The organism is Streptosporangium sp. CA-115845 (genome assembly GCF_050943795.1).
Classification (GTDB): domain Bacteria; phylum Actinomycetota; class Actinomycetes; order Streptosporangiales; family Streptosporangiaceae; genus Streptosporangium.
This window is the reverse complement of record NZ_CP191988.1, coordinates 9,584,982-9,639,093: the sequence shown is the minus strand read 5'-3', so window position 1 is coordinate 9,639,093 and position 54,112 is coordinate 9,584,982. Positions and strand designations below refer to the sequence as shown.

The following is a 54,112-nucleotide window of genomic DNA, read 5'->3' as shown; positions in this document are numbered from 1 at the left end:
GCGTGGCGTCCCGGCTGGGAGGGGCGCCGAACCGGCGGCGGTACTCGCGGCTGAACTGTGAGGGGCTGTCGTAACCCACCCGGCGGCTGACGGTCGCGATGTCGCCGGGGGCCGCGGAGAGCAGGAGCCGCGCCTGCTGGAGCCGGATCTGCTTCTGGAACTGGATCGGGCTCATCCCGGTGACGGCCTGGAAGTTGCGGTAGAAGGTCGAGACGCTCATTCCCGCCAGTTTGGCCACGTCCTCGACGCGGAACGGCTGGGCGTAGTGGTCGCGGATCCACTGAACGGCACGGGCGATGTGGCTGAGGCTGCTGTCGGGCAGGCCGAACTGGCGCACGATCGCGCCCTGATCGCTGGTGATCAGCCGCCAGAGGATCTCCCGTTTGATGAGAGGCGCGAGGACGGTGATGTCACGGGGGCGGTCGAGCAGGCGCAGCAGGCGGATGACGGCGTCGAGGAGCTCGGCGGAGGCGGTGCTGACGGCCAGCCCGGGCGGCGCGCCCTCGCCGAGGTCCGGCAGATCGCCCGGAGCCGCCTGCAGCAGCACTTCGGCGACGCTCGCCTGATGCAGGGTCAGCCCGACCCCGAGCCCTGGCAGATCGGGGCTGGCCTTGGCGAAATGGCTGGTCACGGGCAGGTCGACCGAGGCGACGAGGTACTGGCCCTCGCGGTACTCGTACAGATGGTCGCCCAGCGCGAACCGTTTCGTGCCTTGGGCGACCACGGCCAGCACCTTGCCGTAGGTCGTCGGCATCGGTGGTTGAGGCTGCTCGGCCTTGAAGATCAGGACATCCTCGATGGGAGTCCTGAGATCGGGTCGAGCGTGGCGTTTCAGCAGGTCGCGCAGCTCGTCGAGGGCCATGATCCCAATCCAAACACCAGTGAGGCACAGCGACAACCAAGACGGCTCTGCCGGTGTCGGCTGACGCGCTCACCCTCGGACGGTCGCGATGAGAGGCCCGGTTGATCGCGGGTTCCTACGGCTCGCTACGGTTGATCGTTCCCATGCGTTCCCAAAGGACCAGGGCCGGGCGGCCTGTCCGGTGCCGGCATCCTGGCGGGCGACTTCTTGCAGGTCGATACGGTGTGGCTCAAGCGCCTGCACGTGCTGTTCGTCATGGAGATCCAGACGCGGCGGGTGCCCTAAGGACCGAAGAGTGTGGTCGGGCGGGTCAACAGGATGCGCTCGACGGCGGAGAGCGCGAAGCGAACCGCGCCGGTGAGGATGGCGTCGTCGCCGAGAGCTGACATGCGCCATTCGGGCGGGTCGACAAGCAGTCTCGGGGAATGGCGTTCGGCGGCCTTCAAGACATGGTCGAAGGCGATGGCCAGGTGCGGCCGGGCGAAGAGGCTGGTTCCCAGCACGACAAGCGCCGGGTCCAATGTGAGTAAGACCGGTGCCATGGCTTCGGCGAGCCGACGTCCCACGGATTCCAGAGCGCTGATCGCCCCGGGGTCGCCGTCCGCGGCGCCGTGGACGACATCGGCATCGCTGTAGATGCTGCTGGGATCAATGCCAGGCCGCTGCGCCCCAGGCACGCCTATGGCACGCGCCGCCAAGGGGTTGCCGTCGGGAAAGACCATGAAGCCGATCTCGCCGGCCGCGCCGTGGTGGCCGCGTAGTGGCCGGCCACCGGTGATGATTCCGGCGCCGAGCCGTTCGCCCAGCAGGATGAAGATCATCTCGCTGGTCGTCGCTCCGACCCCTCGCCACTGTTCGCCCAGCGCGGCCAGGTTCGCATCGTTGTCGACCGCCACGGGACAGCCGAGTAGCTCGCTCAAGGTGGCTGCGATGTCCACCTCGGCCCAGTCCTTGAGGTTGTCGACGTATCGGACGCGGGTGTTGTCCTCAACCCAGCCGGGTGTTCCCACGGTGGCCGCGCAGATCTGCGAGGGAGTGACACCCACCTGCTCCATCGCGTCCCGCACCACCGTGATCATCGCTTTGGCCCGTGCCTGTCCGGTCAGATCACGCCGCACGGTGCGGTGCCGTACCGCCACCGGCTCGCCGTCGAGGTCGGCCAGGCACACGCCCACAGAGTAGGCGCGGATGTCGACACCGACGACGAACCCGGCCCGTGGCCGGAAACGGAATCGCCGCGCGGGGCGGCCAGGTGACCGTACGCCTCGGGACGACGTCGCAGGAGCGTCTTCGATGAGACCGCAGCGCAGGAGGTCTTCAACGATCACCTCGACCGTCGGGCGGGAGAGCCTGGTGGTCTCCACGAGGTTGGCCAGCCGCGGAGGGCGTGTCACGGCTCGGACCGCGGCGAGGACCGCTGCGGCGTTCGCGGTGCGCAGGTCGGCGACTCCCACCACTGCTGCCGCTGAGGCGGCCAGGCCGGAACAGCCGTCGGCCGGGTTGTTGCCGAGCGGCCACACCATCGCGCTACCGCCGCCCGAGGGTGTAGGTCCGGTGGGGCTGGCCACGGCCTGCGTCTCCTTCCAGCCTGGTGCGCCGACACCCGACGGTAACGATTGGGTGACGGCTCCTTGTCGTGTCTGCGGGCGCAAGCCTATCGTACGGTTGTTTTTGAAACGCAATTGCATTATTAAAACGCAGAGGAGGCCATATGCAGGCAGTTCAGGCCGCGGTCGAGGGTGAGGTACTGGTCCGACCACCACGCGTACTCCTCGTCGGCGCCGGGAACCGTGGCGAGACGTACGGGCACTGGATCGCGCGGCATCCGGAGCGGGCCAGTGTGGTCGCGGTGGCCGAGCCGCATCCGGAACGGCGCGCTGCGATCGCGGCGACCCACGGGCTGTCGGCCTCGGCGGTCTTCGCCGACTGGCGTGATGCCGCCGCCGGGCCCCGGACGGCCGACACCGTGATCATCACCACCCAGGACGCGGACCACGTCGAACCTGCGATCGCCTTCGCCGAAGCGGGGTATTCCGTACTGCTGGAGAAGCCGATCGCGCCGACGCAGGAGGAATGCCGCCGCGTTATCGAGGCCGTGCGGCGCAGCGGGATCGTCTTCGGCGTCTGCCACGTCCTGCGATACACGCTTTACACGAGGATGCTGCGGGACCTGCTGGCCCAGGGCCGGATCGGCGACATCGTCAACGTGGACCATGTCGAGCCGGTGGGCTTCGACCACTACGCCCATTCGTACGTACGCGGCAACTGGCGCCGCGAGGACGCCGGCGCGCCGATGCTGTTGGCCAAGTCATGCCACGATCTGGACTGGCTGCGGTACATCGTCGGCCGGCCGGTACGTGCGGTCTCCTCCTTCGGCGGCCTGAGCTTCTTCGTGCCCGCCAACCGCCCGGCGGAGGCCGCCGACCGGTGCCTGGACTGCGTCCTGCAGCGAACCTGCGCCTACTCCGCGGTCCGAAACTACGGCGAGTACCTGGCCGCCGGCCACACCGCCTGGCCGCTGAGCGTGCTCACGCCGAACCCGACGGCCGAGTCGGTGACCGAGGCGCTGCGCACGGGCCCGTACGGGCGCTGCGTGTGGGCCTGCGACAACGACGTGGTGGACCACCAGGTCGTCGCCATGGAGTTCGACGGCGGGGCGACGGCGACCTTCACCATGACGGCGTTCTCCACCAGCCGTCCGCGAGAGACCCGAATCTTCGGAACGCTGGGGGAGATCTACTGCGACGCCTCAGTCGTCAGGGTCACCGACTTCAGGACCCGGCAGACGCAGATCATCGATGTCCCGGCGCAGGACCACGCGGACGATCCGGTGCTCTCCCGGCACAGCGGCGGGGACGCCGAGCTCATGGATGCCTTCGTGACGGCCGTCGCGACACGCGACAGCCGCTGGATCGACGCCACCGCCGACGAGGCCCTGGCCGCGCACGAACTCGTCTTCGCCGCGGAGCTCGCCCGCCGCGAAGGCCGGGTCGTGACGCTCGGTTGACCCGTGACCACCAACAGAAATCTCACCTGGAGGAACTCGTGATACGACAGGGCAGAACGGCGCTGATGACGGGTGTGATCGCACTCGGCCTAGGGCTCACCGCGTGTGGCGGTGGAACCGGCACGGGAAACGCCGGTGGCGCCACGGACGACGGCCCGGTCAAGGAGATCAAGGTCGTGATCGCCGAAATGAGCAAGGACCACACGGCGGCGTTCTGGAACGCCTTCGCGGCCAAATACCAGCAGCAGACCGGAGTGAAGCTGAACCTGCAGATCGTGAGCTGGAACGACATCGATCAGCAGACCAGCACGATGGTGCAGAACGGCAACCCGCCGGACATCCTCAACCTCAACGCCTACGCCAGCTACGCCAAGGACGGGCTGCTCTACAACTCCGACGAGATCGCACTCTCGGCCGGCACGAAGACCGACATCATCGACGCCTTCGTCAACAGCGGCACCTACAACGGCAAGCTGTACGGCTTCCCCGACCTGTCGTCGGTCCGCGCCCTGTTCTACAACAAGGAACTGTTCGCCAAGGCAGGCATCGCCGGACCGCCGAAGACCTGGGACGAGTTCGTCACCACCGCGCGGAAGATCGCCGCGTTGGGCGACGGCACCGTCGGCTACGCACAGCCGCTGGGTCCTGAGGAGGCGCAGGCGGAGTTCTCGATCTGGACGTTCAACAACGGCGGCGGGTGGAAGACCGACGACAGGTGGACGATCGACTCTCCGCGGAATGTCGAAACCCTGCGGTTCCTCAAGGACCTGTCCGTCAAGCACAAGGTCACCCAGAACAACCCCGGCAAGACCAACCGCACTGACGGGGTCTTTCCCCTGTTCCAGTCCGGCAAGGCAGGCATGGTCGTGGGCTTCGGGCTGTTGTCGACAAAACTCGACGCCGAGTACCCCGACATCGACTACGGCATCGCACCCATGCCGACCAGGGATGGCGGGCCGCCGCAGACCTACGGCGTCACCGACTACCTGATGGCCTTCAAAAAGCCCGGCAATCAGGACGCGGTCAAGAAGTTCTACGAGCTGTACTACTCTCCGGACCAGATCAACACCTGGATCAAGTCCGAAGGCTTCCTGCCGGTCACCAAGTCGGGTCTGAAGGTGTTCTCCTCGGACCCGGGCCTGAAGGTGTACCTCGACACCCTGCCCAGCGTTCATCTCACCCCGACGAACGATCCCACCTGGGACAAGGTGAAGATCGCCGTGCAGCAGAACCTCGGGGCGGCCGTCGCGCCGGACGGGGACCCACAGCAGGTTCTGGACCGGTTGCAGCAGATGGCGGAGTCCAGTGGCTGAGCGAACCACAACGGTGGCCTCGGTGCCCGACCTGGCAGAGGTCGCGGCATCGAGGCGCCCGGCCGGATCGGCGACGCGTCGCAGGGCCGGCCGGCCACGCGGCCCGCGCCGGCGAGAGCGGGCCACGGTCTGGACCGCGCTGCTATGGCTGGGGCCGGCGCTGCTGCTCATCGGCGGTGTGGTGATCTACCCGGCGATCGAGCTGGTCCGCGCCTCCCTCGGCCGTTACTCGATCACCGGCCTGCGGCTGGGCGACGCCGGGGGGGAGAACTACACCAAGGTCCTCGCCCATCCCATGACCTCCACCGTCCTGATGAACACCCTCATCTGGGTCGTGGCGGTGGTCGTGCCGACGCTCGTGCTCAGTCTGGCGCTGGCGCAATTCCTGTCGAAGGAGTTCCCCGGCCGTCGCGTGGTGCGTTGGGCGGTCCTGGTGCCCTGGGCCGCGTCAGTGGTGATCACCAGCCGGTTGTTCACGCTGATCCTCGACTACTACCACGGCATCCTCAACCAGTCGCTGGTCTCGCTGGGCATCATCGACAAGCCGGTGGACTGGCTCGGCGACGACCGCTTCGCCATGGCCTCGATCATCACGGTCGGTGTGTTCGTCACCGTGCCCTTCACCACCTACGTCCTGCTCGCCGGCCTGAATTCGATCCCGCACGATGTCTATGAGGCCGCGCGTATCGACGGGGCCGGCCCATGGCAGGTGTACCGGAGGGTGACGCTGCCACTGCTGCGACCGGCGCTCATGATCGCCGCGGTGCTGGACGCCATCTACGTGTTCAACTCCTTCCCCGTCGTCTACACCCTCAACGACCGCAACCCCGGCTTCAGCAACGACACCTCCATCACCTTCATGTACAAACTGGCCTTCAAAAGCGCGGAACACGACGTCGGCATGGCCGCCGCTGCCGGTGTCATGAATGTCGCCCTCATCCTCGTCGCGGTGGTCATCTACCTGCGCCTGATCGACTGGCGTAAGGAGCGCTCATGACAGCGATGACCCCGGCACCCACCATGCACTCCCGGGCGCGACTCTGGCGACGGATCCGGCCCCGCGTGCTGCTCGTCTCCGGACTGGCCGTCGCCGTGATCTTCCTGGCCCCGTACGCGGTGATGCTGCTCGACGCGCTTCGGCCCAGCGCGGACGTGCTGGACTCCCCACCCACGTTCTGGCCACGGCGCTGGCAGTTCTCCACCTTCGGTGACGTCCTGGGCGACGAACGGTTCCGCAACTGGCTGACCACGTCAGTGATCGTCGCGGTCGCATCGACGGCGATCGTGATCGTGGTCGCCATCCCCGCGGCTTACTTCACCGCCAGGAACAGGTTTCCCGGACGTGGCGCGTTCCTCCTCCTCGTCCTGGTCACCCAGCTCTTCTCACCGACCTCGCTGGTCGTCGGCCTGTACCGCGAGTTCTTCCAGCTCAACCTGGTCAACACCCACCTCGCGATCATCCTCACCAATGCCGCGTTCAACCTCGCCTTCGCGGTGTGGATCCTGCACGGTTTCTTCGCCTCGATACCCAAAGAAGTCGAAGAGGCAGCCGAGATCGACGGCTGCAACCGGTCACGCACCCTGCTACGGGTCCTGCTCCCGCTCACCACGCCGGGAATCGTCACCGCGGTCATCTTCAGCTTCATCACGGCGTGGAACGAGTACGTGGTCGCCCTGACTCTGATGCAGGACGACGGCAAGAAGCCGCTCAACGTCGGCCTCAACTCCTACGTCACCGGCTACGAACAGCACTGGGACCAACTGTTCGCCGCCTCACTCATCGCCATAGTTCCGGTGGTCATGCTGTTCGCTCTGATAGAGAAACACCTCGTCGGCGGCCTGACCGCCGGCTCGATCAAGTAGCGGTGGCATCGTCCTCGATCGCCGGCTCACGCGCCTTGATGGATGGGGCACAGGACCCCTGGTACAGCTGATCCAGGTGGGCTCTGGTTTTCCACCAGAGCCCACGCCCGACGACGCGAGCGCGCCGAAACGGACTCCCGGCCAACTCGGCTCGGCAGGCACGCCTCCAGAGGGTCTCCCGCTGGCTGAACGCCGGAGTCCATTGGGCTGACTTGGGAAGACAGCGGTGGTCCCATTCCGCCGACGTCGCCGCCGAGCCGGCGATGGCGGCCCAGGGATGATCTGGATACACGCGGATGCACGGGCGGCGGTATCACGCTGGGTATCAGGGCACGGTACGAAAATCGCCGGGCCGAACAGGCGCAATGCCGATACCCGCCCAGGCGGGCACAGGATGAGGGCGGCACTCCGCCTCCCCCATGTGACCTCCATGCCTCTGACCTGCAGCGCCTCTGGTCGATTGGTGTGCTGGGGGTTCCCGAGGCGTCTGGCCGTTCTGGCTTGCTATAACGGTCCCAGACCCCATACCCGCAGGTCATGGTCGGCGCTGGCGGACACGGCCATGGTTTCGCCGTTGAGGGTGCCGACCGTCACTTCTTCGATCCAGTTGGTGTGGCCGGCGAGAGGTTGACGGATCGGTATGCCAACGGCTAGGTCCCACACTCGCAGCGAGTTGTCGTATGTGCTGGACACGGCGATGGTCTTGTCGCCGACGGTACCGACCGCCAGGGCGGAAACGATGCTCCCGACCTCCAAGGGCCAATTGATCGGCTGGAGGGTTGCCAGGTCCCACACCCGCAACGTTTCGTCGTCGCTGGCCGATACGGCGATGGTCCTATCGCCTAGGGTGCCGACCGCCACCTCATTCACGGTGCCCTCATGGCCGGTGAGAGGCTTACCGATCGTCTTGCCTGCGGCCAGGTCCCATACCCGTACCGTGTCGTCGAGGCCACCGGACACGGCGATGGTCTTGCCACCCAGGATGCCGACCGCCACAGCGAAGACGGTGCCTTTGTGACCGGTGAGGGGCAGTCCGATCGGCTGAAGGGTAGCCAGGTCCCACACTCGCAACGTGTCATCTGCGGCGGCCGACACGGCGATGGTCCTGCCGTTCAGAATGCCGATCGCCACCGCATAGATGTGGCCGTCATGGCCGGTGAGAGGATCGCCGATAGGTTCGCCAAGTGCCAGATCCCACACTCGCAGGGACGAACCGCTGTTGAACACGGCGACGGTCGTGCCGTTCAGAGTGGCGATCGCCACCGCGTTGATAGAGGAACTGTCGGTGGCGAAAGGCTGTCCCATCTGCTGGCCGGTGGCCAGGTCCCACATCCGCAAGGTGTCGTCGGTACCGCCGGACACGGCGATGGTCTTGCCATCCAGGGTGCCGATCGCCACTGCGTTGACGTGGCCGTCATGGCCGGTGAGCGGCTCACCGATTTGGGTGAAGTGATAGTTGAGAGACGCATCGGGCGACGGGGGCTCACTGCGGTTGGGGGGCGTCCCGGTTTCATCCGGAGTGGTCGGCAATGTGGGAGTTCCAGATGAAGACAGGGGTGGCTGGGTGGGTCCTGGACTTTTTCCGCCGCCTGGCCCGAGGCCGCCCAGCGATGAGAATGAGATGATCAAGCTGGCGACTATTGCGGCGACCACAGTGGCCCCCGCGATGAAGATCAACATATGGGGCCAGGTCGGACGGAAGAGGGGGCTACCCGGTATCGGCCAGAGGGTGTACCCGGGTTCAGGGGTGGCTGGCGCGGTGTTTTCAGCGTCGGTGGAAGCTCGCAGTAGATAAACTGCCAACGCCACGCTGCTCAAGGTGCCAAGCGCGCCGATCACACTCGCCAGGTGATCAGTCTTCTCCAGCCCAAAGACCGCCAAAAATACAAGTAGGCCAAGCCCAATGAGCACTAGGGAACCTATGACGACCCGGCGGCCCCTCCTGCTCATGAAGTGATTCTGGCTGTTTTGCCGGCGATGCGCCAGCAAGGGTTGACTAAGCAAGATTGCGATACTTGGCTCCGCCAATACGAGAATGGCCGCGTGAGAGATCAGGCCCGTTTCAGATTCAGCGGCGAGAATGAGCGAACGCCCCAATTTGCTGGCAATGCCCTCAGGTTCATCGACACTTCGGCAGGGCGGTTTTCGGAGGCATTCGGGAATGGTGTTGACCTGCGGGAATGGTGGAATCGGCAGGATTGACCCGGCTGTATGGGGAGGAGAGGCCGCGGGTGTCGCCGAACCCGGGAGTAGCCGTGGAGTGGGTGCGAGTCGATGTCCCCGAGGGAAAGACGTGCCGGGTCTGCGGCAGGCCCGCCGTGTGTGGTGCAAGGCGTTCCGGGCGGTTCCGCAGGGCCCGAGCGCTGTGTGAATTGCACGCCAGGGCGATGTTCGGGCCCGAGGACCCGGTCTGGGAGCGGTGGGATCGCCTTTCCCAACGGGAGTTGTATCCAGAGTGGCTGCGCGGGTTAACGCTCATGATGGAGGGACTGACCCAAGGGCGGCCGGAAGAGGAGACGCTAGAACCCGGCGGGGCTTACGGATGTCGGAGTTGATCGTTACCGTGGCGGCACGCTAAGGGGAAGACGGATGGGGAGTGTCGCGGGTGAAGATCACATACGCCGATGTCGCCTGGCTGGCCAAGGATCACGGGCTGGGTGAGGTGTGGTGCCTGACCTTGGTGCGGGGGCTGGGCGAGGCCGAGGTCCTTCGGCGGATGAGTGCCAGGGAGGAGAGCATCCGGCCGCTTACCTACCGGAAGCTGATGGATGAGGAGTTGTTCCCCGGCACGGTTCTGGTCGGGCGCCTGGACGGGTGGAGCGCGCTCATTGAGGTGAGCGGTTGGCAGGGGACAGAACCCGATGTCTTGCGGGTGCTGTCGGCTGGGACAGAGGTCGTGTCGGTCTTGCGGCACGACTATGCGGCCCATGAGTTCGTGTACGCCGTTGATGGGGAGCGGGTGACGTTCTTCGATCCCGTGATTCCCGCGTGGCGGTATGGGAGTGATCCTGATCGCCTGGTGGACGCGATGAGTGGCGCGGGCTTCGATCTCGGATACGAACCGGTAGAAGAGGGGGGAGCTGGGAACCTCGATCATCCGGTGGTGGATGGGGCTCTGTTGCTCATGGCCCGGCTGACCGGTGTCATGTTGACCCAGGACGTCTTGAGCGGGTCGCTGCTGAGCGGCGTCATCGCGACTCATAGGCCTTAGGGCTTATGCGGCGGCGTGCCGATGGTCGGTGTGTTGGTCGGGTACAGCGGGCGTGCGGGTCGGTGGACGGCCCGGGGCGCCGCCGTCCGGGACCGGCGTCCACGCCGCACGCCCGGACGGCGGGCGGCGGAGGGCCGGGTACGGCGGCGCGGTGCGCCGCCGCTTGAACAGGGGGTGGACATCCGGGTGATTCAGCCGGTCCTCGGCCATTCCCGGCTCACCACGACCAAGCGGTACACCCACATCACGGAGACGCTCGCGATCGAGGCGGCGGGCCGGATGGGACGGGCGCTGTGGGACGGCTGACGGCAACCTGACGGCGACCGTTGCAACCCTGATTGCAACCCTGGGCAGACTTCCCGAGTAGGAAATGGGAAGTCTGCCCAGCTCATTGGGGTAGGGCGCCTGGGACTCGAACCCAAAAGATCGCCCTCGGGCCGTTCCGGACGGTTCAATGCAGATCAGCGGGCATGCGTGGTCCCTCCTGAACGGCCTTGAACCCCTCTGCATTGCAACGGAGGATGCAACGGAGAGGACTTTCGTTACCCGGTGGGCTGGGGCTGAGGCACGAAGACCCAGACCGTCGATCGCCCCCGACCACGTGTGACGATCAGCCACCGCAAGGCGATCGTGAGGGATTCACGGGACAGAGACCAGGGTTGCATCTTGTACCCAGGTACAGGCTTACCGTCGGGGTGTAGGAGCCGCTCGCATGAGAGACGGGCGGTTGGCACTGGGAGGGCTCATGGAGTGGGCACCGGCCGAATGCACGCTTCCGACCGAGGAGCGGCCGTTGCGAGTCGCGGAATTCGACGAGTTGTTCGCCTCGGCCTTGCTGGGGCTGGAACGAGTGGGGCCGACTCACCTGCGGCTCACGCTGGAAGGGGGCGAGCAGGTGGAGAAGACGGCGCGGGATCTGACAGCCAGGGAGAGCGGGTGCTGCTCGTTCTTCGCCTTCACCTTCACCTCTGGTGATGCGAGCCTGGCGCTGGATGTCAAGGTGCCCGCGGTTCACGCCAAGGTGCTCGACGGACTGGCGGCCAGGGCGGCTACGCAGGTCGCGCGATGAGTGAGAAGTGGCTGCGCACCGGGGAGGTCGCCGAAGCGGCGGGGGTCAACGCTCAGACGCTGCGCTACTACCACCGTCGAGGGTTGTTGCAGGAGCCGCAGCGCAGTAACGGCGGCCATCGGCTGTACTCGCCGGAAACCGTGGTCCTGCTTCGGGTGATCAAAGCGGCACAACGGCTGGGCTTCACCCTGGAAGAGGTGGCCGACCTGGTCGAGACGGGCAGGCACCGTCACGGCAGGTCCGACGGCGGGTTGCAAGCCCGTGCACTGGTCAAACTGGCCGAGGTGGAGCAGAAGATCGAAGATCTGCAGACGATTCGCGAGATGCTGGTCCAGGCGCTCGATGCCGGATGTGATGACCTGGTGGCGTGCGCGGCGAGTTCGTGTTGCCCGCTGCCGTTCTCGGACCTGACAGAGGGGCAGGAACATGTCGAGGTCAACTGATTCCAGGTCACGGGAGCGCCTGATCCCGTCCGGTCTGGCGGGACTGGCCGGGGTGGCCTGCGCCGCCTGTTGTGTGCTTCCCGTACTGCTGGCCGCCGGGGTGATCGGAGGGGCCGGGGCCGTGACGCTGATCGGGATCATGCCAACGTTGGCTGTGGTGTTGGCGGTTCTAACTGTGGCGGCCTGGGGGCTGGGCTGGTTGCTGCGACGTCGGAAGCAGATCGGCGGATGCACGGGCGGGGCTGAGTGTGGCTGCCAGGGGGAAAGTGCTCACCGGCATGCCGAGAGCGCTCCTCTACAGTCACAGCCGTGACTGTTGCGCGTTCCCTTCTGCTGTTCGTTGTGGCCGCTCTTGCTGAGATCGGCGGGGCTTGGCTGGTCTGGCAGGGAGTCAGAGAGCAACGCGGGCTGCTATGGGTTGGAGCCGGGTTCATCGCTTTGGGCTTGTACGGGCTCGTGGCCACCTTCCAGCCAGACGCCCACTTCGGCCGGATTCTTGCCGCCTACGGGGGCGTGTTCGTCGCCGGTTCGCTGATCTGGGGCATGGTGGTCGACAAGTTCCGGCCTGACCGGTGGGACGTCATCGGGGCTGCCATCTGCCTGCTCGGTGTGCTGGTCATCATGTACGTCCCGCGTGGATGACCAGAGCTGAGCGAAGCGGCCGGCGCCAATGCGAAGCATCCCAAAGGAACCGCGAAGCGGTTGGGGCCGCTGGTCGAAGCGACCTTATGGCGGCGGTGTGGCCCACGTGCGGCGGCCGATGGTCGAGTACGGCGCGTGGGCGGTGTGGCGGGCGGCTCGCAGTCCCGCCGCCGTCCGAGACCGGCGCCCACGCCGCACGCTCGGGCGGCGGTGCGCCGCGCCGCCGCCTTGATACCTATGAGATTAATTCGGCAACTGTTGGCCGTGCTCCAAATACAACGGGCGGCCGATGGTGCGGGCGGTGACGGCGGCTGTGACGCGGTTGGCCAGTCGTTTGATCAGGAGGCTGGGTAGTTCCTCGACGGGGTGGAAGTCGTAGCCGGTCAGCTCATCGGCACCGAGGCGGATGCTGTCGCGCATGCTTGGGGTGAGGGTTCCGCCGTCGAAGAGGAACAGGACCTTGTCGCCTTCCTGCGGGTGCGGTGCCCAGTCGACCACGAGCAGGTCACCGATCGGCGGTTGGATGCCGAGTTCCTCGTGGACTTCGCGAACGCATGCCTGGAACGGGGTCTCGCCGGGTTCGATGTAGCCGCCGGGAATCTCCAGGTAGTCCTTGTAGTGGGGGCGGACCAGGAGCAGGCGGCCGTGTTCGTCGAAGAAGAGTGCCCCGGCTGCGGCGCGGAGGGTGGCCATTGGCGGGGTCTCTTGTCCGGTCATGATCCCTACGCTAGGGGAAGTCCGTCCCGTGTGAAGGTTCCTCAGGTGACGCGCAGCCAGCGGGTCAGATCGGTGAGTCGATGGCTGGGTTTGCCTTTCTGGCGGCGAATCCGGCTCAGGACGAGTTGGCGGCTGAGGTAGTGGTGGCGGATCTGCTCGGGGGCCAGGTGCTCGGCCTGAGGGAGGGCGTCCAATGCCTCGTCCGTGCGGCTCCACTGGCTGAAGGACTCCGGGTAGCCCTCGGGGTCCTTCGTCGTGTCGGCTACCGTGGCCCCGGAATCGCTCCGCGAGCTTCCAGAACCTCTGAGCTGACCTGGGGAAACGTCATCGATCCCATTCCGCGTATATTCCGGGACCGGTGGCAGACGGCTGCGTCTGGCTGCATCCGGCTGCATGGGCGGAGAAAGGTCGCCAGGAACGTAGGCCCAGGTCAGAGCCTACGTTCCTGCTCGCGAGTGGTAGGGCGCCTGGGACTCGAACCCAGAACCTACGGATTAAAAGATCGGCCTTGGACTGTTCCAGGTAGTTTAATGCAGGTCATGGGGTGTATGCGGTCCATTCTGAACGGCTTTGAACGCCCCTGTATTGCAACCCGAAGTGCAACCCTGGTACCCGGCGACCCCCAGCGGTGAGAACCACCCCCAGCGTTTGGGAACCTCGACTGTGTAGCCGCCCGGAGGCATGACCTTCTGGAGTTCGTCGGCAAGCTCTGGGCCTTGATCGCCGACCTCGCTCCAATAAGAGTGAAAGTGCTTCTTGTCCATCGTAGTAATCTCGATTCTCCGCTCGGCGTCGATGAGCCTGGCGGTCGAGACATTGCCCGAACGGATCTGATGGAGCACGGTGGACATGTCTGTCTGCTGAGAATCGTCACGATTAAGCAAGAACAGGCCGCCGATGAGTACCAAGCCTGCAGTGACGGAGCACACGATGAACGTCCTGAACCGCGATGCTTTTTTCTGGTACTGGTGAGGGGCCTCGGGCTGCTTCTCGATCATGCCTACAGCATGCCAGTCCACTCGTTGCGTTTGAAGGCCGTGGGTTCACTCCCGTAAATGGATATGGCCGACATACATGGCGGTCATGAGAGCAATCTCGATTGCAGTAGCACATCACCAGTTTGGAAGATCTCGGTACGCGACCCTGTGAGCTGCTGCGTTCCAGGTCAGAGGCGGTCTTGCCTTGCCCGCGAGTCCCCGTGACTCCCCTTTGGTGACCCTCCTGACGGGCACGCAACGGGCACGGTCTGGCCTCCTTGTCCGTAGGTCCCCAAACGATGTGCGGGGGGCGTTCGAGGCAGATTTTCCCCGCTGGGATGTGAACCAGAACCGTATAGTTGACGTTCGATGAACATGACGCGTAAGCGCTGGGTCGTTCTCATTGCCTCCGTCGCTGTGCTGGGCCTGGTGGTGCTGTGGTGGATCGCAACTGAGAACGGCCGGCGGCTCGATAGGCACGTACAGCGGGCTCTTGAGCGTTATGAGCAAGCCTTCGCGAGAGACGGTGCCCGTGCTACTCCGACACCTCTTCGTCGGGACGGGTTCAGTCCCGCTCTTGGCGTTCCTTCCGCGGAGAAGGTCACTGTCAACCAAGACGGCAGGACGCTCACCGTCGAGTTCATCGGGCGAAAGACCACGGGTCCCTGCGGCTCGGACTACACCGCGCGAGCCGTCGAGTCCGAGCACGCGGCCCTGATCGTGGTGGAGGAGCACCCACACGAGTGGGTACGGGCGTGCACGGATGAGGGATACCGCAGGCAGGCGACCGTACAGCTCAGCCGTCCCCTGGACGGGCGCACGGTGCTGGAGGCTATGAGAGGGATGCCCGTTCCCGTCGATCTTCCGAGATGACAAGCCCCAGGAGCCGACGCAAGGGCGATCGTCCACCACGTTGCCCAGTGAGCCAGGGTGAGGAACGAACCCTGGATCTTCGATCGCCCCCGACCACGGCAGACATCGGCCACCCCGTGGCGATCGTCGGGCTGCATGGGGGCGGCGGCGCGACCAAGGGCTGGCGGACGGCGTGGGTGCGGCGCGGCGTGTGTACGGCGACGGCCCGGAGTCCTGCTCGCGCGCCGGGACCGGCCCCCAGGCCGCATGCCCGGTGCGCGCTGGCAGGCGCAGGGCCGGGCGACGGCGCGCAGCGCCGCCGCCGCTTGATACCCATAAGAACAATTCGGCAGTTACTCGTGAAGCTGTGACGGTCCGAGTAGACGAGTGCCGTCGTGGTGGCGGATGGCCGGCGCTTGGTCGTGGTGCATGGCGTCGAGGACGCGGATCGCGAACGCTTCGGATGCGAGTGATGAGACCTCGTCCGCGGTGACCCAGCGGAAGGCGCGGGCTTCGTCGGTTTCGGTGATGTGGCCGCCGATGACTTTGCAGCGGAAGACGAGGGCGATGATGCCGCGTGTCATGTTCTTGTAGACGCCGGTGAGGGTGACGGGCTCGACGTGCAGGCCGGTCTCTTCGTGGATCTCTCGGAGTAGGCCGGTGGTGATGTCCTCGTCGCGTTCGAGGACTCCGCCGGGTGCTTCCCAGTGGTTGTTGTCTCGTCGTTGGGTGAGGAGTGCGCGGCCTTGGTCGTCGATGATCACGCCTGCCACGCTGACGGAGTGCTGCGTGTTGTGGTGATCCATCGGATGTCCTCCGGGGCTGCTGATCGCTATTCTCGGACTGCGGTACACGTATGTACGAGTTGAGGAGTTGTTGGTCGTGGCCGAGCTGCCGTTTCCGGATCTGGACCCGACCAGCGATCGGGCCGTCTTCCGGCAGATCGCCGATCACATCAGGCATACGATCGAGCGGGGCACTCTGGCCGAAGGTGACAAGGTGCCCTCGGAAGCTCGGCTCATGCAACACTACGGCGTCGCGCGGATGACCATTCGCAACGCGCTCCAGGTCCTCCAGGGTGAGGGGCTGACGGTGGCTGAGCATGGGCGTGGTGTCTTTGTCCGGTCTCATCCTCCGGTGCGGCGGCTGGCCTCCGACCGGTTCGCCCGTCGCCATCGTGAGCAGGGCAAGGCCGCGTTCATCGCGGAGACAGAGGGTGCGGGCGGGAAGCCGACCGTCGACTCCATCGAGATCACCGAGGAGCGGCCCTCTGCGGAGGTCGCCGGACTGCTCGGGATCAGCTTGGAAGATCATGTGATCGTCCGATCGCGCCGGTATCTGATCAATGGTCAGCCGGTGGAGACGGCCGTGTCGTATATCCCGGCGGAGATCGCGCGGGATACGCGGATCGCGCAGCCGGACAGCGGTCCGGGCGGGATCTACGCTCGGCTGGAGGAGTTGGGGTTCCGGCTGGATCGTTTCGTGGAAGAGATCCGGTCTCGGATGCCGCTGCGTGATGAGGTGCGGGCGCTGAAGCTGGCGCCGGGTGTTCCGGTGTTTCACCTGGTCCGTACGGCTTATGCCACCGATGGTCGTGCGGTGGAGGTGTGCGACACGGTGATGTCCAGCGATGCCTATGTGCTCTCGTACGAACTGCCTGCGCGATAGGACTTGACGTACTCCTCTAGAGGAGTCATAAATGACTTGCGTCCAAACTCCTATAGACGAGCAGACGTCTGGAGTAGCTGAATCCACGGCGTGAAGATCAGCACACCGAAGGGCTACGTCTTATGACCGATCAGTGCGTGTCCTGCGAAGGACGGGGGTGGAAGTACGTCAGCCCCCGGCGTGGACTCCTCGCCGGACCTGTTGGGGGCGCGCCCTCCATGCGGGTCCGCGACGACTGCTCGATGTGCCAGGGATTGACCACATCGCAGGCTCCGCGAGGACGGCAGTCGTGAGCAGGGCGCTGACGATGGGAGGTGTCTCCCCGGCGGAGACGGCCGAGTCGCTACAGACCGAACTCGATCACCTCAAGATCTCTTCTGATGTTCATGACGGTTACGGCCTGGCGCTGGTGTCGGTCTGGGTGGGCCTGGTCGTCTGGTGCGACGGTGACCGGTTCTGGTGGCGCACCGGGTTGGATGTGCGACGCGATCGGTTCGTCTACGCGTGGCACTGCTCGACCGAACCGGACCGTGCGGCTCGGCGGATCGCGTTCCAGTACGCGCTTTTGAGAAAGCAGCACTCTCCGGCCTGGCTGACTCCGGACATCGAAGGAATCGATCATGGGCCGCGTTGAGCCGCGAGCTTTGGCCGATGCCGGGCCTGTCGAAGAGCGGCAGGTCGATGACCTGGGCGTCGGTGATTACCTCGCCTTCGAATACAGTCCGGACGCTGCTCCGGCAGGGCTCAGGATGTCGCCGGTCCGGGTCGAGCACCGCACGCAAGCTCTTTCCTCGGAGGGCTGCGTGTGGGGGAGAGTCGCGGAGATCAGCCGGCGGCTCTGGCGCAGCTTTCCCGTGGTCGCCGAGATCCGAATGGTGTGGGTGCTGTGCGAGTTCGGCGACCAGTCATCGATCATCACGGGCGTCCCCCACAAGGGCGTGATCATGATGCGGCGTTCGCCCCTCTAGACGGGTGCGGCGGTGTGGTTCGCGAGGTCCGGGAGGGAAACCTCAACGTCCCGCACCGCCGCACTCCTTGTTCGTCCACGAAGAACAGCTGTACACGCTGAGTACCTGCTCTATGCTGACGATAAGTCGAGTAGTTGGGTTATTGAGATGTCTGTTTCCGGCGAGGAGTACGCGCCTCCGAAGTACGCCCAGATCGTTGCGGCGATCCGGCACAAGATCGCGGACGGCACCTATCCGCCGGGCTCTCTGCTGCCCTCGGAGACGCAGCTGATCCGGGAGTTCGCGGTCAGCCGTCCCACCGTCGTGCGGGCGCTTCAGGTGTTGCAGCTGCGGGGCTTCATCGACCGTGAGCACGGCAAGGGCTCGTATGTGAAGGCGGCTCCTCCGCTGGCCGAGGAGGACTTCTCCCGGCCTGGCCGTGCCGTCCTGGATCGGCCCGAAGCCAATCAGGGCGCATCGGTGCTGGAGGCGGGGCCGCGCCCGGCTCCCGCGAACATCGCGGCGGCGATGGCTCTGCCCCCGGAGGCGCCCATCATGATGCGCCGGGTCCTGCTGAGCGATGGCAGCGAACCGTGTGAGCTGATCACCTTGTGGTGCCCGATCGAGCTGGCCGAGGGGACCGACCTAGGTAAGGCGTTGCCGTTGATGGCGGGCATTCGCCAGCATGTCCAGGCGGTCAAGGGCCTGCGGCTGGATCACGTCATCGAGCGGTTGGCGGCTCGTCATCCGACAGCCGATGAGATCAAGCTGTTGAGGCTGGGGGAGACGGCGGCGGTGCTGGGGGTGGTGTCTCGGGTCTTCGCCGGGACTCGGCCCGTCATGGTCATCGAGGTGGCGCTCCCGGGGGTGCTTCATGAGCTGGAAGACACCTACACCTTGTGATGTGATGCAGGTCACATAGCAGAACGGAAACTCGTCTTGTCGAGTATCCGTTTACCGTTTACCTTCAACTCGACAGTACGAGTTACCGACAGTGCGACTACACAACAGGAGAAACATCATGGCCCTTCAAGGCCCGATCCCCGTCAGCTTCGCCCAGGTCTTCCCGCACGGCTGCTACGTCGTCGGTGAGGTCGAGCAGGTCAAGGACTTCACCGCCTCGACCGGCGGGCGCACGGTCTACGCCAAGGACAAGACCACCGGCGAACTCGTCTGGCAGGTCGCCGTCATGGACGCAGACCCCACCCTCAAGGCCGCACAGAAGACGGTGGCGGTCAAGATCCTGTCCCCGGTCCAGCCCGTTCCCCCGCCCCCGTTGCCCAACATGCCGTTCGTCCCGGTCGAGTTCGACGGCATGACCGCTACCGCCTACGTCGCCGAGAAGACCGGCCGCCTGGCCTGGTCTCTTCGGGCAACGGCGATGCGTGCTCCCCGTTCCGGCGCGGCTTCGGCCAAGGCTTCGGCCGGTAAGGACGTGGCGGCGTGAGTGAGCACAAGCCCTACACCTACGTCACTGCGTCGATTCGTGAGGGCGTCACCCGGTTCGATGTCTCCTTCTGTACCTCGGAGGTGTCGGCCAAGGCGTTCGGGGGCGACGGTGAGCGGCCGTTCCTGACCCTGTCCAGCGCTGAGGCACAGATGACGGTCACCACCACGGGCGGCGGGCCGGTCACCGAGCGGGACGTGACCCTCGCTCGGGAGATCTTCGCCGCTGCCGCGCGCTACCTGGCCGACTGCGAGCGCCTCCACGCCGACCAGGCGGCTACCCCGGTGCTGCCGGGCCTGGATGAGGTCGCGGCCTGACACGCAAGCGGGGCCGCTGGAACTGGCATTCCGGCGGCCCCTCGGTTCTCCCCAGACAGCGAATCAAGGAAGAGGGCTCAAGCCTAATGTTCAAAAAGCTGCCCGGTGACGAGGCTCGTACCCTCGTCTCCACGACCCCCGACACCGCCGTAGTGTTCCGCCCGGCCGTGGTCCACACCCCGGCCATCTTCACCATCACGATCTTTCTGTGGCGGCTGCTGGCTGGAGTGGTCCGGCTCGTCTGGCGTCACCCGGTCGCGGTGACCGTACTCGCCGTTCCCACTGTGCTCGGTGTCCTGTACGGCTGGCGCGTTGCCCTGGTCGTCGTCACCGTTCCCCTCTCGTTTCTGGCCCCGTGGCCGTTCTTCGATCGGGCCTCGTTCGATCGCTGGGTGGGCTGGCGGCTGCTGGCCTTCTGGCGCCTGGTGTGGGTCTACCGGCGGCACTGGCAACCGGTGATGATCGTTTCCGGGCTCGGCCGTCATCTCCAAGGCCGTGACTACCTGCCCCACCTCGTCGGCGTCTCCTGTACCTCCTGGGCTGACGTGATCACGGTGAAGATGATCAGCGGCCAGTCGGTCAAGGACTGGGCCGACCGCATCGACCATCTCGCCCACGGGTTCGGCGCCTCCTCCTGCCGGGTCGCCATCGTCCGAGCCGGTCGTCTCCAGCTGACCTTTCCCCGCCGTGACCCACTGGCCGTCCCGCTGTCGGCGGTTCCCCTCCCCGTCGTGGCGTCGGTGGGGCCGGTCGAGATCGGCAAGTGCGAGGACGGCCACCCCTACCGGCTCAAGGTACACGGGACGCACGTGCTGATCGCGGGCGCGACGGGTGCGGGCAAGGGGTCGTTCCTGTGGTCGGCCATCCGTGGTCTGCTCCCGGCGGTCCGGGCGGGCCTGGCTGAGGTGTGGGCGCTGGACCCCAAGCGGATGGAACTGTCCTACGGACGCGAGATCTTCGGCGACCGCTACGCCGCCGATCCGGCTGCCTGCGCCGATCTGCTGGAAGCAGCCGTGAAGATCATGCAGGAGCGGGCCGATCGCTACGCCGGACTCCAGCGCTCTCACACTCCCACCGTCGATGACCCGTTCGTCTTGGTGGTGGTCGACGAGGTGGCGTTTCTGACCGCCTACCAGTCCGACAAGGGCCTGAAACTGCGCATCTCCGCTGCCCTGGCCACCCTCACCACGCAGGGCCGCGCGGTCGGGTTCGGCGTCATGGCCGCGTTGCAGGACCCGCGCAAAGAGGTCATGAACATCCGCAACCTGTTCCCCGACAAGATCGCACTCCGGCTGGATGAGTCGGAACAGGTGGACATGGTCCTCGGTGACGGTGCACGCGATCGGGGCGCACTGGCCGATCACATCTCCCCGATCCCTGAGCAGGGCGCGGGCGTCGCCTACGTGCGGTTGGAGACCTCACCCGACCCCATCCGGGTCCGCGCGGCCTACGTCTCCGATGCTGACATCCGCGCCATGGCGGCCCTGATCACGAGCGACACCCTGCCGATCGAGATGGAGGGGGCGGCCTGATGCGGATCATCCTGCACGGCACCCCAGCCGAGATCGAGGGCTTGCCCTTGCGGCGGCTGCGGACCTTCGACGGCTCCGAGCTGGCCGAAGTGACGGTGATCGTTGACCTCGACTCCGCGCGGCTGCGCAAGCACCCCTACCGCGACTCCTACCGGATCTGCGCCGACCTCATCGACCCGAAGGGGGCCATGTGACCGACACCCCCGTCCACCTATCCACCCCCGCGACCGACACCCCGCCGAACGGCTCTGATCGCACCCTTCCCCGCTTGGTCCGGGACACCCTGCCCGTCGCCCTGGACGTGGCCATCGAGGTCGCCAAGCTCAACGGCGTGTGCATCCGCCCGATCGAGATGCGGCGCCTGGACACCCACACCGGCACCGTTGAGCCGTTCGACATCCCCTGCGGCACCACCCAAGAGGCCAAGTGCCCGCCGTGCGCCAAGCGCAACCAGCAGCTGCGCCGGGCGCAATGCCGGGAAGGCTGGCACCTGGACCACGAACCGATCGCCGAACCTCACCCCTCCACCGATGACCAGCGGTGGCTGATCGAGTTCCGGGCCGACGTACAGGCCAAGCGCGACGAGGCCGAACGCGACGGGGAAGACACCCTCGACTGGGACGAGGCCATCGCGGGCATCGATGCCGAGATCAACGCCGCAGGGATGCGCGGCAACGTCCTGGGCGGCCGAGCGACCCCGAAACGCTCACGCTCGACCAGGCGTCGCCAGGATGCGCCGGACCTGCCCAAGCGGGCCAAGCAGGACACCACCCTTGGACGAACGTTCATCGCGCCGGATGGCAGGGTGTACCGGCCGTCGCTGTTCGTCACGCTCACCCTGCCCTCGTACGGCAAGATCCGTTCCGGCCTGGGCGTGCCGGTCGATCCGAGCACCTATGACTACGCGGCGGCGGCTCGCGACGCCCTGCACTTCTCCAAGCTGGTGGACCGGTTCGTGCAGAACCTGCGCCGGGTGGCGGGCTATGACGTGCAGTATTTCGCCACGGTGGAACCTCAGAAGCGGTTCGCGCCGCATCTGCACATGGCCATCCGCGGGACGCTGCCCCGCGCGGAGATCAAGGCGATTGCCGCCGCGACCTATCACCAGGTGTGGTGGCCTTCGGTCGATGAGGTGAAGTTCGATGGCGATCACCTGCCGGTCTGGGCAGAGCGGGCCGACCTGGGCGACGGTGCCACCTACCCGGACGGCCAGAGCGGCGACTACCTCGACCCCGCAACCGGGGAACTGCTGCCCACCTGGGATGAGGCGCTTGACCAGCTCGACGCCGACGAGGCGGCCGAACCGCTGCACGTGGTCCGCTTCGGTCCTCAAGTCGATGTTCAGGGCATCGTCGCCGGATCGCCGGACGCGCACAAGCGCATCGGCTACCTCACCAAGTACCTGACCAAGAGCCTCGGCGACCCCCTCGACCCTGACGACCCCAGCACCGACGACCCCGCCCGCCGTGACCACGCCACCCGCATGGTCGAAGCGCTCCGGTACGAACCGTGCTCGCCGACGTGCCCGAACTGGCTGCGGTATGGCATTCAGCCCAAGGGGGCTAAGGCGGGCATGCTGCCGGGCCGGTGCAAGGGTAAGGCGCACAAGGCCGAACACCTCGGCTACGCGGGCCGTCGCGTCCTGGTCTCGCGCAAGTGGTCGAACAAGACCCTCCGCGAACACAAGGCCGACCGCCGGGCCTGGGTCCTCGACATGCTCGGCCTGCCCGATGACACCGTGACCGACTCGCACCGCTACGTCTGGCGGCCGGTCTCGACCAACGACCCCACCCGGACCCCGCTGGCCAAACGACTGCTGCGCGGAGTCGCCGACCGCCACCGCACCAAAGCACGCCTAGCCGAACTTCAAGCCAGAGCGGACGGCATCCCTGTTTCAGATCTTTCGGCAATCGGAGAGGCGGCCTGACATGGAACCACTGTTCTACCGGCCCAAGGATGCCGCCGTGGTTCTCGGCATCAGCCGTACGAGAGTGTTCCGGCTGATCAAGACCGGTGAACTCAAGTCGATCAAGGACGAGGGGTACCGGCTCGTTCCCCGGTGGGCGCTTCATGAGTTCGCCCGTGCTCTGGAATCCAAGGCGGGGCTTCCGGAGAGGGAGGCGGCGTGATGGCCGGCAGGAAGCCCAACAGCCGATCCTCGATCTATCTCGGCAAAGACGGCAAGTGGCACGGCTGGGTGACCATGGGCGTCAAGGATGACGGCACTCCCGACCGTCGCCACCGCAAGGGCAAGACGGAAGCGATCGTCACGGCCAGGGTGCAACAGCTGGAGAAACAGCGCGACTCGGGGAAGATCGACAAGGCCGGAACGAAGGTCCCCACGGTCGCCCAGTGGATACGGACCTACCTCGACGAGATCGCGCCCATGCGGGTTAGTTAGCTCACGCTGGACAGCACTTACCGGCCCAAGGCGGAATGGTGGATCATTCCCCGGCTCGGCGCGCATCGGCTGGATCGGCTTCGCCCCGATCACCTTGATGCCTTCTATGCCGGGCTGGTTAAGGAAGGGCTGTCGCCGAATACGATCTTGCAGATTCACCGGATCTTGTCACGCGCTCTCAAGCTGGCGGTACGGCGTGAACTGATCGCGCGCAACGTCTGCGGCATGATCGACGCGCCGACCGGTGAGGACAACGAGATTGAGCCGCTGCTCAGGGAAGAGGCGCAAGACATCCTGACCGTGGTGAAGGATCGCCGGAACGGTACGCGCTGGTCGGTGGCGCTCGCGCTGGGACTTCGGCAATCGGAGTCGCTGGGCCTGCGGTGGAAGTATGTGGACCTGGACAAGGGCGCGATCCGGGTGTTCTGGCAGATCAAGCGGCTTCGCTACCGGCACGGCTGTAAGGACCCGCACACCTGCGCCGCACGCCTCCATCGCTACCCCTGCCCGAAGGACTGTGCCAAGGCCAAGCGCACCTCTGGACGTCGGCACGTCTGCCTCACCGCGTGCCGCAAGAACTGCACCAAGCACGGGGGCGCGTGCCCGAAGTTCTGCGCCGTCGACTGTGCCAAGCACGCTCTTGCCTGCCCGGATCGTGTCGGGGGCTGGACGTTCACCAAGCCGAAGGGCAAGGGCAAACGGTCCATTGCCCTACCTCCTCCCCTGATCGCCCTTCTCAAGCTCCACAAGGAGTCTCAGAGGTTCGAACGGGAAGCGGCGGGGGACAGATGGCAAGACTGGGATCTCGTGTGGTGCACGCCGGACGGAAACCCGATCGATGCCGGGGACGACTGGGACGATTGGAAGGAACTCCTGCGACTCGCCGAGATCGACAAGGACGCCCGCGTTCACGACGCGCGCCACACGGCCGCGACGCTCCTGCTCGAACAGGGGGTGGACATCCGAGTGATTCAGGCGGTCCTCGGCCATTCCCAGCTCACCACGACCAAGCGGTACACCCACATCACGGAGACGCTCGCGATCGAGGCGGCGGGCCGGATGGGACGGGCGCTGTGGGACGGCTGACGGCAACGGGCTGGTCATAACTGCAACTGGAAATGCAACTGGGCAGGCTTCCCGATCATGGAAAATGGGAAGTCTGCCCAGCTCATTGGGGTAGGGCGCCTGGGACTCGAACCCAGAACCTACGGATTAAAAGTCCGCAGCTCTAACCATTGAGCTAACGCCCCGCAGGTGACAGCGTACCGAGGATAGTGTCCACTAACGTCCGTCGCCAGGCCCATTCGAGGGTACCTGTTCGCGGAGCGGCAGGTGGAGGGCGGAAACGGCTCCTGTTGGTCGGTTACGTCGCGTTGATGATCACCTCACCGTCACAGGGTCGGCAGCGGCACCCGCTCGGCGTAGTGGTGGGCGATCATCGCCCTGATCGGGGAGAGCAGCCGATATCTGCGACCCGACGCGGTCTCGAAGGGCAGCACCAGACCGCTGTCCACCAGCGCGGCCAGCGAGTTGAGCATCGGATGCCTACCGGCCGGTGGGTCGGTGTCCCGGCAGCCGGTCCCTGCCCCGTCGACGTCCCGGGCGCCGGCCCCTCCCGTGCCGTCCGGGGTGACGTCCTCCATGCCGAAGTCGCGGTGCAGGGTGGTCAGCCTGAGCAGCAGAGCCCGCTGGGGACCGGTGAGCTCGCGCCAGACCCGGTCCAGGCCGGCCGTGAAGCGTACGGCCGCGGGATTGGCGTCGTCGATGAGCGAACCCAGATCCGCGGCGGCCTGCCGGGCCAGCTCCCGTAGCGGAAAGGTCCGCAGCAGGGCGGCGAGGCTCTCGACGACGACGGGCAGCCCGTCCGCCTGCCGGCACAGCTCGCGCACGTAGGGCTGCTCCCGCACCGTCAGGACCAGCCCCGGTACGGCCTCGCCGGCCCGCCGGCGGAACAGCAGCTCCGCCGCGCCGAGGTCGAGCGGTCGCATCGCCCAGATGACCTCACCCGAGATGCCGAGCGGTCGGGAGGCGACCACCAGGACCGCCAGCGGGGTACGCCTCTCGATCAGCCGCTCCACGACGTCGCGTACCAGGTCAGGGGGGCAGCTGCCGCTGTCGATGACCAGCAGGGCGGTCTCCGTCTCGGGGAGCCCGTCTCTCGTCGGCCGGTCCGAGGCTGGCCGGTCCGAGGCTGGCCGGTCCGAGGTCGGCCGGTCCATCGCCGGTCCGTCCACTCTCCGGCCGCGTGCCGCCGTCTCGGTCAGCTCCAGACGGCGGACGTCGGTGTAGCGCCGCCCGGCGCCGTCGGCCGCGATCCGCGCGGCGAAACCGGTCTTGCCGACCCCCGGCGGCCCGATGACCGTGACGACGCGGTGCTCGGCGACCAGACCGGCCACCCGTGCGAGCTCGTCCTCCCTGTCCGGCGGGCGGTCGAAGCCGGGGCGGCGGGTGGCCGGACCTGTGCCGCCCAGGCCGTCGTCGTCCATCGGGTCGCTCAGGCAGGCCAGATGCGCCTGCCGCAGGAGCGTCCCAGGGCTGATCCCCAGCTCCGTGGCCAGCCGCCGCCGGATGCCGTCGTACACCAGGGCCGCCGCGCCCTGCCTGCCGACGGCCACCAGCGCCTCGATCAGGACCGCGTGCGCCGCCTCGTCCAGCGACTCGGGGTGACACAGCGGCTCGGCCAGTGCCACCGCGACCGCGGGGCGCCCCTGTCTGGTCGCCGCCCGTGCCGCGCGAATGGTCACCGCGTCGCGCTCGGTGAGGAGCGTGTCCGCCAGGCGGCTGTCGAACCGCTTGCCCGGTACGTTGGCGAACGGAAGGCCGCGCCACAGCCCCAGAGCCCTGGACAGTGACTCGAAGGACGCCTCGGACCCGGCCGTCCACTCGCGGAACAGCGCCAGGTCGGTGCGACCCGCGTCGAGGTGGTAGCCGGTGGCCGCCGTGACGATCCGCACCTCCGCCCCGTTCGCGCGCAGCCAGTTGCGCAGCCGAAACACGGCCAGGTGCAGGGCGCTTCTCGGGTCACGCGGCGGATCGTGCCGCCACAGCATGCCGATCAGCGACTCGGGGGAGAGCGGGGCTTCGGCCACCGCCAGCAGGCCCAGCAGGGCCCGCGGCAGCGGAGCCTGCGGACTGTCCAGGACCCCGTCCCTGACCAGGCCGACCGGGCCTAGCACGCCGACGTACTCTTTGCTCATCTGTACCCGTTCCCCCGGGCCGACAACGATTACAGCAGACAGAAAACGATCAAAGCGTTCTGGAAGGACGCCTCCCCAGGCACCCGGATTGACCATGATCGTAGGAAAAGGGGTAAATGTGAACCCTTACTACCTCCGGGACAGTGGAGTCGGCTGCCGGTAGCGCCGCAGCACCATCGCCCGTATCGGGATGAGCATGCGGTAGCGGCGGCCCGTGGCGCTCTCGAACGGCAGCACACAGCAGCGGTCGACGAGCGCGGCGAGCACACCCGGCACGCTGCCGGAGTTCAGCGGCGACTCGCCACACTCGGACATCGCGCGCCGCAGCCCGAAGTCGCCGGGGAAGGTGGCGACTCTGAGCAGCAGGGTCCGCTGCGGCCCGGACAGCTCCTGCCACACCTGGTCGAGGCCGGCGGCGAACCGGACGGCAGCCGGGTTGACGTCGTCGATGAGCGCTCCCAGGTCGCGTTCGGACTGCTCGGCCAGGACCGTCAGCGGGAAGGCCCGCATCAGCGAGGCCAGGCTCTCCACCACGGCCGGCACGCCGTCGGTCTGTGCGCACAGCCGTCGCAGGCCGGGCAGGTCGCCCGCGTCGAAGGTCAGGCCGGGCACGGCCTCGGCGGCTCTGGTCCGCAGCAACTGCTCGGCCGCGCCGGGATCCAACGGCGGCACGCTCCAGACGACCTCGCCCGACAACCCGAGCGGCCGTCGCGCCGTGACCAGCACCGTGAGGTCGGGTCTGGTCGCCGTCAGCCGCTCGGCCGCGGCCCGTGTCTCGCCCAGCCGTCCGTCGCAGTCATCGACGACCAGCAGCGCGGGCCCGGAGCCTTCGGGGGCCTCCAGCGGCTCGTGCGGCCGCACCACCCGCACCCCGCAGGGAAAGCGCCCGGCCTCCTGCGTGGCGAGCTCCTCGCAGAGGCGGGACTTGCCGATGCCCGGTGGGCCGATCGCGGTGACCAGCCTGTGCTCGCTCACCAGGGAGGCCAGCCCGGCGTGGTCCCGGTCCCGGCCGACGAGCCGCGCGCGCGACCTCGGCCTGCTCGCGCCGGCCATCTCGCCTCGGCCGCCGAGGCAGCGCCGATGCGCCTGCCGCAGCACCGTCCCCGGTTCGATGCCGAGCTCGACGGCCAGCCGTCGTCTGATCCGGGCGAACATCATGGCCGCGGCGCCCGGCCGGCCGGTGGCCACCAGACCTTCGATGAGGATCGCGTGCGCTTCCTCGTCCAGCGAGTCGCCCTGGCACAGCCGCTCGACCAGCCCGGTCGCCAGATGCGGCTGCCCCTCGTCGAGGGCCGCCCTGGCCGCCCGCCTGGTCACCGCGTCACGTTCGGCCAGCAGGGCGTCGATCAGACGGTTGTCGGAGCGCCGCTCGGGCACGTTGGTGAAGGGCCGCCCGCGCCACAGCCCGAGTGCCAGTGTGAGCGTCTCGTAGGTCGCGTCGGCGCGGCCCGCCTCGTACCGGAACGCCGCGAGATCGGTCAGGTCGTCGGTGAGGTCGAGGTGGTAGCCGTCGGAACCGGTGACGATGCGATGCCGCGCGCCCCCGGCCTCGCGCAGCCAGGTGCGCAACCTGCAGGCCGCGAGGTGGAGGGCGCCCTTGGGGTCGCGCGGCACCTGATCCTGCCATATGACGCGGATCAGCTCCTCGGAGGGCAGCGGCGCCCCCGCCGACATGGCCAGCAGGCCCAGGAGCGCCCGCAGCAGCGGTGCGGGCGGGCTGAGCACCATGCCGTCGCGGATCAGTCCGACGGGTCCCAGGAGGCCGACCGACACCCGGTTCATTCCCATCCGCCTCCGCAGCCGTCGACATCACTCATGCCGCCGATCGTGGGACAGATGGCTTTCCGCACGCTTTCCGCGACCTTTCGCCGCTACCCGGCCACCTTGACCGGCCATCGCGTCAACGGTGATCGTCAGACGAGTACGGGAGGACTGCGCGGCGCCGCCGGGCGAACATCACGACGAGAAACGTCACGACCACCACGAGCACCGCGACCCACGCCATGTTCCACCACGACACTCCCGGCGCGGGGGCGTTTTCCGGAAGCCCGAACGTGATCAGCGTGTCCTTGAGGAAGGAGTGTGCTTGCGACCACCCATGGCGTACGACGAGCGGCTGCGCGGGCGTGTGCACCCACGGCTCCGGTTCGGCGTACGGATAGACCTCCTGCACCACCTCGGTTCTCTCCTCACCCGGTATATGCCACACCAGCCGGTAGGCGGGACCCAGTTCGCCGACCGGCCGATCGGCCTGCGGGGCGCCCGGCAGCTCCGCCACCAAGACGGCGCCGATGCCGGACGCCTGGCGCAGCAGGTCCAGCCCCGCCGAGTTCGCCTCGCTGTCCGGTCTGATCTTCACGCCGCCGCCGAGCCCGGGACCGGTGAGGACCGCGCTGTCCGGTTCCTTCGCCCAGGCGACGCCACCGGCCGAGAACAGCAGGGCCGCCAGCACACCAAGCACGATCATTGTTCGCCGCATGTCCTTCATTACACGCGGCGCCCCCACGAGGTTCCAGGGAAAGAGGCATGATGGCCACCACCGTCGCCCAAGTCGTCAGGGTCGCACCTGACGGCGGACGGGCACAGATCACCCTTCCCGATGAGGCGGGGGTGCTGAACTGGCACGCTCGTACCCGGATGGCCGGCCCGCGCCTGATGCGCGACTTCGATCTGGCCCAGGCGGGCCAGCACCTCGTCGTCCCGCGCAAGATCTTCCCCGGCGGCCGGACCGAGGTGTCCCGCCGCAAGGGCTTCGATCTGGTGTTGTACGAGGCGGCCGACCGCTCCGACAGCTGCCTGGTGTGGGCCGGGCCCTACAACGAGGCCACCACCTGGTTCGGCGCGCCCGCTCCGCGCACCGCGGTGCTCAACCGCCTGGTGTCGAGCGTCGTCTTCACCGACACCCCCGAGGGCGCGCTGCTGTCCCCGGCGAAGGGAACGGCGATCGAGCAGTTCTCCACCAACGTCTACGGCGAGAACGACCACCTGCTGATCGCGGTCCAGGACGCGCGGATCGCCCGGGAGTCGGTACCGGAGTGGCGCGGAGCCCAGCAGGGCGACACCGAGGTGTGGAAGGAGGCCCTCGACCTCGACCCCGAGCAGAAGGCCGCCCTGGCGGGCACCCCCTACGAGTGGCGCTACCTCTACGCCAACGCCACCGCCGTCTTCGAGGTCATCCTGCGGATGCGGGCCGGCGGCGCCGGGCTGCGCTCCACCGGCAACGAGGAGCGCGCCACCGCCGTCCTGTCCGGCCTGCGGGTGGCGTGGGCCACATGAGCCTGCCCCTCGCGCTCTCCCTGCTCGCGCTGCTGCTGTCGCTGTTCGCGGTGGTCGCCGTAGGCGGACTGTACTTCCGGCTACGGCTGCTGGAGCGTACCGCGCTCGATCCGGGAGGTGCCCTGTTCGCCGACGAGGTCCGGCAGGCGCCCGCGGCGCTGTGGCCGCGCGGCGAGCACATCGGAACCCTGGCCCTGCTGCTGGACGTCGGCTGTACCACCTGCCACACGCTGTGGGACGCGGCCGGTCCACTCGGCACGTCCGGCGTGCGGGTGGTCGGCCTGGCCGCCGGCGCGCAGGCCGCCGCCGCCTTCGAGGGGCCCGGTGAGCTGCTGGTCGACCCCGACCTCTGGGCCGAGCTCTACGAGGGGTACAGCCCCGCCGCCTACGCCATCGACCGCCAGGGCGCGGTCACCGGACGCCGCTTCGTGTACGCCGAATCCGACGTGCCAGCCCTCCTGGCCGAACTCCTGCCCGTCCCCGCGTCCTCAGGGAGCAACAATGCGCATTGACCACATCCCCGTCAAGGGCGGCGAGCCGCCGACCGGAGCCGAGCCCAGCCGGGTCCGACCGCTGATCAGGGAGTTGCGCCCCTCGCGCCGCACCGCGCTGAAAAGCCTGGCCGTCGGCGCCGTGACAGCCGCCCTCGTCCCCCTGGAGTGGGTCTTCACCAAGGGCATGGCCCTGGCGGGGCCGACGTCGGAGTGGACGGGCGCCGGCTGTGCCGACTCCTACCCCAACGGGTATACCCAGCAGGCCAACAACTGGTGGAGCAGCGGCGCCGCCACCTGTTTCGGCGGCTGGCGGCGCGGCTCCTATCCGTGCGCCAGCGGCTGGCACTTCGAGGGCTGGCGCGGCTACTCCGACGAGGGCTACACCTCCAACCGCATCGCCACCGCCTGCGGCAGTGGCGGTACCAAGAAGAACGCGTGGCGCTGGACCACCAGCGGCCTCGTCTACCGCTGCTCCGACGCGACCACCACGTGTGTCTGGAACAGTGGTGAGCGCTACACCGCCCTCACCATCGCCATGTGTCGGGTATGACGGGTCTGCGCGCGTTCCTTCTTCACCCCGTCGCCGTCGCGCTGCCGATCGTGCTCGGCGCGATCGGCCCCGCGGCGGCATGGGGTCCGGCGGTCCTGCTCTTTCTGTGGGCCGGGCTGAACGCCGGGTACGCCAACTCCGGCAGCACTTGAAGCCACAACTCGGCGTTCCTGCTGAGCGCGTCGGTCTGGCGCGGTTCCGGTGCGGTGTTCTACTTCGGGCTCGGCCTGCTCCTGGGCGCGAGCACCGTCGCGTTTGTCGCGGGCGTGTTCGGTGGCGTGGTCCAGGCGCTCGTACCCGCCCCCGTACGGCTCGGGGCGCTCGCCCTGCTGGCGGCCGTCGTGTTCGCCAGGGAGACGGGGCTGGCCTCCTTCCGGGTGCCGGAGAACCGGCGGCTGGTGCCCGAGCACGTCCTCCACAAGGGACGGGTCATCGGGGGAGTGCAGTTCGGGTTCGAGATGGGCACGGGCATGCGCACCTACTCCCCGTCCGCGCAGCCTCACCTGGTGCTGGCCGCCATGGTGCTGGCGCTGCCGTTCGGCGGCGCGCTCGCGGCCGGCGTCGGCTTTGCCCTGGCCCGCTGGGTCATGGCCGCGGCCAGCATGGCGCACAGCGACGACGGGTCGTGGACGGCGGCCTGGAAACGCAACCAGCGGCGGCTGGCGGTGGCGACGGCCGTGACCACGATCGGCTCGCTGGTGGCCGGCCTGGCGATCTCTGGGTGACCCGGCCGCGGCGTCAGGTGACAGCGTGCCGAGGCCGGTGTCACCTGGCGTCTGGCGCCGGGCCCGTTCACGGTCACCTGTTCGCGGAATGGACAGGTGGCGGGCGGGAACGGCTCCTAGAGTGGCAGGCATGACGAGCTCGGGGCTTGAGCCCGCCCGCAACGCCCGTGTCTCCACTACCTCCGCCACCTCCGTGCGGCAGGGGTATGTCGTGGTCGACGTGGAGACCACGGGTTTCTCACCGTCCAGGGGCGACCGGATCTGCGAGATAGCGCTCATCTCGCTGAACGCCCAGGGCGAGACCGTCGACGAGTGGCACTCGCTGGTCAATCCGAGGCGCGGCACCGGGGCCGTGCACGTCCACGGCATCACCGGTGCGATGGTCGCGGGCGCGCCGGTGATCGAGGAGTTGCTGGACGAGGTCTGGCAGCGGATCGCCGGCCGGGTTCTGGTGGCCCACAACGCCTCCTTCGACCTGCGCTTCCTGCGGTACCTGCCGGGCAGCGAGTGGGTGACCGAGACCCTGTGCACGCAGCGGCTGGCACCGGGCTTCATCCCCGACGGCAGGTGGACGCTCGCCGCCTGCTGCGAGCGCGCGGGTATCCCGCTCCTCGGGGCCCACGCCGCGCTGGCCGACGCCCGTGCCACCGCCGAGCTGCTCCGGTTCTACCTGCGCACGGGAGTCTCCTGGGCGGAGGAGCTGGAGCGGGCGGCCCAGGCCCCCGAGTGGCGCCCCTGCGGCCTGCCCCAGCGCCACCCCCGCCGGAGGTAGCGCCGGACCTTCAGCGGTAGGCGGGGATGCCGGTCAGCGCCTCACCGAGCACGAGCGTGTGGATCTCCTGGGTGCCCTCGTAGGTCAGCACGCTCTCCAGGTTGTTCATGTGCCGGATCACCGGATACTCCAGCGTGATGCCGTTGCCGCCCAGGATGGAGCGTGCCTGGCGGGCGATGTCCAGGGCGGCGCGGACGTTGGCGAGCTTGCCGAAGCTGACCTGGCGGGGGGTGAGGGTCCCCGCGTCCTTGAGGCGGCCCAGATGGAGCGCGGTGAGCTGTGACTGTCCCACCCCGACGTACATCCAGGCGAGCTTCTCCTGGGTCAGCTGGAAGCCGCCGATGGGCCTGCCGAACTGGATACGGGAGGTGGAGTAGTCGACCGCGGACTCCAGGCAGGCGCGGGCGGCCCCCACCACGCCCCACAGGATGCCGAAGCGCGCCTCGGACAGGCAGGACAGCGGGCCCTTCAGGCCGCGCACCCCGGGCAGTACGGCGGAGGCGGGCAGGCGGACGTCGTCGAAGTAGAGCGACGAGGTCACCGAGGCCCGCAGGGACATCTTCCGGTGGATCTCCGGGGCGGTGAAGCCAGGGGTGTCGGTGGGCACCACGAAGCCGCGGACGCCGTCCTCGGTCTGCGCCCAGACCACCGCGACGTCGGCGATCGAGCCGTTGGTGATCCACATCTTGGCGCCGTTGAGTATCCAGTCGCCCGAGGGGTCCAGCTTGGCGTGGGTGCGCATGCCGGCCGGGTCGGAGCCGTGGTCGGGCTCGGTCAGGCCGAAGCAGCCGATCGCCTCGCCCGCGGCCATCCGGGGCAGCCACTCGTCCCGCTGCTCGGCGGAGCCGTACTTCCAGATCGGGAACATCGCGAGCGAGCCCTGCACGGAGACGAACGACCGCAGTCCGGAGTCTCCCGCCTCCAGCTCGCGGCAGGCCACCCCGTACGAGACGGCGTCGAGGCCCGCGCAGCCGTACCCTTCCAGGTGCATGCCCAGCACGCCGAGCGAGCCGAGCGCCGGGGCGAGCTCGCGGGCGGGGAAGGTGGCCTCCTCGAACCAGTCGCCGATATGAGGAAGCACCCGGTCCGCGACGAAGTCCCGCACGGTGTCGCGGATGAGTCGCTGCTCCTCGGAGAGCGTGTCGTCAATACGCAGGAGGTCGTCCATGGGTTTTCCTCTCTGTTCTGCCCTGTCAGGGTATTGCCGGGACGAACAGGGGGGACGTCAGGGTTGCGCCAGGGGAAGTCCCGATGTGATGAGGACCCGCCACGGGGCAGTCTTAATACATGAACGAAAACGACTTTTCCGGCGTCAAGCAGCTCCGCAGGACCAGGGACGGGCGCATCATCGCCGGTGTGGCCTCCGGCCTCGGACGCTACATCGGGGTGGACCCCAACATCATCCGCGCGGCCCTCGCCGTCGCCACCTTCTTCGGTGGCCTCGGAGTGGCGATCTACGCGATCGGCTGGGTGCTCCTGCCCGAGGAGAACAAGGACAGGTCGGTCCTTCAGGACCTGATCGACAAGAACAAGGACAACCCGATCTGGGTGGACGCCAAGACCAAGGCCGAGCAGGGCTGGGCCAAGGCGACCAGCCAGCACCGCGCCCCGCACCAGGCACCGCACCAGCAGGCCCCCGAGTATCCCCCCTACCAGGCTCCCCAGCCCCCTTCGGCCCCGTACGGCACGGTGCCGCCGCGTAGCGACGACCCCCGCACCCAGGGGTGAGTCAGGAGTTCGCCTCGGCGCGAACCCTCTCGATGATCTCCCTGCGGGATCCCCTCCAGAGCACGGCCAGCGCGGCCGCCACGGTGAGTCCGGTCGCGCCGGCCAGTGCCACCACCATCTCGGGGCCGAGGTGGTCGGCCGCGGCCCCGCCTACCAGGATCCCGACGCCCTGGGAGGCCAGCAGGCCCGACTGGACCAGCCCGAATGCCTGTCCCCGCCGCTCGGCGGGGACGCACTGCACGAACGCGGCGTTGGCCGCGAGTTGGTAGGCCCCGCCCAGCCCCGAGACGAACCAGAGCAGCAGCACCACGGGCAGCGGCGGCCGCGCCGCGCACAGGATCAACGGTGCGCAGGTCAGCATCGCCATCCAGCCCATCGACCGCAGCCGGTTCGACGGGCTGACGTAGCGGCTGAACAGGAACGCGCCGACGACGGTACCGGTGGGCATGGCCCCCATCAGCAGACCGGTGACCAGGGAGAGCTGCTGGGGATTTCCGGTCAGCTCACCGGCGTACGGGGCCGCGATCCCCTCGGGGAGCACGTAGAAGCCGCAGAGCCAGGCGAAGAGCACCAGCGTCCGTAGCCGGGGGTCGCCGAAGACCAGCCTGGCGCCGGCGCGGGTCATCGTCCACATCGAGGGCCGGCTCTCGTCGGCGGAGATGGGGGCGGGGCGCCGTCGTACGCCCGAGACGATGATGAGCGCGGAGGCCAGGTAGGTCGCCGCGTCCAGGGCCAGCGCGCGGTACGGCCCCATTCCCATGATCAGGAAGCCGCCGACGGCGAAGCCGAGCATCTGCGCACCCTGATTGGTCATGTTCTGCAGGGCGGAGCCCGCGACGTAGCGGTCGCCGGTGAGCAACTCCGGCAGGAGCGCCGCCCGCGCCGCCGAGAACGGCGCGCTGAGCAGCACCACGCAGAAGACCAGCGCGCACAGCATGGCGAACGAGGTGCCGGGGATCGCCATGAGCGCGACCAGGAGGGCCCTGAGCACGTCACAGACGAGCATGATGCGCCGGCGGGCGTGGCGATCGGCGAGCCCCGCGAGGAGCGGCCCGCCGATGATCGGTGGCAGGTAGGTCAGGGCATAGACCGACGCCGTGGCCAGGGGCGAGTCCGTCCGCTCGAAGACCAGGACGGACAGCGCCACCCGGGAGAGCTGGTCGCCGAGCAGGGAGAGCCCCTGGCCGATCCAGAGCGCGCGGAACTCGCCGATGGCGATGACCTCGCCGTAGGTCGCTTGGCGTTCCGCCGGACGGCGGTGCCGCCCGGGTAGTCGGCCGGACTTGGTCGCCGCCATAGGACTCCGCTGAGCTCGCAGGCACACTGACTGTGGGTGTTCACTGTGTAACCTACGGTGCCTGCTGTGAGGCCGACGCGCAACCGAAAGCAATCAAGCGCATGCAAACCGTGATGATAAGCTGTGATATTTCAGGAACGGTGGTTTTGATGTGTTGTACGGGGCTAGTTACCAGCCCAGCTCGTGCAGCCGGTCATCGTCGATGCCGAAATGGTGGGCGATTTCGTGGACGACCGTTATCTGCACTTCTTCGATGACCTGCTCCTCGGTCTCGCAGATCGAGCAGATCGGCCTGCGGTAGATCTCGATCCGGTCGGGTAGCACTCCTGCGTACCAGTCGCCACGTTCGGTCAGGGGAATGCCGGTGTAAAGACCTAGAAGATCTGGTTCGGGCGGGTCGTCGACGACGACGAGCACCACGTTGTCCATAACTTTCGTCAACTCGGGGGGAATGGTGTCCAGAGCCTCGGCCACAAGCTCCTCAAACTTCTCCCGCGAGATCTCGATCACACCTGTCATTCTGCCCCGGTGTTCCCGGGGCAGAGGTGGAGGCCCATGAAATTCGCTGATTGGACCCAGAGGACCCGCCGGCTCGCCACCGGTCGCGCGGGCAGGCGGATCGCCCGCACCACGGCCGTCGCCGCCGTCGCACTGGCGGGTGCGTGGCTCGGCATCATGCTCGGCGGGGCGGTGCGGTCCAATGTCGGTCCGGTGGAGCTCGGCATGTCCGCAGAGCCCTCGTGGTCCGGGGAGACCGTGTTGGACGCTCACCCTTTCGGCACACTTCTGTTCGACACGCACGACGCCCCGGTCGGCCTCCGGGTGACCCTGGAGAACATCAACCCCGACCGGGCACGCGGGTTCCTGGACGACCCGAGGCTCTCGGCCGACCGGCTCCCCGCGCTCCTGGAGGAGGAGCTGGGCAACGGAGTCAGGACGCTGATCGTGCGCGCCGCCTTCTGCGGCCTGGCGGGTGCCCTGGTCACGTCCCTGATCGTCTTCCGCCGCCCAGGACCTGCCCTCGCGGGCGCGCTGGGCGTCGCCGTCGCGATCGCCGGCACGGGCGCCGCCGTCGCCCTGACCTTCCGGCCGGACTCCGTGGTGGAACCCAAGTACACCGGCCTGCTGGCAGGCGCTCCGACGCTGGTCGGCGACGCCGAGTCGATCGTGACCAGGTTCGAGTCCTACCGGGTCCAGCTCGCCAAGCTCGTCAACAACGTCTCCCAGCTCTACGACGTCGTCTCCGCGCTGCCGGTCTATGACGCCGACCCCACCTCGATCCGGATACTGCACGTCTCCGACATCCACCTCAGCCCCATCGCCTGGAACCTCATCCGCTCGGTCACCACCCAGTTCAAGATCGACGCGATCATCGACACCGGCGACCTGACCGACCACGGCACCGGCCCCGAGGACAAGTTCGTCGAGGAGATCGGCACCTTCGGCGTCCCGTACGTCTTCGTCAGGGGCAACCACGACTCCATGACCACCCAGCGGGCCGTAGGCAGGCAGAAGGGCGCGGTCGTCCTCGACGACTCGGCCAAGACCGTGGCGGGGCTGCGCGTCTACGGCCTGGGAGACCCCCGGTTCACCCCCGACAAGTCCGTCTCCGTCGACTCCAACCTCGAATCCCTCGACGCGCTGGGCCGCTCCCACGCCGCCAGGCTGGCCCGGCTCCCCAAGCAGGTCGACCTGATCGCCGTGCACGACCCGACGATCGCCAAGGGGTTCTCCGGCGCGGCCCCGATGATCCTCACCGGCCACTCGCACGAGCGATCCACCGAACTGCTGCCCTCCGGCAGCCGCCTCCTGGTCCAGGGGTCCACCGGCGGCGCCGGGCTGCGAGCCCTCGAACACGACGAACCCACCCCTGTCGCGGCCTCGGTCCTGTACTTCGACGCCGACACGCATCGCCTGAGGGCCTGGGACGACATCACCCTGGGAGGGCTCGGCGAGCAGTCGGTTCAGATCCAACGTCACGTTGAGACCGAGCCTGGCCGTACAATTTCTTCTGTGCCGACGATTACCCCGTCTCCAACGGGGTCCATCATCGTCACACCGACGCCGTAGGCCGGAAAGCCGCTTTGGCAACGGGGCAAAAGTCCCCTATGCTTCAGAGGTCTCCAGCGGAGCACGGCGACGGAACGGGACGCAAGTCCCGAGCCCCCATCGTCTAGTGGCCTAGGACACCGCCCTTTCAAGGCGGCGACACGGGTTCGAATCCCGTTGGGGGCACGGCAGAGCCAAGGCTCGCCAGGGAAACGGCAGGTCGAAGACCTCCGAAGAACTGGTAGGCTGGCAAAGCCAGAAAGGCGGGGGACAAAAGCCCCAGCCAAGCAAGGTCCTGTAGAGCAGTTTGGAGTGCTCGCCACCCTGTCAAGGTGGAGGTCGCGGGTTCAAGTCCCGTCAGGACCGCTTAGGTCAGGTAGCTCAGTCGGTACGAGCGTCCGCCTGAAAAGCGGAAGGTCGGCGGTTCGACCCCGCCCCTGACCACAACAACTGAGCAGCACAAACGCCCCGAGCCAATAACGGCCCGGGGCTTTTTGATGTCCAGTGACAGCAACACTGACAGCAACGGCCACTAAGTTGCGGCTGCTTCTACGCCGCTGACTGTCGCTCTCGATGCTCGTAGCCGTGCCAGTCACAGCTGGGGCATCGCTTCAGGCCTGCTGCATCCTGTCTACCAGCTCAAGCCGCCTGATCCGGCGGCATCGGAGGCCAGCTACCGGAACGTGGTATTCCGAGCGTCCATAGCCCCCGGGTGTCCCTCGCACTATCACTGAGAGTCCGGCGCGAAACTCTTCCTCCTGTAAGCGCAAAAGTAGTTCTGGCATAAGACCGAGCAACTTTTCCACTACAGCAATTAAGTCTTTCCGGGCAGTCGACATTATTAGATCCTCTCTAACGATATATCTAGAGTGTATCGCGATATATCGCATTCTAGCTTGGCGCTGGACGGTTAGGCAAGTGTCGAGGAGCGCGGGTAAGGCAAACGCCCCGAGACGGTAAGGTCCCGGGGCGATACAAGATCGAAATGGAGTTACCGGAGAGCATCCCCGAGCTTGCCGAGGGCGTTGCGCTTGTCGTCGAGGGAGACATGGGCGTAGATGGTCATGGTGACCTCGATGTCGCTGTGGCCGACGATGTCGCGGACGACCTGGGGCGGGACGCCGAGGTTGATCGGCACGCCAGCATTGCCGTTCACCGGCAACGAGGTGATCGGTGGCGAATGTCGAAATTAGTAAATATCGAGGTAGCCGCCGGTGAGCTGAGCAATTCGTATGGCAGCGTCAAGATGTGCAGCCCGATGGAGAAGGTCCACAAGGAGGGGCACCCTGAACGTTCGAGAACCGATCTGGTACATGATGATCTCGTCGTCAGGCACCATCTCCACCCAGCGGATTGAGAGTGACCTCAGCTCCTTTGAGAACGCCGCCAGCTCCTCATGTTTGACCAGCAGTTCCTCATGGCGCAGACGAGCGAGGATGGGAAGTTTGATGAGCTGCGCCTGTTTCAGCCAGTAGTGAGTGATCGTGCCGTTGCTGCCGAGAGCCGCCTCGTAGAGTTCTCGCGGCTCGTCAGACCCATCATCGGGCCCGTAGGCGGAGACGGAGTATGACACCCTGCCGAGGGTACCGACCCCTGGTTCTCTGCCGATCTTGCTAACACAAACGCTAACAACGGTCCTGAACGACTATGGACAACGCTGGATCGCAGGACCGCGTCGGACCCGCTCAACCAGGGCCGCAAGACGGCTGTGGACGACTCGTAATGAAGTGGTCGCAAGTGGAGCTACGACCGCGGTGTATCCAGGGCCGTCTATGGCGTACCTGTCGAGCGAATGTGCAGGCGAACTAAGCTTCTGACCATGAAGCGCTCGGCGATTGCAGTGCTTGTGGCTGCCGGTGTGTGGGGCGGTGCTCTGCTCGTTCCCGTCGCTTTCTTCGTGCTGAACTACGGGTGTGATGCCGACGATGACCGGCTCGTCGCCTCCCTCGGCATCCTCGATGTTCGTCCGGCAAGCGCGACACCGCAGGAGGGACGCGACAGCTCTTGCGAGAAGGACGATCGGATCACGACCGTCCGGCAGACCTACCGTCCCTTGGGCCCGCGAGCCGACGTGCTGCCCTTCTACCGAGACGTCGCGCTCAAGAACGGGTGGACACCCCCTCCGGAGGATGACGGTGAAGGGGTGTACTGCTTCACCAAGTCCGTCGAAGGAAGGAATGTCGAGCTCTTTGTGCAGTTTGTGGATGCGACGGGAGAGGAGTACGGCGATGACTACGAAGTACTCGTGAGCACTTCCGCGGCCGGCCTGAGCTGGTGGTGTTGACACCGCGGAGTTTTTGAACGCTTCGAGCCTCCACCGCCGGCTACGGGAGGTGGGGCTGACGACAACGGTGACGACAACATCGGCCACCGCGAGCATACGTCGGCAGCCGTCCACAGCCCTCCGACCTCGTGTCCGTAGAGAGAAGCAGGGTGATCGTTCCGCCTGAAAAGCGGAAGGTCGGCGGTTCGACCTCGCCCAGCCAGCCGGACACACCCGCTGTCTCCTGTCGAGGTCTCGCTCAGATCCGGTAGGCGGCGAGGAACACGCGGACTCCTTCGTCGGCGAAGCGTTGCAGGTCTGCTGGGGTGTACTGCTGTTCGTCTCCGAAGAACATGGCCTTGTCCATCGGCTGAGACAAGATCATCCAGGCGAACTGGCTGGCGGCCAGGTGCGGGTCGTCGATCCGTAGCAGGCCCCGGCCGGCCAGCTTCTGGAAGGTGTCGGCGAGCGCGTCCATCGTGCGTCCCGGTGCCCGCAGGTAGTAGTCGCGCGCAACCGCGGGGAAGCGGCCGGCCTCGGCGATGAGGAGTCTGCGCAACTGCAGTGTTCGCGGCTGGATGACCACGGTGATGTAGCGGCGGGCGATCTCGCTCAGGTCCTCCTCCAGGTTCTCGGTGCCGGCGAACTCGGTGACGGCGTCGGTGAAGTCGCCGACCCGATCGGTGGCGCCGAGGACGATCGCGCTGAACAGCTGTTCCTTGTCGGTGAAGTGCTTGTAGACGGTCTGCTTGGACACCGAGGCCAGGGCGGCGACCTCGTCCATGCTGGTGCCCTGATAGCCGTTGCGCAGGAACAGCTCGGTGGCCGCCTCCATGATCACCCTGCGTTTGCGGGCCGAGCGGCCCTCCTCTTGGGGCGGGGTCGTCTGTGTCAGGTCTGTCATATCCGCTCCTCTTCTCGCCTCCACTTTAGTACTAGACGGACCAGTACTCAAATGAGTACTATACGGTCCAGTACTAGAGCTAACCGAGAGGAAACCTCATGAACAAGGTCATCTCCGCCGACGGCACCCCCATCGCCTACGACCGGACCGGTGAGGGGCCGGCGGTCGTCCTGATCGGTGGCGGGCCCACCGACCGGTCGACGAACACGCCGGTGGCCGACCTGCTGGCCGATGGCTTCACCGTGTACAACTACGACCGGCGTGGCCGGGGCGAGAGCGGCGACACGCACCCGTACACGGTGGAGCGCGAACTGGAGGACCTGCAGGCTTTGATCACCGAGGCGGGCGGGTCGGCGATGGTGTACGGCACCTCCGGCGGCGGGTTGCTCGCCATCCGGGCCGCGGCGCACGGCCTGCCCATCACCAAGCTGGCGCTGTGGGAGGTGCCCTACATCCTCCCCGGCACCCGCCCGGCCGTCCCCGCCGACTATCGCGACCAGCAGTTCGCGCTGCGCGAGCAGGGCCGTTACGGCGACATGCTGGAGCTGTTCTTCCTGGAGGCGGTGCTCATGCCGGCCGAATTCGTCGCCGGGATGAAGGCCAGCCCGTTCTGGGAGGGGATGGGCGCCACAGCGCCCGCCCTGGCCTACGACGCCGAGCTCGCCGGCGACTTCACCCTGCCCGCCGAACACCTGGCCGCCCTCACCGTCCCCGCGATCGTGATCGACGGCGCGACCATTCCGTGGATCAGCGCTGCCGCCGAGGCGATCGCCACCGCCCTGCCCAACCCCCGCCGCCGCACCCTGACCGGTCAGCCCCACAACGTCGACCCGGCGGCCATCACCCCCGTCCTGGCCGAGTTCTTCGCTGCCTGAAACCGCTCTGTGCCGGTCACTCCGGCGCGAAGCGGCTCACCACCCCATAGGAGACGGCATGAGGAAAATCATCGCGCAGCTGTTCGTGTCCGTGGACGGCGTCATGGAGGCCCCCGAGGATTGGCACTTCCCCTACTACGACGAACAGATGGGCGACGTGGTCGCCGAGCAGTTTCACCAGGCCGACACCCTGCTGCTCGGGCGGGCCACCTATGAGGTGTTCGCCGCCTCCTGGCCACAGCGCGGTAGCGAGGTGCCGCTGGCGGAGCGGATCAACGCCATGCCCAAGCTGGTCGCTTCCACAACCTTGGACACGGTGCGGTGGCACAACTCCACCCTGATCGGCGGCGACGTCGCCACCGAGCTCACCAAGCTCAAGAAGGAACCAGGAAACAACATCACCATCAGCGGCAGCCCCACCCTGGTCCAGTCACTGCTGCGTGAGAACGTCCTGGACGAACTCCAGTTGCTGGTCCATCCCATCGTCCTGGGCCACGGCCGGCGCCTTTTCGCAGACGGTCGGCGGACGCCGTTGCGGTTGATCGACTCCGCGAGATTCAACACCGGAGTCCTTCATCTGACCTATCAGCCCGTGCTTGATTCGTAGAAGGGCAGTACCGATGAAGTTCCGAGCCGTACTCGAGTTGGCCGGCAAGACCGCCACGGGGTTTCAGGTGCCCGACGAGGTCGTCGCCGACCTTGGGGCGGGTAGGCGGCCACCTGTCCGCGTCACGATCAACGACCATACCTACCGCTCGACCGTGGCATCCATGGGCGGCAGATACATGATCGGGATCAGCGCGGAGAATCGAACGAGCGCGAGGGTCACCGCAGGAGACGAGGTCGTGGTGGAGCTCGAACTCGACACCGAATCCCGTGAGGTCACCGTACCGGCCGATCTCGCCGAGGCCCTCGACCGTGACACCGACGCCAGGAGGTTCTTCGACGGGCTCTCCTACAGCAAGAAGCGGTGGTTCGTTCTCTCGATCGAGGGAGCCAAGAAGCCCGAAACCAGGCAGCGACGCCTTTCCGAGACGATCGCTCTGCTCCGGGACGGGCTCACCCGCTGACGGAGCGGGGGCCCATGTCAGTCAGCCCGCGGCCTGACGAAGTCCGGCTCATCGATGATCATCCGCCAGGTTCCGTCGGCCTGGCAACGCGCGACCTCGGCCGTCTGCCCGGTCGCGTGGAAGGGCCGGCCATCAGGCCCGGGGATCTCCATGGTCCAGGCCCCCGAGGTCAGCGCCAGGTCACCCGCGAGGACCACGCTGACAGGCTCGGCCGTCATGAGGGGCTCGGCGCCCAGGAATTCCCGCAACACCAGCCGGATCTCCTCGATCCCCTGTGCGACGTTCCCGGCCGGATAGTGCAACACCGCGTCGGGCTCGTAGAGCTCTTCGAGACCTTCCAGATCGCGGGCGTTGACCCGCTCGATGAAGAGCGGCTGGAGATCCTGCGGCCGCAGGGCCTTCCGCCGCGGCAGTGAGGCGACGGTGAACGAGGATTGAGCGTGCTCAGCCATAAGGACACGCTAGTTCCCACACCCGGGTCCGCGACAGGCCACAGGCACCGGCGGGCCGGCCTCACCCAGGAAGGGATCCTCGCCGTTCGCCCGAACGAGCACTCCGGACAGGTACCCGGGTCGGACCGCGGAACCAGCGCGGCACCATGCGCTGGGCGACTCCGAGCGCGACGTGGAATCGTCGCACAGGTGACCAGCAGATCCGCCGCAGCGCAGCACCTGCGCGACCTCGCGCGGCTGCGCCGCGTCCGCGAGGGCTGGGCTACCGCTCGCTCGCGCGGCCGGCGGGCACGCTGTCGGGCGGCGAGGCGCAGCGCGTCAAGATGATCCGCCACCTGGTGACGTGGACGGCGTGCACGCTCCAGGAGTGCGCGAGCCGTTCGCCACGTCGGCGGAGTCGCCGGACGCCACTTCGCTGGACGTGGCCTTTCTTGACGTGCTGCTCGCAAGGTATATCTGGCCGACGGGGCACGGATTCTGGTCAGACTTACCTTGCGAATTTACTGGATCACGGCGCCTTCAGGTGATGCTCATCGTCGGCATAACCGGCGCAGCGCCCCGCATGCTGCCGGCCATAACCGAGGCGACGCACCGCTTGTGGTGTTCGTCCCTCATCAGACCGGATCCGCCAGCCACGAGGAGACCACGCCCGTGACCACACGCGACAAGGCGAGCGAAATGCGACCCATTCGGTTTTCCATCAACGTCACATTGGACGGATGCTGCGATCATCGTGCAATTCCCGCGGACGAAGACATGCATCGTCACCACACCGAGAACCTCGCCCAGGCCGATGCACTTCTCTTTGGCCGGGTGATGTACGAGCAGCGTGGCGGCCGTCGGCGCCGACGGAGTCGAGACCTGATTGGACGGAACCCTTCGCCCAGACGATCAACGCGGCAAGGAAGTACGTCGTGTCGAGCACCCTGGAGCGGGTCGACTGGAACGCGGAGCTCGTGCGCGGGGACCTGGGCAAGGCCGTTCAGCAGCTCAAGCAGGAGTCGGGTAAGGGACTACTCGTGGCAGGCGTGACGCTCCCGCTGGCGTTGGCGGAGCTGGACTTGATCGATGAGTACGAGTTCGTGGTGCATCCCAGGATTGCGGGCCACGGGCCGACATTGTTCGCGGGGCTATCGAAGTACGTCGACTTGAAGCTCGTGAGCCGGCTGGAGCTCGCCTCGGGGGCGGTGGCGATGCGGTACGCGCCGAGAAGGTAACCATCGGGCTCGTTAGCCCGAGCCGGCCACATCGTGGAGCCCAGGTTCGCGGCTCTCGAGTACTTTGTTCCCCAGCACTCCTCGCCACCGGCCTCGTCCGCGTTCTTGAGAAGGTCGGCCAGCTTCTTCCTGGGAACGGACCGCCCCCTGGATCCGCATCCATCCGTTGAACGAATGCGCAGGGGCGCTAGATTTTGATGATGAAGCGTTCAACAATCGCGGTGCTCGTGGCCGTCTGTATGGGGGTCGGCGCTGCTTTAGTGGCTTTTGTTGCTTTTTCGGCGTCAACCGATGGGTGTACCGCTGAAGATGACCGGCTCATCGCCTCCCTGGTCACACTCAGCATCCTCGATGCTCATCCAGCGCACGCGAAGCCCCGGGGGGGACGCGGATCCGGTTGCGACAGTGTCCACCGGACAGTGACTGTCAGGCAGGCTTATCGCCCTTCGGGCCAGGTGGCCGAGATGCTGTCCTTCTATCAAGACGCCGCGATCATGGACGGTTGGAAACCCTCTCCGAAGGAGAACGGCGGAGTGGTGAACTGCTTTGCCAAGTCCGTCGGCGGTAGAGATGTTCACCTCTCGGTATTGTTTCTGGAGACGGAGGACGATGACTACGAGGTGAGCGTGAGCTCCTCCGTGAGCGACCGGAGTCGGTGTTGAGCCGCGAACTCTCTTTAACCTCCTGGAACACGACGGAGGCCTGCGGACGGGTTGAGGACGGCCCGGACGACGGGCCAGGTGGCGGCTTCCTCACCTCGGGAGGAGGTTGGCGGGCATGCCGCACATGCTCGTGTTGTCGCCGGTGACGGGTGTCCAGGTCTCTGGAGTTGCCCCGGTTCGGTAGACGCATCAGGGCTTTCGGCTACGCGGCAGCATAGTCGTCTTCGTGAATGGGTTTGAGGGCTTGGCGTCGCTCGTATTCGGCGGGGCTGAGTTGTCCGTTGGCGGAGTGGCGACGGCGTGGGTTGTAGAGCCCCTCGATGTAGGCGAAGATCGCTCGTTCGGCTTCTGACCTGGTATGGAAGGTACGCCGGTCGATCAGTTCGCACTCCAGCGAGGCGAAGAAGCTCTCGGTGATCGCGTTATCGAAGCAGGTGCCGGTGCGGCCGGTCGAGGGACGCACTCCGGCCTGCTCACAGCGCCGGCCGAAGGCGAGCGAGGTATATTGACCGCCCTTGTCGCTGTGATGAATCACCCCGGCGTCAGGGCGGCGCTGACCGATCGCCATCGCCAGGGCGTCGGTGACCAACTCGGTGCGCATGTGCTCGGCCATCGCCCAGCCGACGATCCGCCGGGAGAACACGTCCAACACCACGGCGAGGTAGAGGAAGCCCTGCCAGGTCGGCACATACGTGATGCCGGCGGTCCAGATCCGGTTCGGCTCGGCCGCGGTGAACTTCCGCTTCACCAAGTCCGAGGCGGCGGCCGCCTTCCGATCCATGATCGTCGTGCGAATACCCTTGCGGCGGCTCACCCCGGCCAGCCCGGCCGCGCGCATCAGCCGGGCCACCCGCTTGCGGCCGATGCCGATGCCGTCAACCTCGCGCAGGTCGGCGTGGATGCGCGGCGCCCCATAGATCTCATCGGAGGCCTGATGGTGAGCGCGGATCTTCTCGGTCAACTCCGCATCACGCCGGGCGCGAGCCGAGGGGCCGCGCCCGACCCAGGCGTAGTAACCCTGGCGCGACACACCCAGCACCCGGGCCGGCAGGGAGACGCCGTGGTGGTCTTTCTCCGCATCGATCAGCCGGAACCTCATCTCGGCCGATCCGTCTCCCGCGCGAAGAAAACCGCGGCCTTACGCAGGATCTCTTTCTCCTCACGGAGAATTTTGACCTCGCGGCGCAGCCGGGCCAGCTCGTCCTTCTCGGCGCTGGTCAGACCGTCTTGGCGGCGGCCGTCATCGAGGTCGGCCTGGCGCACCCAGACACGGATCGATTGGGCGGAGGGCTCGAATTCCTTGGCGAGCTCCTCCGGTGACCGTCCCGCGCGCACCAGCTCCACCATCTGCCGGCGAAACTCCGGCAGATAGTTGTTCGGCACAGTGAACTCCTTCTTCCAGGAACCAGGGTTCCTCAGAGATCAGGTGTCCACCAAACCGGGTCAACTCCATCAAGCACTTGAGTCACCAGGTCGAAGAAGCAGATGCCTCGGGTGCACAGCCACAGAAAAGCTTGTTCGGTGAGTAAGCAGGGATCTAGGCTCCCGACCATGAAGCGCTCGACGATTGCGGTGCTTGTCGTCTGCGTGGTGGGCGCTGCTGCTTTGGTGGCTCTTGTCGCTTTCCTGAAGCTTCCCGATGGGTGTACCGCTGAGGATGACCGGCTCGCCGCTTCCTTGGCCACGCTCAGCATTCTCGATGCTCATCCGGTGACCGCGACGCCCCAGGGGGGACGCAGGTCCGGTTGCTACGGTGATGGCCGGCTGGTGAACGTCTTGCAGTCCTATCGCTCTTCAGGCCCGGTAGCCGATGTGCTGTCCTTCTATCGAGACGCCGCGATCATGGATGGCTGGAAACCCCCTCCGGGGGAGGATGGTGAAGGGGTGAGCTGCTTCGTCAAGTCCGTTGGTGGTAGGGATGTTGGCTTCTCCGTGTGGGTCGTGGAGGAGGAAGGCGAGGAGTACGACGTAGACGTGACCTCTTCCATGACCGGCGGCGGGGGCTGGTGTTGACATCGAGGATTCTCGGAACGCCTCAAGTCTCGACCGCCGGCTACGGGATGTAGGGCTGACGACAACGTCGACCAACACAGGCACGGGCTGGCAACCGTCCACAGCCTTGAGGGCCCGGGGTCGACCGCGGCCGGGTTCCTCCGGGCGACGTACTCGCCGCGTGATCCCTGGCTCAGGAGCGGTCGTGGCGCAGGACTGTCCGTCGGCTGTCGTCGCCCGGGGTGGTCACGATGAGGCGGCGCACCATCGTGACAGCTGTCTGAAAGTCATTGAGCTGCAAAAATGCCTACTCCAAGGTTCTGAGACAGGATGTGCAGGTTGACTCGGCGGTCGGATACGGCACGGGCGGTCAGCGGTTCAGTCGAAGCCGGCGTGCGGTGCGCTGGTGCCCTGTGGCACGCGGAGCGGGCCGGACGCGCTGGGACGGACGTCGAAGTCGAAGATCGCGGTTGGCAGGTAGACGGTGGCGCAGGAGTTGGGAATGTCCACCACCCCCGACAGCCGGCCCTCGATCGGCGCGGCGCCGAGCAGCAGATATGCCTGCTCGGGGCTGTAGCCGAACGCCGTCAGGTAGTCGATCGCGTGCAGGCAGGCCCGCTGGTAGGCCAGCTGCGAGTCGAGATAGCGCTGCTCGCCGTCCAGGGTGACGGACACCCCGGAGAAGGCGAGCCACTCGCTGTACTGAGGGTCGGTGCGGCCCGGCATGAAGATAGCGTTCTCGCCGACGCGGTACGTCTGCATGCCCTCCTTGATGACATCGACCCGCAGGTCGATGAAGCCGCCCATCTCGATGGCACCGCAAAAGGTGATCTCGCCGTCGCCCTGCGAGAAGTGCAGGTCGCCGACCGACAGGTTCGCACCGGATACGTACACCGGGTAGAACACCCGGGAGCCCCGGGTGAGGTTCTTGATGTCCTGGTTGCCGCCGTTCTCCCGTGGCGGTGCGGTGCGGGCCGCCTCGGCCGCGATCCGGTCGAAGTCGGACGGGGGGACAGAGCCGAGGACGGCGTCCCGGGGCTCGGGAGGCAGCGACAGCGGCGGCACCCTCTGCGGGTCTGTGGCCCTCAGCGCCGACTCCCGCGCGTTCCATTTCGACAGCAGCGCCGCTGACGGCGCGGTGCCCATGAGTCCGGGGTGGGTGATGCCGGTGAACGACACCGCCGGGATATGGCGTGATGTGGCAGTCTGGCCGGAGAAATCCCAGACCGCCTTGTAGGCGTCGGGGAACTGCTCGGTGAGGAACCCGCCGCCGTTCTTGGTGGGGAAGATCCCGGTGTAACCCCAGCCTTGACCGGCCAGCGGGCCGCTGTCTTCCTGGGGGATGGGCCCCAGGTCAAGGATGTCCACGACCAGCAGGTCGCCCGGCTCGGCCCCCTCGACCGCGAACGGGCCGCTGAGCGCGTGCACCTTCGTCAACGGGGCGTCACGGATGTCCTCGGCGGAGTCGTCGTTGTGGATCGCACCGTCGAACCACTCCCGGCAGTGGACCCGGAAGCTGTCGCCGGGCTTGACCCATGCCACAGGCGGGAGCTCGGGGTGCCAGCGGTTGTGGCCGATCTTGGCCTGGTCGGTGAACTTCCTCTTCGAGTCGAGCGGGAAAATCAACTCTGGCACGGCTGGATTCCTTTCGGCGCTGCGAGACTCGGCGCTGCGAGACGGAGACGGTCACGGCCGCGGCAGGCGGCTGGCAGCGGGATGGGCGGCCACCGCGCCTCCGGCACGGCGCCGCGGCAGGGACGTGACGACTTCGGGCTCGGAGGCGCTGCGCTCCGCGCGCTGCAACTGAGCGGACAGGGCAGCCGGAGTGCGCGCCAGCATCGGTGCCGAGAACGCCCGAACCGAGGCCACGCCGCAGTCCGGGCACGGCACCGCGGCGGGTGCGGTGCCGATCGGAAAAGTGACCTCGATTTCCGAGCAGTACGGACACCGATAGGCATATACCGTCATAGCGCACCCTTCGAACGACTCCGAACCGTTCCTTCCCGGTCGTGATCCCTCTCTACCGTCGTGACCTGGGGAAACAGTCTCAGAGTCGGATGTATCCGCGATTTAACGTGTGAATGGAATGCGATCCATCTCATTTCCGCCAATTTGCTCGCACGGTAAGGTAGATCGCTTAGCTCATAGGCGAAAATACGAGGAGATGTTCCTTCGCGCTCAATGCATAAACCAAGTGCCTTTTTTGTCGGCCGCGCTCTCCTGAAACGGGTGCCTCAGACCCAGGCGCTCCTCACAAGGTGGATGGTCATGGAGCCCCTCGCGCTCGGCTGTCTCCTACCTCGTCGAGTGCCGCCGCGAGGTCCTGGACGGACTGTCACAGGCCGCGGTGGCCTGGGCGAGGGCGACTCCCCGCGCCGCTGCCCGACGACCGGTGGATCGTGGGACTGATCGGGGGGATTTTTGCCGAATACTCCTCTATGTCTTACCTGCATGGTCCAGCGGGGTGGCAGGGTCGCGGCGGACGACGGTCTCCAGGTGGCCGTGCTCGCGTACCCACCGCTGCTCACCTGTGCTGTTGTCGCCCTGGGAAATCACGGCTTTACGGGATGTCGAAAATGGTTCACAATCACCGCGGGAGGGCGCACGCCGACGTAATTCGATAGGGGAATCATGCAACTCGGCAGGCGAGCCTTGGGGGCGGTCCTCCTCACCCTCGGACTTTTCACCCTGGCGTTACTCACCGCCGCACTGGCGATCGGCCCGGCCGGAGAGATGGCCCTGGCCGCCGTCCCGGCGAGGGACGCCGGGTACGCGGCCGTTCAGGCGGGGGCGGCCAACGACACCAGCCCACCGACACGTCCCTCCGGACAGCGGCCCTGCCCGGTGCCGCTCGCCCCCAACAGCCCGACCGGCTACGCCTCCATCTGCTGGAACGCCTCGACGGACGACACCGGGGTCGTCGGCTATGACCTGTACCGCCTGGATGTCGGCGGCTTCGTCTTCGCCAACACCACGACCGGCACGGTCGGCGGCTTCTCGGGCGAACTGAACCGCCTGTACACGATGTACGTCGTGGCCAGGGACGCGGCGGGGAACGTCAGCCCGCCCTCCGCCCTGATCACGGTCTCTGCGACGGTTGGGATGACCCCGACCGCCTCGCCGACTCCTCTGCCGGGCGACCGCGTGCCTCCGTCCAAGCCGACCGGCCTGCAGGACGCCTGCCTGCAGGACTACCGGGGCGTCACGTTCTGCTGGCAGCCGTCGAGCGACAACGTGGCGGTGACGGCGTACGACGTCTACCGCGAGACCGCGACGACCTACACCAAGGTCGGCACGATCCCCTCTTCCGGGATCCTGAACTTCACCGAATCCGGCCTGGTCACCGGGCAGCGCTACACCTACGTCGTGGTCGCCAGGGACGCGGCCGACAATCTCAGCGTGCCGTCCGACCCGCTGTCCGCCCTCGCCAGGGAAGGTCTCCCCTCCCCGAGCCCGTCGCCGACGTCCGGCCCGTCGTGCACGGTGTCGTACCGCGCGACGACGTGGAGTTCGCGGCTGAACGCGGAGATCACCGTGCGCAACACCGGTACGACCGCGATCGACGGCTGGACGCTGACGGTCGACTACCCGGCGTCGACCGCGCACCTCACCTCGGGCTGGTCCGCGGACTGGACCCAGACCGGCGCACGGATCGCCGGCACGAACAGGCAGTGGAACAAGGTCATCCTCCCCGGCTCGGCGACCCAGGTCGGGTTCACCGCCTCGTACAGCGGCCCCCTGCCCGCCCCCGTGAGCTTCGGCCTCAACGGAGGGACCTGCGCCACCGGCTGACCCTGTCCGAACGGTACCGCCGCGGTGGCGCGTCCCCGTGGCGGTACCGTTCGGACCAGCACCGCCGCGCACGACATGTTCATCCATGAGGTCGGCCGTGACCGCCTGGCCTCTTGCTCGATCGATTCGTCAGCCGGTCATGATGGCGATTCCCGGGAAGGCGGCGGTCGCATTGCTCCACGGTGAGTAGTACAGCCGCCAGGAGCAGATGCGGCCGTTGCCGACCTGTCGCGCGGGTGCCAAGAAAGGCGCCCGCGTGGTGATGACGTCATATAAAGCGTGCGCTCTCCCCGGAGCGGTCCGTCTCGGCTGGAACGGGACGTGCCCGAGAACCCCTGAAGATTGTCAACTGATCCAGCGCGACGGCTGCCCGGTCAGGCGGGAGATGGTGTCGAAGTCGGCGTCGGCATGCAGCACGGTGAGCTTGTGATGCCGAGCCGTCACCGCCATGAGGAGATCGACCGGGGAGGCGCTCTGGTGCCACCCCTTGTCAGCGAGATCGCGTTGCAACTCGCTCGTCTCGTCCCAGGCCGATTTCGCGGCCTCGGCCAGGGCCTCTGTGGACGCGGTGATCGGGGATGCCGACGATGTGGTGATCGCCGCGATCACCGTGGCCGAGTTGCTCGTAGGGGTGGAGATGGCGGGCGCGGCACGTCGCCCCGGCCGGCAGGCCTTTGTGGATGGGGTACCGTCGGCATTCCGTTACTTCCAGGTTGCGGCCCGGGAGCCGGGCGACTGGAGCTTGCGGCGCAGGTCACCGGCCTGAGGGTGGCCGAGATCGCGGAAGATCTCGTACGCCTCCAGCCAGCGCTCGCGGGCCGTCTGCGGGTCCCCGGTGGCCTCGCTCGCGTCACCGAGGTGCCCGAGCAACTGGGCCCGTAATTCGGGGCTGTCCATCGTGCCGGCCAGCCGGAGGCCACGCCCGTAGTGCCGGATCGCGGTCTCCGGGTCGCCCAGCCGCTGGTAGAGCAGGCCCAGCGTGTCCAGGGTGACCACCTCGTTGGCCCGGTTACCCGCCCGTTGCTGTAGCTCCAGCGCTCGCAGCTGGAACTGCAGCGCCTCTTGGTAGGCGCCGAGCTCGGAGTGGTACCAGCCCACCGCGAGGCTGGCCTTGCCCGCCCAGAGCGGGTCGTCGAACTCGGTGAAGAGCGACAACGCCTGCTCGGCCTGGTCGAGCGCACGTTCGCTGTCGCCTTGCAGCCAGTACACGTAGGACAGCACGAAGCGGTTTTCCGCCTCGCCCGCCCGGTCTCCGGCGGTGAGGCTCAGCTCGAGCGCCTGCCGCATGTGGGCGTGCGCGTCGTCGAACCGGTCGAGCCGGCCGTTCACCGCGCTCAGGAAGCGGTGCGCGTGCGCCGCCGCCGGACGGTCGGTCATGGCGGTCGCCGCGCGCAGCGCCACCGCCCACGCCGCCCCTTCGTCGTTCCAGCACCGCTGGTCGTTCAGGAATGTGTCCAGCGCCCAGCTCAGCTGCCACGCGTGCCGGTGCATGCCCTCCTCCTCGGCCTGCCGCAGCGCGGTCAGCAGCACCGCGTGCTCGGTCTTCAGCCATGCCAGGGCGGCCGGGAGGTCGAACACGCGTTTCGGCTCGGCTCCGTCCGCGGGCGCGCCGAGGGTCATCGGGATGGGCGCGCGCACCGGATTCAGCACCAGCTCCGCGTGGTACGCGGTGTGCGTGTAGTGGTCGAGCAGCCGGGTCAGCACCGCCTGCCGCACGGCCTCGGACTCCTCGGTCCGGGCGCGCTCACCGGCGTAGGTGTGCAGCAGGTCGTGCATCCGGTAGCGGCCGGGCGCATGCTCGGTGATCAGGCTGGCGTGGGTCAGCTCGGCCAGCGTCCGCCGGACATCGGGCAGCGCCCGGCCGGCCAGCGCGGCCGCGGCGGCCACCGAGATGTCGGCACCCGCGGCGAGCCCGAGCAGCCGGAACAGCCGTGCGGCGTCCTGGCTCAGCGCATCGTAGGACCAGGAGAACACGGCGTCGATCTCGAGGGCCGCGAGCCGGCCTCCTGGGTGGCGTAGCTCCGCGGCGATCTCCTCGGGCTGGAAGCCGGTCAGCCGCGCCCGCGCACCGACCAGCGCCAACGCCAACGGGAGCCGTCCGCACGCGGCCGCGATCGCGGCCACGGCGTGACCGTCCGCGACCTCAGGCCACGGGAGCCGGCCGGTGTTCGCCGCGGATCGGGAACGGTGCGGCCCGGCCTCGGCCGCGGGTGACCGGGTGTTCGAGTCGGTCTTCTGCGGGGCGCCGATGCCGAGCCGGCGGTTGAGCAGCTCGACCGCCTCCTCGATGTCCGGGATGTCCAGCGTCAGCGCGGCGGCGCCGGTCTCGGCGATCAGGGCGGTGAGCTGCCGGCGGCTGGTGACGACCGCGCGGGCGGCCGGTCCGGCCGGCAGCAGCGGCCGGACCTGGTCGGCGTCGCGGGCGTTGTCGAGCACGACCAGCAGGCGGCGGTCGGCGGACCGGCTGCGGTAGAGCGCCACCTGCGCCGCGAAGCCGGGCGGGATGCGGTCGGGCGGCACCCCGAGGGCGTCCAGAAATCCGCGGACCACCTCGGCCGGATCGACCGTGGTGTGCTGGGAAAAGCCGCGCAGGTCCACGTACAGCTGGCCGTCCGGGAAGCTCGGCGCGACCAGGTGGGACCAATGCACGGCGAGTGAGGTCTTGCCCACTCCGGCGGGCCCGGAGACGGTGACCACCGCGGCTGTGGCCGCGTCGAGCGCGCGCAGTGCCTCGGCGCGACCGGTGAATCCGTCGACGTCGGCGGGTAACTGCGCGGGCGCCGGTGGGTGTCCGGCGTCCGGCTGCGCGGCGAGCTGGAAGGCGGCCCGGTCCGCCGGGGACAGCTTCAACGTGTCGGCGAGCACCCGGACGGTGCTGGACCGGGGCACCGCGACGCGGCCGGACTCGATCTCGCGGATCTGCCGCTCGCTGATGCCGGACAGGGCGGCCAGCTCCTCCTGCGTGAGCAGTGCCCGAATCCGGAAGTCACGCAGCACGCTGCCGAACATGGATCCCCTTTTCTCCGGTCCACGGCATTCGATCACGTTCGCGGCGTTCGCAGCCTAACCGCCGGTTAACCGCCGGTCGAGCGCCTGCCGCCGGACCGTCGCGGTTGGTTCGCTGGAGGGACCTCACCGGGTCCTATCACTGGAGGAAAGTTGACGTTCCGCACGCGAAGACGGCGCTCGCCGCGGGGGCAGTGCCGACGATCGCCATGACGGGCCTGGCCGTCGTGATCGGCCGGCGGTGAGGCGTGCGGGGTGACCGTCCGATACGGCCCCTGGCGCGGCGACGTGCGCTACGGCAGGACGACATGTGGCGGCAGGTTCATCGGGCCGGGGACAGCCGGACCGAGACCGACTCGCCGGCCGGGCACTACGGCCGGTACGGGCGAACGGTGAGCCGCTGATCGCAAGCGGTCGGTGATCGGCCGGAGCGGGTGGCCTGGCCCGCTCCGGCCGCCGGGTTCCGCGGACGGGTTCGCCAAGCCCAGCCGCCTTGATGTCACGGAATGGCGCCGGGCTCTCT

The 54,112-nt window shown here is 67.4% G+C and carries 60 protein-coding genes and 4 tRNA genes (1 of these 64 running past the window's edge); 41 read left to right on the top strand and 23 right to left on the bottom strand.

The genetic code is table 11. The features are described from left to right. On the bottom strand, positions 1-862 hold the 5' portion of the coding sequence (locus ACQP0P_RS45750) for an AraC family transcriptional regulator N-terminal domain-containing protein (RefSeq protein ID WP_433368900.1). The gene continues 35 nt to the left of window position 1, outside the view; the window shows 862 of its 897 coding nt (coding positions 1-862); its start codon is at positions 860-862; its stop codon lies off the left edge, out of view. Positions 863-1,143: 281 nt separating this feature from the next. Beyond that, complete coding sequence (locus tag ACQP0P_RS45745) at positions 1,144-2,430, bottom strand: ROK family protein (protein WP_433368897.1); 1,287 nt, start codon at positions 2,428-2,430, stop codon at positions 1,144-1,146. A gap of 143 nt (positions 2,431-2,573) precedes the next feature. On the opposite strand from ACQP0P_RS45745, the gene ACQP0P_RS45740 reads away from it, so the two are divergent. The 4 genes from ACQP0P_RS45740 (at position 2,574) to ACQP0P_RS45725 (ending at position 7,045) form a co-directional block, all read left to right on the top strand. Next, on the top strand, positions 2,574-3,869 hold the full coding sequence (locus ACQP0P_RS45740; protein ID WP_433368894.1) for a Gfo/Idh/MocA family protein: 1,296 nt from the start codon (positions 2,574-2,576) through the stop codon (positions 3,867-3,869). 65 nt (positions 3,870-3,934) lie between these two features. Beyond that, entirely contained in the window at positions 3,935-5,182 is a 1,248-nt protein-coding gene (locus ACQP0P_RS45735) for an extracellular solute-binding protein (RefSeq protein WP_433368891.1), read from the top strand. Next, on the top strand, positions 5,175-6,179 hold the full coding sequence (locus ACQP0P_RS45730; RefSeq protein ID WP_433368888.1) for a carbohydrate ABC transporter permease: 1,005 nt from the start codon (positions 5,175-5,177) through the stop codon (positions 6,177-6,179). The genes ACQP0P_RS45735 and ACQP0P_RS45730 overlap by 8 nt, the downstream gene beginning before the upstream one ends. Further along, positions 6,176-7,045: a carbohydrate ABC transporter permease gene (locus ACQP0P_RS45725; RefSeq protein ID WP_433368885.1), complete on the top strand. Its 870-nt coding sequence runs from the start codon at positions 6,176-6,178 to the stop codon at positions 7,043-7,045. Before ACQP0P_RS45730 ends, ACQP0P_RS45725 begins: the two co-directional genes overlap by 4 nt. A gap of 504 nt (positions 7,046-7,549) precedes the next feature. Here ACQP0P_RS45725 and ACQP0P_RS45720 read toward each other — a convergent pair. Further along, positions 7,550-8,575: a WD40 repeat domain-containing protein gene (locus ACQP0P_RS45720; protein ID WP_433368882.1), complete on the bottom strand. Its 1,026-nt coding sequence runs from the start codon at positions 8,573-8,575 to the stop codon at positions 7,550-7,552. 1,066 nt (positions 8,576-9,641) lie between these two features. Here ACQP0P_RS45720 and ACQP0P_RS45715 point away from each other — a divergent pair. From ACQP0P_RS45715 to ACQP0P_RS45695, 5 genes are all read left to right on the top strand, one after another. Beyond that, a complete protein-coding gene (locus tag ACQP0P_RS45715) occupies positions 9,642-10,256 on the top strand; it encodes a DUF6461 domain-containing protein (protein ID WP_433368880.1) in 615 nt (204 codons plus the stop codon). Between the two features lie 186 nt (positions 10,257-10,442). Further along, positions 10,443-10,562 (top strand): hypothetical protein, encoded by a 120-nt coding sequence (locus ACQP0P_RS45710; protein WP_433368877.1) that lies wholly within the window; start codon positions 10,443-10,445, stop codon positions 10,560-10,562. Between the two features lie 406 nt (positions 10,563-10,968). Continuing rightward, on the top strand, positions 10,969-11,325 hold the full coding sequence (locus ACQP0P_RS45705) for a hypothetical protein (protein WP_433368874.1): 357 nt from the start codon (positions 10,969-10,971) through the stop codon (positions 11,323-11,325). Continuing rightward, positions 11,322-11,768 carry a MerR family transcriptional regulator gene (locus ACQP0P_RS45700; RefSeq protein ID WP_433368872.1) on the top strand — a complete coding sequence of 149 codons (447 nt, stop codon included), beginning with the start codon at positions 11,322-11,324 and terminating at the stop codon, positions 11,766-11,768. The genes ACQP0P_RS45705 and ACQP0P_RS45700 overlap by 4 nt, the downstream gene beginning before the upstream one ends. Before the next feature lie 309 nt (positions 11,769-12,077). Next, positions 12,078-12,410: a YnfA family protein gene (locus ACQP0P_RS45695; protein ID WP_433368869.1), complete on the top strand. Its 333-nt coding sequence runs from the start codon at positions 12,078-12,080 to the stop codon at positions 12,408-12,410. A gap of 243 nt (positions 12,411-12,653) precedes the next feature. On the opposite strand, the gene ACQP0P_RS45690 is transcribed toward ACQP0P_RS45695, so the two are convergent. The 3 genes from ACQP0P_RS45690 to ACQP0P_RS45680 form a co-directional block, all read right to left on the bottom strand. Continuing rightward, on the bottom strand, positions 12,654-13,127 hold the full coding sequence (locus ACQP0P_RS45690; protein ID WP_433368867.1) for an NUDIX domain-containing protein: 474 nt from the start codon (positions 13,125-13,127) through the stop codon (positions 12,654-12,656). A gap of 41 nt (positions 13,128-13,168) precedes the next feature. Continuing rightward, the gene (locus ACQP0P_RS45685; protein WP_433368864.1) at positions 13,169-13,321 is read right to left on the bottom strand and encodes a hypothetical protein; all 153 of its coding nucleotides are present in this window, start codon (positions 13,319-13,321) and stop codon (positions 13,169-13,171) included. Between the two features lie 333 nt (positions 13,322-13,654). Beyond that, the gene (locus tag ACQP0P_RS45680; RefSeq protein ID WP_433368861.1) at positions 13,655-14,125 is read right to left on the bottom strand and encodes a hypothetical protein; all 471 of its coding nucleotides are present in this window, start codon (positions 14,123-14,125) and stop codon (positions 13,655-13,657) included. Between the two features lie 348 nt (positions 14,126-14,473). On the opposite strand from ACQP0P_RS45680, the gene ACQP0P_RS45675 reads away from it, so the two are divergent. Next, positions 14,474-14,977 carry a hypothetical protein gene (locus ACQP0P_RS45675; protein ID WP_433368858.1) on the top strand — a complete coding sequence of 168 codons (504 nt, stop codon included), beginning with the start codon at positions 14,474-14,476 and terminating at the stop codon, positions 14,975-14,977. A gap of 332 nt (positions 14,978-15,309) precedes the next feature. Here ACQP0P_RS45675 and ACQP0P_RS45670 read toward each other — a convergent pair whose 3' ends face one another. After that, positions 15,310-15,762 (bottom strand): NUDIX hydrolase, encoded by a 453-nt coding sequence (locus ACQP0P_RS45670; RefSeq protein ID WP_433368855.1) that lies wholly within the window; start codon positions 15,760-15,762, stop codon positions 15,310-15,312. Positions 15,763-15,838: 76 nt separating this feature from the next. On the opposite strand from ACQP0P_RS45670, the gene ACQP0P_RS45665 reads away from it, so the two are divergent. The 12 genes from ACQP0P_RS45665 to ACQP0P_RS45610 all read left to right on the top strand — a co-directional run bounded on the left by ACQP0P_RS45665 (position 15,839) and on the right by ACQP0P_RS45610 (position 24,354). Further along, entirely contained in the window at positions 15,839-16,624 is a 786-nt protein-coding gene (locus tag ACQP0P_RS45665) for a GntR family transcriptional regulator (protein ID WP_433368852.1), read from the top strand. Between the two features lie 289 nt (positions 16,625-16,913). Next, positions 16,914-17,258, top strand: coding sequence for a hypothetical protein (locus tag ACQP0P_RS45660; RefSeq protein WP_433368849.1), 345 nt, complete (start codon positions 16,914-16,916; stop codon positions 17,256-17,258). Continuing rightward, positions 17,245-17,592, top strand: a complete 348-nt coding sequence (locus ACQP0P_RS45655) for a hypothetical protein (RefSeq protein ID WP_433368846.1) — start codon at positions 17,245-17,247, stop codon at positions 17,590-17,592. The genes ACQP0P_RS45660 and ACQP0P_RS45655 overlap by 14 nt, the downstream gene beginning before the upstream one ends. A gap of 147 nt (positions 17,593-17,739) precedes the next feature. After that, positions 17,740-18,474, top strand: a complete 735-nt coding sequence (locus tag ACQP0P_RS45650) for a GntR family transcriptional regulator (protein WP_433368843.1) — start codon at positions 17,740-17,742, stop codon at positions 18,472-18,474. 118 nt (positions 18,475-18,592) lie between these two features. Continuing rightward, complete coding sequence (locus tag ACQP0P_RS45645; RefSeq protein WP_433368840.1) at positions 18,593-19,018, top strand: plasmid replication, integration and excision activator; 426 nt, start codon at positions 18,593-18,595, stop codon at positions 19,016-19,018. Then, positions 19,015-19,335 carry a hypothetical protein gene (locus tag ACQP0P_RS45640; protein WP_433368837.1) on the top strand — a complete coding sequence of 107 codons (321 nt, stop codon included), beginning with the start codon at positions 19,015-19,017 and terminating at the stop codon, positions 19,333-19,335. The genes ACQP0P_RS45645 and ACQP0P_RS45640 overlap by 4 nt, the downstream gene beginning before the upstream one ends. Before the next feature lie 86 nt (positions 19,336-19,421). After that, entirely contained in the window at positions 19,422-20,867 is a 1,446-nt protein-coding gene (locus tag ACQP0P_RS45635; protein ID WP_433368834.1) for an FtsK/SpoIIIE domain-containing protein, read from the top strand. Next, entirely contained in the window at positions 20,867-21,061 is a 195-nt protein-coding gene (locus tag ACQP0P_RS45630; RefSeq protein WP_433368831.1) for a hypothetical protein, read from the top strand. Before ACQP0P_RS45635 ends, ACQP0P_RS45630 begins: the two co-directional genes overlap by 1 nt. Beyond that, entirely contained in the window at positions 21,058-22,794 is a 1,737-nt protein-coding gene (locus tag ACQP0P_RS45625) for a replication initiator (RefSeq protein ID WP_433368828.1), read from the top strand. Before ACQP0P_RS45630 ends, ACQP0P_RS45625 begins: the two co-directional genes overlap by 4 nt. A gap of 1 nt (position 22,795) precedes the next feature. Continuing rightward, positions 22,796-22,996, top strand: a complete 201-nt coding sequence (locus ACQP0P_RS45620; protein WP_433368825.1) for a helix-turn-helix domain-containing protein — start codon at positions 22,796-22,798, stop codon at positions 22,994-22,996. Then, positions 22,996-23,268: a hypothetical protein gene (locus ACQP0P_RS45615; RefSeq protein WP_433368822.1), complete on the top strand. Its 273-nt coding sequence runs from the start codon at positions 22,996-22,998 to the stop codon at positions 23,266-23,268. The genes ACQP0P_RS45620 and ACQP0P_RS45615 overlap by 1 nt, the downstream gene beginning before the upstream one ends. A gap of 165 nt (positions 23,269-23,433) precedes the next feature. Continuing rightward, on the top strand, positions 23,434-24,354 hold the full coding sequence (locus tag ACQP0P_RS45610; RefSeq protein WP_433368819.1) for a tyrosine-type recombinase/integrase: 921 nt from the start codon (positions 23,434-23,436) through the stop codon (positions 24,352-24,354). 91 nt (positions 24,355-24,445) lie between these two features. On the opposite strand, the gene ACQP0P_RS45605 is transcribed toward ACQP0P_RS45610, so the two are convergent. From ACQP0P_RS45605 to ACQP0P_RS45590, 4 genes are all read right to left on the bottom strand, one after another. Further along, a tRNA-Lys gene (locus ACQP0P_RS45605) sits at positions 24,446-24,518 on the bottom strand. Positions 24,519-24,659: 141 nt separating this feature from the next. Next, on the bottom strand, positions 24,660-26,465 hold the full coding sequence (locus tag ACQP0P_RS45600; protein WP_433368816.1) for an AfsR/SARP family transcriptional regulator: 1,806 nt from the start codon (positions 26,463-26,465) through the stop codon (positions 24,660-24,662). 129 nt (positions 26,466-26,594) lie between these two features. Next, on the bottom strand, positions 26,595-28,247 hold the full coding sequence (locus ACQP0P_RS45595; protein ID WP_433368813.1) for an AfsR/SARP family transcriptional regulator: 1,653 nt from the start codon (positions 28,245-28,247) through the stop codon (positions 26,595-26,597). Positions 28,248-28,365: 118 nt separating this feature from the next. Next, a complete protein-coding gene (locus ACQP0P_RS45590) occupies positions 28,366-28,944 on the bottom strand; it encodes a hypothetical protein (RefSeq protein ID WP_433368810.1) in 579 nt (192 codons plus the stop codon). 47 nt (positions 28,945-28,991) lie between these two features. Between ACQP0P_RS45590 and ACQP0P_RS45585 the strand changes: the two genes are divergently transcribed. From ACQP0P_RS45585 to ACQP0P_RS45560, 6 genes are all read left to right on the top strand, one after another. Continuing rightward, the gene (locus tag ACQP0P_RS45585) at positions 28,992-29,741 is read left to right on the top strand and encodes a hypothetical protein (protein ID WP_433368807.1); all 750 of its coding nucleotides are present in this window, start codon (positions 28,992-28,994) and stop codon (positions 29,739-29,741) included. Beyond that, positions 29,738-30,253: a hypothetical protein gene (locus ACQP0P_RS45580; RefSeq protein ID WP_433368804.1), complete on the top strand. Its 516-nt coding sequence runs from the start codon at positions 29,738-29,740 to the stop codon at positions 30,251-30,253. The genes ACQP0P_RS45585 and ACQP0P_RS45580 overlap by 4 nt, the downstream gene beginning before the upstream one ends. Then, positions 30,243-30,785 carry a hypothetical protein gene (locus tag ACQP0P_RS45575; RefSeq protein ID WP_433368801.1) on the top strand — a complete coding sequence of 181 codons (543 nt, stop codon included), beginning with the start codon at positions 30,243-30,245 and terminating at the stop codon, positions 30,783-30,785. The genes ACQP0P_RS45580 and ACQP0P_RS45575 overlap by 11 nt, the downstream gene beginning before the upstream one ends. Next, the gene (locus ACQP0P_RS45570) at positions 30,782-30,937 is read left to right on the top strand and encodes a hypothetical protein (RefSeq protein ID WP_433368798.1); all 156 of its coding nucleotides are present in this window, start codon (positions 30,782-30,784) and stop codon (positions 30,935-30,937) included. Before ACQP0P_RS45575 ends, ACQP0P_RS45570 begins: the two co-directional genes overlap by 4 nt. A 54-nt stretch (positions 30,938-30,991) precedes the next feature. After that, positions 30,992-31,510 carry a hypothetical protein gene (locus ACQP0P_RS45565; protein WP_433368795.1) on the top strand — a complete coding sequence of 173 codons (519 nt, stop codon included), beginning with the start codon at positions 30,992-30,994 and terminating at the stop codon, positions 31,508-31,510. Positions 31,511-31,640: 130 nt separating this feature from the next. Then, positions 31,641-32,282: a 3'-5' exonuclease gene (locus ACQP0P_RS45560; protein WP_433368792.1), complete on the top strand. Its 642-nt coding sequence runs from the start codon at positions 31,641-31,643 to the stop codon at positions 32,280-32,282. Between the two features lie 10 nt (positions 32,283-32,292). Here the strand turns inward: ACQP0P_RS45560 and ACQP0P_RS45555 are convergent, their stop codons facing one another. Continuing rightward, positions 32,293-33,450 (bottom strand): acyl-CoA dehydrogenase family protein, encoded by a 1,158-nt coding sequence (locus ACQP0P_RS45555; RefSeq protein WP_433368789.1) that lies wholly within the window; start codon positions 33,448-33,450, stop codon positions 32,293-32,295. 119 nt (positions 33,451-33,569) lie between these two features. Here ACQP0P_RS45555 and ACQP0P_RS45550 point away from each other — a divergent pair, with 119 nt between their 5' ends. Next, complete coding sequence (locus ACQP0P_RS45550; RefSeq protein WP_433368786.1) at positions 33,570-34,010, top strand: PspC domain-containing protein; 441 nt, start codon at positions 33,570-33,572, stop codon at positions 34,008-34,010. A gap of 1 nt (position 34,011) precedes the next feature. Here the strand turns inward: ACQP0P_RS45550 and ACQP0P_RS45545 are convergent, their stop codons facing one another. After that, a complete protein-coding gene (locus ACQP0P_RS45545; protein ID WP_433368783.1) occupies positions 34,012-35,307 on the bottom strand; it encodes an MFS transporter in 1,296 nt (431 codons plus the stop codon). Positions 35,308-35,475: 168 nt separating this feature from the next. After that, the gene (locus ACQP0P_RS45540; protein ID WP_211263868.1) at positions 35,476-35,826 is read right to left on the bottom strand and encodes a metallopeptidase family protein; all 351 of its coding nucleotides are present in this window, start codon (positions 35,824-35,826) and stop codon (positions 35,476-35,478) included. A 36-nt stretch (positions 35,827-35,862) separates the two neighbouring features. Between ACQP0P_RS45540 and ACQP0P_RS45535 the strand changes: the two genes are divergently transcribed. The 4 genes from ACQP0P_RS45535 (at position 35,863) to ACQP0P_RS45520 (ending at position 37,800) form a co-directional block, all read left to right on the top strand. After that, positions 35,863-37,377, top strand: coding sequence for a metallophosphoesterase family protein (locus ACQP0P_RS45535; RefSeq protein ID WP_433368779.1), 1,515 nt, complete (start codon positions 35,863-35,865; stop codon positions 37,375-37,377). A 92-nt stretch (positions 37,378-37,469) separates the two neighbouring features. Beyond that, a tRNA-Glu gene (locus ACQP0P_RS45530) sits at positions 37,470-37,542 on the top strand. A gap of 105 nt (positions 37,543-37,647) precedes the next feature. Continuing rightward, positions 37,648-37,722: transfer RNA gene (locus ACQP0P_RS45525), tRNA-Asp, on the top strand. 4 nt (positions 37,723-37,726) lie between these two features. Continuing rightward, positions 37,727-37,800: transfer RNA gene (locus ACQP0P_RS45520), tRNA-Phe, on the top strand. A gap of 547 nt (positions 37,801-38,347) precedes the next feature. Here ACQP0P_RS45520 and ACQP0P_RS45515 read toward each other — a convergent pair. Beyond that, on the bottom strand, positions 38,348-38,512 hold the full coding sequence (locus tag ACQP0P_RS45515; protein WP_433368776.1) for a hypothetical protein: 165 nt from the start codon (positions 38,510-38,512) through the stop codon (positions 38,348-38,350). A gap of 33 nt (positions 38,513-38,545) precedes the next feature. Continuing rightward, the gene (locus tag ACQP0P_RS45510) at positions 38,546-38,929 is read right to left on the bottom strand and encodes a hypothetical protein (RefSeq protein WP_433368773.1); all 384 of its coding nucleotides are present in this window, start codon (positions 38,927-38,929) and stop codon (positions 38,546-38,548) included. A gap of 246 nt (positions 38,930-39,175) precedes the next feature. On the opposite strand from ACQP0P_RS45510, the gene ACQP0P_RS45505 reads away from it, so the two are divergent. Beyond that, complete coding sequence (locus ACQP0P_RS45505) at positions 39,176-39,640, top strand: hypothetical protein (protein ID WP_433368770.1); 465 nt, start codon at positions 39,176-39,178, stop codon at positions 39,638-39,640. A gap of 238 nt (positions 39,641-39,878) precedes the next feature. Here ACQP0P_RS45505 and ACQP0P_RS45500 read toward each other — a convergent pair whose 3' ends face one another. After that, complete coding sequence (locus ACQP0P_RS45500) at positions 39,879-40,523, bottom strand: TetR/AcrR family transcriptional regulator (RefSeq protein WP_433368767.1); 645 nt, start codon at positions 40,521-40,523, stop codon at positions 39,879-39,881. 98 nt (positions 40,524-40,621) lie between these two features. Here ACQP0P_RS45500 and ACQP0P_RS45495 point away from each other — a divergent pair, with 98 nt between their 5' ends. From ACQP0P_RS45495 to ACQP0P_RS45485, 3 genes are read left to right on the top strand one after another with little or no spacing between them, the layout of a single operon-like run. Continuing rightward, on the top strand, positions 40,622-41,398 hold the full coding sequence (locus ACQP0P_RS45495) for an alpha/beta fold hydrolase (protein WP_433368764.1): 777 nt from the start codon (positions 40,622-40,624) through the stop codon (positions 41,396-41,398). Between the two features lie 58 nt (positions 41,399-41,456). Continuing rightward, a complete protein-coding gene (locus tag ACQP0P_RS45490) occupies positions 41,457-42,005 on the top strand; it encodes a dihydrofolate reductase family protein (protein ID WP_433368761.1) in 549 nt (182 codons plus the stop codon). A 13-nt stretch (positions 42,006-42,018) separates the two neighbouring features. Next, a complete protein-coding gene (locus ACQP0P_RS45485) occupies positions 42,019-42,468 on the top strand; it encodes a YdeI/OmpD-associated family protein (protein WP_433368758.1) in 450 nt (149 codons plus the stop codon). A gap of 17 nt (positions 42,469-42,485) precedes the next feature. Here the strand turns inward: ACQP0P_RS45485 and ACQP0P_RS45480 are convergent, their stop codons facing one another. Beyond that, positions 42,486-42,920, bottom strand: a complete 435-nt coding sequence (locus ACQP0P_RS45480; RefSeq protein ID WP_433368755.1) for a YybH family protein — start codon at positions 42,918-42,920, stop codon at positions 42,486-42,488. Between the two features lie 914 nt (positions 42,921-43,834). On the opposite strand from ACQP0P_RS45480, the gene ACQP0P_RS45475 reads away from it, so the two are divergent. Together ACQP0P_RS45475 and ACQP0P_RS45470 are read left to right on the top strand one after the other, a co-directional pair. After that, positions 43,835-44,137 carry a dihydrofolate reductase family protein gene (locus ACQP0P_RS45475; RefSeq protein ID WP_433368752.1) on the top strand — a complete coding sequence of 101 codons (303 nt, stop codon included), beginning with the start codon at positions 43,835-43,837 and terminating at the stop codon, positions 44,135-44,137. 464 nt (positions 44,138-44,601) lie between these two features. Continuing rightward, the gene (locus ACQP0P_RS45470; RefSeq protein WP_433368749.1) at positions 44,602-44,799 is read left to right on the top strand and encodes a hypothetical protein; all 198 of its coding nucleotides are present in this window, start codon (positions 44,602-44,604) and stop codon (positions 44,797-44,799) included. 202 nt (positions 44,800-45,001) lie between these two features. Here ACQP0P_RS45470 and ACQP0P_RS45465 read toward each other — a convergent pair. Further along, positions 45,002-46,146 (bottom strand): IS3 family transposase gene (locus ACQP0P_RS45465; protein ID WP_433368746.1). Its coding sequence is split into 2 segments (ribosomal slippage): positions 45,002-45,933 and positions 45,933-46,146, totalling 1,146 coding nucleotides; the frame shifts between segments, so codons are not numbered across the junction. Positions 46,147-46,350: 204 nt separating this feature from the next. On the opposite strand from ACQP0P_RS45465, the gene ACQP0P_RS45460 reads away from it, so the two are divergent. Further along, on the top strand, positions 46,351-46,812 hold the full coding sequence (locus tag ACQP0P_RS45460; protein WP_433368743.1) for a hypothetical protein: 462 nt from the start codon (positions 46,351-46,353) through the stop codon (positions 46,810-46,812). Between the two features lie 357 nt (positions 46,813-47,169). Here ACQP0P_RS45460 and fmdA read toward each other — a convergent pair whose 3' ends face one another. After that, positions 47,170-48,426: a formamidase gene (gene fmdA, locus ACQP0P_RS45455; RefSeq protein WP_433368740.1), complete on the bottom strand. Its 1,257-nt coding sequence runs from the start codon at positions 48,424-48,426 to the stop codon at positions 47,170-47,172. Between the two features lie 51 nt (positions 48,427-48,477). Next, on the bottom strand, positions 48,478-48,759 hold the full coding sequence (locus ACQP0P_RS45450; protein ID WP_433368737.1) for a hypothetical protein: 282 nt from the start codon (positions 48,757-48,759) through the stop codon (positions 48,478-48,480). Between the two features lie 663 nt (positions 48,760-49,422). On the opposite strand from ACQP0P_RS45450, the gene ACQP0P_RS45445 reads away from it, so the two are divergent. Further along, positions 49,423-50,583 (top strand): cellulose binding domain-containing protein, encoded by a 1,161-nt coding sequence (locus ACQP0P_RS45445; RefSeq protein WP_433368734.1) that lies wholly within the window; start codon positions 49,423-49,425, stop codon positions 50,581-50,583. A 345-nt stretch (positions 50,584-50,928) separates the two neighbouring features. Here the strand turns inward: ACQP0P_RS45445 and ACQP0P_RS45440 are convergent, their stop codons facing one another. Further along, positions 50,929-51,192 carry a PIN domain-containing protein gene (locus ACQP0P_RS45440; protein ID WP_433368731.1) on the bottom strand — a complete coding sequence of 88 codons (264 nt, stop codon included), beginning with the start codon at positions 51,190-51,192 and terminating at the stop codon, positions 50,929-50,931. 93 nt (positions 51,193-51,285) lie between these two features. Then, the gene (locus ACQP0P_RS45435; protein ID WP_433368728.1) at positions 51,286-53,592 is read right to left on the bottom strand and encodes an ATP-binding protein; all 2,307 of its coding nucleotides are present in this window, start codon (positions 53,590-53,592) and stop codon (positions 51,286-51,288) included. Positions 53,593-54,112: the final 520 nt, after the last annotated feature.

What these genes read in the sequence shown, in the direction of transcription:
- ACQP0P_RS45740 (WP_433368894.1), top strand. Translation starts at nt 2,574, where the DNA reads ATGCAGGCAGTTCAGGCCGCGGTCGAGGGTGAGGTACTGGTCCGACCA.
- ACQP0P_RS45735 (WP_433368891.1), top strand. Translation starts at nt 3,935, where the DNA reads ATGACGGGTGTGATCGCACTCGGCCTAGGGCTCACCGCGTGTGGCGGT.
- ACQP0P_RS45725 (WP_433368885.1), top strand. Translation starts at nt 6,176, where the DNA reads ATGACAGCGATGACCCCGGCACCCACCATGCACTCCCGGGCGCGACTC.
- ACQP0P_RS45705 (WP_433368874.1), top strand. Translation starts at nt 10,969, where the DNA reads ATGAGAGACGGGCGGTTGGCACTGGGAGGGCTCATGGAGTGGGCACCG.
- ACQP0P_RS45700 (WP_433368872.1), top strand. Translation starts at nt 11,322, where the DNA reads ATGAGTGAGAAGTGGCTGCGCACCGGGGAGGTCGCCGAAGCGGCGGGG.
- ACQP0P_RS45690 (WP_433368867.1), bottom strand. Translation starts at nt 13,127, where the DNA reads ATGACCGGACAAGAGACCCCGCCAATGGCCACCCTCCGCGCCGCAGCC.
- ACQP0P_RS45680 (WP_433368861.1), bottom strand. Translation starts at nt 14,125, where the DNA reads ATGATCGAGAAGCAGCCCGAGGCCCCTCACCAGTACCAGAAAAAAGCA.
- ACQP0P_RS45675 (WP_433368858.1), top strand. Translation starts at nt 14,474, where the DNA reads ATGAACATGACGCGTAAGCGCTGGGTCGTTCTCATTGCCTCCGTCGCT.
- ACQP0P_RS45670 (WP_433368855.1), bottom strand. Translation starts at nt 15,762, where the DNA reads ATGGATCACCACAACACGCAGCACTCCGTCAGCGTGGCAGGCGTGATC.
- ACQP0P_RS45655 (WP_433368846.1), top strand. Translation starts at nt 17,245, where the DNA reads ATGGGCCGCGTTGAGCCGCGAGCTTTGGCCGATGCCGGGCCTGTCGAA.
- ACQP0P_RS45650 (WP_433368843.1), top strand. Translation starts at nt 17,740, where the DNA reads ATGTCTGTTTCCGGCGAGGAGTACGCGCCTCCGAAGTACGCCCAGATC.
- ACQP0P_RS45645 (WP_433368840.1), top strand. Translation starts at nt 18,593, where the DNA reads ATGGCCCTTCAAGGCCCGATCCCCGTCAGCTTCGCCCAGGTCTTCCCG.
- ACQP0P_RS45635 (WP_433368834.1), top strand. Translation starts at nt 19,422, where the DNA reads ATGTTCAAAAAGCTGCCCGGTGACGAGGCTCGTACCCTCGTCTCCACG.
- ACQP0P_RS45630 (WP_433368831.1), top strand. Translation starts at nt 20,867, where the DNA reads ATGCGGATCATCCTGCACGGCACCCCAGCCGAGATCGAGGGCTTGCCC.
- ACQP0P_RS45620 (WP_433368825.1), top strand. Translation starts at nt 22,796, where the DNA reads ATGGAACCACTGTTCTACCGGCCCAAGGATGCCGCCGTGGTTCTCGGC.
- ACQP0P_RS45615 (WP_433368822.1), top strand. Translation starts at nt 22,996, where the DNA reads ATGGCCGGCAGGAAGCCCAACAGCCGATCCTCGATCTATCTCGGCAAA.
- ACQP0P_RS45600 (WP_433368816.1), bottom strand. Translation starts at nt 26,465, where the DNA reads ATGAGCAAAGAGTACGTCGGCGTGCTAGGCCCGGTCGGCCTGGTCAGG.
- ACQP0P_RS45595 (WP_433368813.1), bottom strand. Translation starts at nt 28,247, where the DNA reads ATGAACCGGGTGTCGGTCGGCCTCCTGGGACCCGTCGGACTGATCCGC.
- ACQP0P_RS45590 (WP_433368810.1), bottom strand. Translation starts at nt 28,944, where the DNA reads ATGCGGCGAACAATGATCGTGCTTGGTGTGCTGGCGGCCCTGCTGTTC.
- ACQP0P_RS45585 (WP_433368807.1), top strand. Translation starts at nt 28,992, where the DNA reads ATGATGGCCACCACCGTCGCCCAAGTCGTCAGGGTCGCACCTGACGGC.
- ACQP0P_RS45580 (WP_433368804.1), top strand. Translation starts at nt 29,738, where the DNA reads ATGAGCCTGCCCCTCGCGCTCTCCCTGCTCGCGCTGCTGCTGTCGCTG.
- ACQP0P_RS45575 (WP_433368801.1), top strand. Translation starts at nt 30,243, where the DNA reads ATGCGCATTGACCACATCCCCGTCAAGGGCGGCGAGCCGCCGACCGGA.
- ACQP0P_RS45570 (WP_433368798.1), top strand. Translation starts at nt 30,782, where the DNA reads ATGACGGGTCTGCGCGCGTTCCTTCTTCACCCCGTCGCCGTCGCGCTG.
- ACQP0P_RS45560 (WP_433368792.1), top strand. Translation starts at nt 31,641, where the DNA reads ATGACGAGCTCGGGGCTTGAGCCCGCCCGCAACGCCCGTGTCTCCACT.
- ACQP0P_RS45555 (WP_433368789.1), bottom strand. Translation starts at nt 33,450, where the DNA reads ATGGACGACCTCCTGCGTATTGACGACACGCTCTCCGAGGAGCAGCGA.
- ACQP0P_RS45550 (WP_433368786.1), top strand. Translation starts at nt 33,570, where the DNA reads ATGAACGAAAACGACTTTTCCGGCGTCAAGCAGCTCCGCAGGACCAGG.
- ACQP0P_RS45545 (WP_433368783.1), bottom strand. Translation starts at nt 35,307, where the DNA reads ATGGCGGCGACCAAGTCCGGCCGACTACCCGGGCGGCACCGCCGTCCG.
- ACQP0P_RS45540 (WP_211263868.1), bottom strand. Translation starts at nt 35,826, where the DNA reads ATGACAGGTGTGATCGAGATCTCGCGGGAGAAGTTTGAGGAGCTTGTG.
- ACQP0P_RS45535 (WP_433368779.1), top strand. Translation starts at nt 35,863, where the DNA reads ATGAAATTCGCTGATTGGACCCAGAGGACCCGCCGGCTCGCCACCGGT.
- ACQP0P_RS45505 (WP_433368770.1), top strand. Translation starts at nt 39,176, where the DNA reads ATGAAGCGCTCGGCGATTGCAGTGCTTGTGGCTGCCGGTGTGTGGGGC.
- ACQP0P_RS45500 (WP_433368767.1), bottom strand. Translation starts at nt 40,523, where the DNA reads ATGACAGACCTGACACAGACGACCCCGCCCCAAGAGGAGGGCCGCTCG.
- ACQP0P_RS45495 (WP_433368764.1), top strand. Translation starts at nt 40,622, where the DNA reads ATGAACAAGGTCATCTCCGCCGACGGCACCCCCATCGCCTACGACCGG.
- ACQP0P_RS45490 (WP_433368761.1), top strand. Translation starts at nt 41,457, where the DNA reads ATGAGGAAAATCATCGCGCAGCTGTTCGTGTCCGTGGACGGCGTCATG.
- ACQP0P_RS45485 (WP_433368758.1), top strand. Translation starts at nt 42,019, where the DNA reads ATGAAGTTCCGAGCCGTACTCGAGTTGGCCGGCAAGACCGCCACGGGG.
- ACQP0P_RS45480 (WP_433368755.1), bottom strand. Translation starts at nt 42,920, where the DNA reads ATGGCTGAGCACGCTCAATCCTCGTTCACCGTCGCCTCACTGCCGCGG.
- ACQP0P_RS45470 (WP_433368749.1), top strand. Translation starts at nt 44,602, where the DNA reads ATGCTGTCCTTCTATCAAGACGCCGCGATCATGGACGGTTGGAAACCC.
- ACQP0P_RS45460 (WP_433368743.1), top strand. Translation starts at nt 46,351, where the DNA reads ATGAAGCGCTCGACGATTGCGGTGCTTGTCGTCTGCGTGGTGGGCGCT.
- ACQP0P_RS45450 (WP_433368737.1), bottom strand. Translation starts at nt 48,759, where the DNA reads ATGACGGTATATGCCTATCGGTGTCCGTACTGCTCGGAAATCGAGGTC.
- ACQP0P_RS45445 (WP_433368734.1), top strand. Translation starts at nt 49,423, where the DNA reads ATGCAACTCGGCAGGCGAGCCTTGGGGGCGGTCCTCCTCACCCTCGGA.
- ACQP0P_RS45435 (WP_433368728.1), bottom strand. Translation starts at nt 53,592, where the DNA reads ATGTTCGGCAGCGTGCTGCGTGACTTCCGGATTCGGGCACTGCTCACG.